56 protein-coding genes are annotated in these 55,565 nt (G+C 65.2%); 19 read left to right on the top strand and 37 right to left on the bottom strand.

What is annotated here, in order from left to right; translation table 11 throughout:
* Positions 1–153 precede the first annotated feature (153 nt).
* The 4 genes from rlmN (at position 154) to argG (ending at position 4,244) form a co-directional block, all read left to right on the top strand.
* Positions 154–1,356, top strand: coding sequence for a 23S rRNA (adenine(2503)-C(2))-methyltransferase RlmN (rlmN, locus tag IVB28_RS07390; RefSeq protein ID WP_247525419.1), 1,203 nt, complete (start codon positions 154–156; stop codon positions 1,354–1,356).
* A gap of 131 nt (positions 1,357–1,487) precedes the next feature.
* Complete coding sequence (locus tag IVB28_RS07385) at positions 1,488–1,982, top strand: hypothetical protein (protein WP_247525418.1); 495 nt, start codon at positions 1,488–1,490, stop codon at positions 1,980–1,982.
* A 54-nt stretch (positions 1,983–2,036) separates the two neighbouring features.
* Positions 2,037–2,813, top strand: coding sequence for a phosphatase PAP2 family protein (locus IVB28_RS07380; RefSeq protein WP_247525417.1), 777 nt, complete (start codon positions 2,037–2,039; stop codon positions 2,811–2,813).
* 93 nt (positions 2,814–2,906) lie between these two features.
* Positions 2,907–4,244, top strand: a complete 1,338-nt coding sequence (gene argG, locus IVB28_RS07375; RefSeq protein ID WP_247525416.1) for an argininosuccinate synthase — start codon at positions 2,907–2,909, stop codon at positions 4,242–4,244.
* A gap of 159 nt (positions 4,245–4,403) precedes the next feature.
* On the opposite strand, the gene IVB28_RS07370 is transcribed toward argG, so the two are convergent.
* The 11 genes from IVB28_RS07370 to sdhC all read right to left on the bottom strand — a co-directional run bounded on the left by IVB28_RS07370 (position 4,404) and on the right by sdhC (position 16,773).
* The gene (locus IVB28_RS07370; protein WP_247525415.1) at positions 4,404–6,581 is read right to left on the bottom strand and encodes an OmpA family protein; all 2,178 of its coding nucleotides are present in this window, start codon (positions 6,579–6,581) and stop codon (positions 4,404–4,406) included.
* A 186-nt stretch (positions 6,582–6,767) separates the two neighbouring features.
* Positions 6,768–7,010, bottom strand: a complete 243-nt coding sequence (locus IVB28_RS07365; RefSeq protein WP_247525414.1) for a hypothetical protein — start codon at positions 7,008–7,010, stop codon at positions 6,768–6,770.
* Positions 7,010–7,495, bottom strand: a complete 486-nt coding sequence (locus IVB28_RS07360) for a pyridoxamine 5'-phosphate oxidase family protein (RefSeq protein ID WP_247525413.1) — start codon at positions 7,493–7,495, stop codon at positions 7,010–7,012. The genes IVB28_RS07365 and IVB28_RS07360 overlap by 1 nt, the downstream gene beginning before the upstream one ends.
* A 63-nt stretch (positions 7,496–7,558) precedes the next feature.
* Entirely contained in the window at positions 7,559–7,945 is a 387-nt protein-coding gene (locus tag IVB28_RS07355) for a VOC family protein (RefSeq protein WP_247525412.1), read from the bottom strand.
* A 24-nt stretch (positions 7,946–7,969) separates the two neighbouring features.
* Positions 7,970–8,794, bottom strand: coding sequence for an FkbM family methyltransferase (locus IVB28_RS07350; protein ID WP_247525411.1), 825 nt, complete (start codon positions 8,792–8,794; stop codon positions 7,970–7,972).
* 107 nt (positions 8,795–8,901) lie between these two features.
* On the bottom strand, positions 8,902–10,854 hold the full coding sequence (locus IVB28_RS07345; RefSeq protein ID WP_247525410.1) for an ABC transporter ATP-binding protein/permease: 1,953 nt from the start codon (positions 10,852–10,854) through the stop codon (positions 8,902–8,904).
* A 51-nt stretch (positions 10,855–10,905) separates the two neighbouring features.
* Positions 10,906–13,059: an ATP-binding protein gene (locus tag IVB28_RS07340; RefSeq protein ID WP_247525409.1), complete on the bottom strand. Its 2,154-nt coding sequence runs from the start codon at positions 13,057–13,059 to the stop codon at positions 10,906–10,908.
* Between the two features lie 206 nt (positions 13,060–13,265).
* Entirely contained in the window at positions 13,266–14,048 is a 783-nt protein-coding gene (locus IVB28_RS07335; RefSeq protein ID WP_247525408.1) for a succinate dehydrogenase iron-sulfur subunit, read from the bottom strand.
* 86 nt (positions 14,049–14,134) lie between these two features.
* On the bottom strand, positions 14,135–15,970 hold the full coding sequence (gene sdhA / locus IVB28_RS07330; protein WP_247525407.1) for a succinate dehydrogenase flavoprotein subunit: 1,836 nt from the start codon (positions 15,968–15,970) through the stop codon (positions 14,135–14,137).
* A gap of 3 nt (positions 15,971–15,973) precedes the next feature.
* Positions 15,974–16,378, bottom strand: coding sequence for a succinate dehydrogenase, hydrophobic membrane anchor protein (sdhD, locus tag IVB28_RS07325; protein ID WP_247525406.1), 405 nt, complete (start codon positions 16,376–16,378; stop codon positions 15,974–15,976).
* Complete coding sequence (gene sdhC / locus IVB28_RS07320; RefSeq protein WP_247525405.1) at positions 16,375–16,773, bottom strand: succinate dehydrogenase, cytochrome b556 subunit; 399 nt, start codon at positions 16,771–16,773, stop codon at positions 16,375–16,377. The genes sdhD and sdhC overlap by 4 nt, the downstream gene beginning before the upstream one ends.
* Positions 16,774–17,276: 503 nt before the next feature.
* On the opposite strand from sdhC, the gene IVB28_RS07315 reads away from it, so the two are divergent.
* Positions 17,277–18,137 carry a sulfite exporter TauE/SafE family protein gene (locus IVB28_RS07315; protein ID WP_247525404.1) on the top strand — a complete coding sequence of 287 codons (861 nt, stop codon included), beginning with the start codon at positions 17,277–17,279 and terminating at the stop codon, positions 18,135–18,137.
* 116 nt (positions 18,138–18,253) lie between these two features.
* Here IVB28_RS07315 and IVB28_RS07310 read toward each other — a convergent pair whose 3' ends face one another.
* Entirely contained in the window at positions 18,254–19,783 is a 1,530-nt protein-coding gene (locus tag IVB28_RS07310) for a malonyl-CoA synthase (protein WP_247525403.1), read from the bottom strand.
* Between the two features lie 115 nt (positions 19,784–19,898).
* Here IVB28_RS07310 and IVB28_RS07305 point away from each other — a divergent pair, with 115 nt between their 5' ends.
* The 4 genes from IVB28_RS07305 to IVB28_RS07290 all read left to right on the top strand — a co-directional run bounded on the left by IVB28_RS07305 (position 19,899) and on the right by IVB28_RS07290 (position 23,139).
* Positions 19,899–20,660, top strand: coding sequence for an SDR family NAD(P)-dependent oxidoreductase (locus tag IVB28_RS07305; RefSeq protein ID WP_247525402.1), 762 nt, complete (start codon positions 19,899–19,901; stop codon positions 20,658–20,660).
* Positions 20,661–20,982: 322 nt separating this feature from the next.
* Positions 20,983–21,537: a fasciclin domain-containing protein gene (locus IVB28_RS07300; protein WP_247525401.1), complete on the top strand. Its 555-nt coding sequence runs from the start codon at positions 20,983–20,985 to the stop codon at positions 21,535–21,537.
* Positions 21,538–21,716: 179 nt separating this feature from the next.
* Positions 21,717–22,346 (top strand): cytochrome b/b6 domain-containing protein, encoded by a 630-nt coding sequence (locus IVB28_RS07295; protein WP_247525400.1) that lies wholly within the window; start codon positions 21,717–21,719, stop codon positions 22,344–22,346.
* 10 nt (positions 22,347–22,356) lie between these two features.
* Positions 22,357–23,139 (top strand): molybdopterin-binding protein, encoded by a 783-nt coding sequence (locus IVB28_RS07290; protein WP_247525399.1) that lies wholly within the window; start codon positions 22,357–22,359, stop codon positions 23,137–23,139.
* Positions 23,140–23,148: 9 nt separating this feature from the next.
* On the opposite strand, the gene IVB28_RS07285 is transcribed toward IVB28_RS07290, so the two are convergent.
* On the bottom strand, positions 23,149–24,348 hold the full coding sequence (locus IVB28_RS07285; protein WP_247525398.1) for a YbfB/YjiJ family MFS transporter: 1,200 nt from the start codon (positions 24,346–24,348) through the stop codon (positions 23,149–23,151).
* A 132-nt stretch (positions 24,349–24,480) separates the two neighbouring features.
* On the opposite strand from IVB28_RS07285, the gene leuB reads away from it, so the two are divergent.
* On the top strand, positions 24,481–25,593 hold the full coding sequence (gene leuB, locus IVB28_RS07280; protein WP_247525397.1) for a 3-isopropylmalate dehydrogenase: 1,113 nt from the start codon (positions 24,481–24,483) through the stop codon (positions 25,591–25,593).
* Between the two features lie 156 nt (positions 25,594–25,749).
* Here leuB and IVB28_RS07275 read toward each other — a convergent pair whose 3' ends face one another.
* A complete protein-coding gene (locus IVB28_RS07275; protein ID WP_247525396.1) occupies positions 25,750–26,136 on the bottom strand; it encodes a hypothetical protein in 387 nt (128 codons plus the stop codon).
* Between the two features lie 156 nt (positions 26,137–26,292).
* Positions 26,293–27,081 (bottom strand): hypothetical protein, encoded by a 789-nt coding sequence (locus tag IVB28_RS07270; protein ID WP_247525395.1) that lies wholly within the window; start codon positions 27,079–27,081, stop codon positions 26,293–26,295.
* Between the two features lie 116 nt (positions 27,082–27,197).
* Here IVB28_RS07270 and IVB28_RS07265 point away from each other — a divergent pair, with 116 nt between their 5' ends.
* Complete coding sequence (locus IVB28_RS07265) at positions 27,198–28,232, top strand: aspartate-semialdehyde dehydrogenase (protein WP_247525394.1); 1,035 nt, start codon at positions 27,198–27,200, stop codon at positions 28,230–28,232.
* Positions 28,233–28,366: 134 nt separating this feature from the next.
* On the opposite strand, the gene IVB28_RS07260 is transcribed toward IVB28_RS07265, so the two are convergent.
* On the bottom strand, positions 28,367–29,011 hold the full coding sequence (locus IVB28_RS07260; RefSeq protein ID WP_247525393.1) for a carbonic anhydrase: 645 nt from the start codon (positions 29,009–29,011) through the stop codon (positions 28,367–28,369).
* A 111-nt stretch (positions 29,012–29,122) separates the two neighbouring features.
* On the opposite strand from IVB28_RS07260, the gene IVB28_RS07255 reads away from it, so the two are divergent.
* Complete coding sequence (locus IVB28_RS07255; RefSeq protein WP_247525392.1) at positions 29,123–30,004, top strand: CoA ester lyase; 882 nt, start codon at positions 29,123–29,125, stop codon at positions 30,002–30,004.
* Between the two features lie 27 nt (positions 30,005–30,031).
* Here the strand turns inward: IVB28_RS07255 and IVB28_RS07250 are convergent, their stop codons facing one another.
* The 5 genes from IVB28_RS07250 to IVB28_RS07230 all read right to left on the bottom strand — a co-directional run bounded on the left by IVB28_RS07250 (position 30,032) and on the right by IVB28_RS07230 (position 35,997).
* The gene (locus IVB28_RS07250; protein ID WP_247525391.1) at positions 30,032–33,040 is read right to left on the bottom strand and encodes a TIR domain-containing protein; all 3,009 of its coding nucleotides are present in this window, start codon (positions 33,038–33,040) and stop codon (positions 30,032–30,034) included.
* Positions 33,041–33,243: 203 nt separating this feature from the next.
* Positions 33,244–33,693 carry a hypothetical protein gene (locus tag IVB28_RS07245; protein WP_247525390.1) on the bottom strand — a complete coding sequence of 150 codons (450 nt, stop codon included), beginning with the start codon at positions 33,691–33,693 and terminating at the stop codon, positions 33,244–33,246.
* 269 nt (positions 33,694–33,962) lie between these two features.
* A complete protein-coding gene (locus IVB28_RS07240; protein WP_247525389.1) occupies positions 33,963–34,748 on the bottom strand; it encodes a hypothetical protein in 786 nt (261 codons plus the stop codon).
* 81 nt (positions 34,749–34,829) lie between these two features.
* Complete coding sequence (leuD, locus tag IVB28_RS07235; protein ID WP_008539074.1) at positions 34,830–35,435, bottom strand: 3-isopropylmalate dehydratase small subunit; 606 nt, start codon at positions 35,433–35,435, stop codon at positions 34,830–34,832.
* Positions 35,436–35,598: 163 nt separating this feature from the next.
* The gene (locus IVB28_RS07230) at positions 35,599–35,997 is read right to left on the bottom strand and encodes a metallopeptidase family protein (protein ID WP_247525388.1); all 399 of its coding nucleotides are present in this window, start codon (positions 35,995–35,997) and stop codon (positions 35,599–35,601) included.
* A 155-nt stretch (positions 35,998–36,152) separates the two neighbouring features.
* Between IVB28_RS07230 and IVB28_RS07225 the strand changes: the two genes are divergently transcribed.
* Positions 36,153–36,434, top strand: coding sequence for a hypothetical protein (locus IVB28_RS07225; protein ID WP_247525591.1), 282 nt, complete (start codon positions 36,153–36,155; stop codon positions 36,432–36,434).
* 317 nt (positions 36,435–36,751) lie between these two features.
* On the opposite strand, the gene IVB28_RS07215 is transcribed toward IVB28_RS07225, so the two are convergent.
* Complete coding sequence (locus tag IVB28_RS07215) at positions 36,752–37,051, bottom strand: DUF1330 domain-containing protein (protein ID WP_247525387.1); 300 nt, start codon at positions 37,049–37,051, stop codon at positions 36,752–36,754.
* Between the two features lie 177 nt (positions 37,052–37,228).
* Here IVB28_RS07215 and IVB28_RS07210 point away from each other — a divergent pair, with 177 nt between their 5' ends.
* The gene (locus tag IVB28_RS07210) at positions 37,229–37,771 is read left to right on the top strand and encodes a hypothetical protein (RefSeq protein ID WP_247525386.1); all 543 of its coding nucleotides are present in this window, start codon (positions 37,229–37,231) and stop codon (positions 37,769–37,771) included.
* Positions 37,772–37,881: 110 nt separating this feature from the next.
* Here the strand turns inward: IVB28_RS07210 and IVB28_RS07205 are convergent, their stop codons facing one another.
* From IVB28_RS07205 to ffh, 7 genes are all read right to left on the bottom strand, one after another.
* Positions 37,882–38,091 carry a hypothetical protein gene (locus IVB28_RS07205; protein WP_247525385.1) on the bottom strand — a complete coding sequence of 70 codons (210 nt, stop codon included), beginning with the start codon at positions 38,089–38,091 and terminating at the stop codon, positions 37,882–37,884.
* Positions 38,092–38,185: 94 nt separating this feature from the next.
* The gene (gene leuC, locus IVB28_RS07200) at positions 38,186–39,592 is read right to left on the bottom strand and encodes a 3-isopropylmalate dehydratase large subunit (protein WP_247525384.1); all 1,407 of its coding nucleotides are present in this window, start codon (positions 39,590–39,592) and stop codon (positions 38,186–38,188) included.
* 323 nt (positions 39,593–39,915) lie between these two features.
* Entirely contained in the window at positions 39,916–40,296 is a 381-nt protein-coding gene (rplS, locus tag IVB28_RS07195) for a 50S ribosomal protein L19 (RefSeq protein WP_246931323.1), read from the bottom strand.
* Positions 40,297–40,406: 110 nt separating this feature from the next.
* Positions 40,407–41,162: a tRNA (guanosine(37)-N1)-methyltransferase TrmD gene (gene trmD, locus IVB28_RS07190; protein ID WP_247525383.1), complete on the bottom strand. Its 756-nt coding sequence runs from the start codon at positions 41,160–41,162 to the stop codon at positions 40,407–40,409.
* A gap of 117 nt (positions 41,163–41,279) precedes the next feature.
* The gene (gene rimM / locus IVB28_RS07185; RefSeq protein ID WP_247525382.1) at positions 41,280–41,843 is read right to left on the bottom strand and encodes a ribosome maturation factor RimM; all 564 of its coding nucleotides are present in this window, start codon (positions 41,841–41,843) and stop codon (positions 41,280–41,282) included.
* Positions 41,844–41,852: 9 nt separating this feature from the next.
* Entirely contained in the window at positions 41,853–42,185 is a 333-nt protein-coding gene (gene rpsP / locus IVB28_RS07180; protein WP_212082134.1) for a 30S ribosomal protein S16, read from the bottom strand.
* A 99-nt stretch (positions 42,186–42,284) separates the two neighbouring features.
* Positions 42,285–43,829, bottom strand: coding sequence for a signal recognition particle protein (gene ffh / locus IVB28_RS07175; protein ID WP_247525381.1), 1,545 nt, complete (start codon positions 43,827–43,829; stop codon positions 42,285–42,287).
* 332 nt (positions 43,830–44,161) lie between these two features.
* Here ffh and IVB28_RS07170 point away from each other — a divergent pair, with 332 nt between their 5' ends.
* Positions 44,162–45,226 (top strand): MBL fold metallo-hydrolase, encoded by a 1,065-nt coding sequence (locus tag IVB28_RS07170; RefSeq protein WP_247525380.1) that lies wholly within the window; start codon positions 44,162–44,164, stop codon positions 45,224–45,226.
* 182 nt (positions 45,227–45,408) lie between these two features.
* Here the strand turns inward: IVB28_RS07170 and IVB28_RS07165 are convergent, their stop codons facing one another.
* Both IVB28_RS07165 and IVB28_RS07160 read right to left on the bottom strand, forming a co-directional pair.
* Positions 45,409–46,125 carry an SIMPL domain-containing protein gene (locus IVB28_RS07165; protein WP_247525379.1) on the bottom strand — a complete coding sequence of 239 codons (717 nt, stop codon included), beginning with the start codon at positions 46,123–46,125 and terminating at the stop codon, positions 45,409–45,411.
* Between the two features lie 5 nt (positions 46,126–46,130).
* Complete coding sequence (locus IVB28_RS07160) at positions 46,131–46,910, bottom strand: GyrI-like domain-containing protein (RefSeq protein WP_247525378.1); 780 nt, start codon at positions 46,908–46,910, stop codon at positions 46,131–46,133.
* 211 nt (positions 46,911–47,121) lie between these two features.
* Between IVB28_RS07160 and dapF the strand changes: the two genes are divergently transcribed.
* Together dapF and mtaB are read left to right on the top strand one after the other, a co-directional pair.
* Positions 47,122–47,997 (top strand): diaminopimelate epimerase, encoded by an 876-nt coding sequence (dapF, locus tag IVB28_RS07155; protein WP_247525377.1) that lies wholly within the window; start codon positions 47,122–47,124, stop codon positions 47,995–47,997.
* The gene (gene mtaB / locus IVB28_RS07150) at positions 47,997–49,250 is read left to right on the top strand and encodes a tRNA (N(6)-L-threonylcarbamoyladenosine(37)-C(2))-methylthiotransferase MtaB (protein ID WP_247525376.1); all 1,254 of its coding nucleotides are present in this window, start codon (positions 47,997–47,999) and stop codon (positions 49,248–49,250) included. Before dapF ends, mtaB begins: the two co-directional genes overlap by 1 nt.
* A 118-nt stretch (positions 49,251–49,368) precedes the next feature.
* Here mtaB and IVB28_RS07145 read toward each other — a convergent pair whose 3' ends face one another.
* Positions 49,369–50,478 (bottom strand): DUF2336 domain-containing protein, encoded by a 1,110-nt coding sequence (locus IVB28_RS07145; RefSeq protein ID WP_247525375.1) that lies wholly within the window; start codon positions 50,476–50,478, stop codon positions 49,369–49,371.
* A 261-nt stretch (positions 50,479–50,739) separates the two neighbouring features.
* A complete protein-coding gene (locus IVB28_RS07140; RefSeq protein ID WP_247525374.1) occupies positions 50,740–51,441 on the bottom strand; it encodes an RNA pseudouridine synthase in 702 nt (233 codons plus the stop codon).
* Between the two features lie 60 nt (positions 51,442–51,501).
* On the opposite strand from IVB28_RS07140, the gene ftsY reads away from it, so the two are divergent.
* Positions 51,502–52,449 carry a signal recognition particle-docking protein FtsY gene (gene ftsY / locus IVB28_RS07135; RefSeq protein WP_247525373.1) on the top strand — a complete coding sequence of 316 codons (948 nt, stop codon included), beginning with the start codon at positions 51,502–51,504 and terminating at the stop codon, positions 52,447–52,449.
* Between the two features lie 3 nt (positions 52,450–52,452).
* The gene (locus tag IVB28_RS07130) at positions 52,453–53,055 is read left to right on the top strand and encodes a septation protein A (protein WP_247525372.1); all 603 of its coding nucleotides are present in this window, start codon (positions 52,453–52,455) and stop codon (positions 53,053–53,055) included.
* Between the two features lie 82 nt (positions 53,056–53,137).
* Here IVB28_RS07130 and IVB28_RS07125 read toward each other — a convergent pair whose 3' ends face one another.
* The 4 genes from IVB28_RS07125 to ccmB form a co-directional block, all read right to left on the bottom strand.
* Positions 53,138–53,722 carry a DsbE family thiol:disulfide interchange protein gene (locus tag IVB28_RS07125; protein WP_247525371.1) on the bottom strand — a complete coding sequence of 195 codons (585 nt, stop codon included), beginning with the start codon at positions 53,720–53,722 and terminating at the stop codon, positions 53,138–53,140.
* Entirely contained in the window at positions 53,719–53,904 is a 186-nt protein-coding gene (gene ccmD, locus IVB28_RS07120) for a heme exporter protein CcmD (RefSeq protein ID WP_247525370.1), read from the bottom strand. The genes IVB28_RS07125 and ccmD overlap by 4 nt, the downstream gene beginning before the upstream one ends.
* A complete protein-coding gene (locus tag IVB28_RS07115; RefSeq protein WP_247525369.1) occupies positions 53,901–54,692 on the bottom strand; it encodes a heme ABC transporter permease in 792 nt (263 codons plus the stop codon). The genes ccmD and IVB28_RS07115 overlap by 4 nt, the downstream gene beginning before the upstream one ends.
* Before the next feature lie 106 nt (positions 54,693–54,798).
* The gene (gene ccmB / locus IVB28_RS07110; protein ID WP_247525368.1) at positions 54,799–55,467 is read right to left on the bottom strand and encodes a heme exporter protein CcmB; all 669 of its coding nucleotides are present in this window, start codon (positions 55,465–55,467) and stop codon (positions 54,799–54,801) included.
* Between the last annotated feature and the right edge of the window lie 98 nt (positions 55,468–55,565).

The following is a 55,565-nucleotide window of genomic DNA, read 5'->3' as shown; positions in this document are numbered from 1 at the left end:
AGGTCGCAATCGGGTGTTCCGGTTGCTATATAGGGGCGGTTCGAAGTTTTCTTCCGTCATTCCGGGGCGCGCGAAGCGTGAACCCGGAATCGCGAGGTTCCGGGTTCGATGCTCTGCATCGTCCCGGAACGACCACACATTCAGGTCCATTCAATGCAACCGACGACCGAGCCGCACAACACAACATTGGTGGAGAAGACTCCGCTCGAAACCTACGTGCCGCCAGCAAAACCGTCGCTGATCGGTCTGTCGCGCACCGAGCTTGCCGATCGCCTCGGCGAGATCGGCGTCGCGCCGGCGCAGCGCAAGATGCGGGTGCAGCAGCTGTGGCACTGGATGTATTTCCGGGGTGCCCAGAGTTTTGACGACATGACCTCGATCTCCAAGGGCATTCGCGCCGAGCTCGCGCAGCACTTCACGGTGGACCGGCCCGAGGTCGTCGCCGAACAGATCTCCAACGACGGCACCCGCAAATGGCTGCTGCGCCTGCCGAGCGGCGACAACGTCGAGCGCGCCCATGAAGTCGAGTGCGTCTACATCCCCGAGACCGATCGCGGCACGCTCTGCGTCTCCTCGCAGGTCGGCTGCACGCTGAACTGCTCGTTCTGCCACACCGGGACGCAGCGCCTGGTGCGCAATCTCACCGCCGGCGAGATCGTGGGGCAGGTGATGGTCGCACGCGATCGCCTGAATGACTGGGCCGATCGCGAGGACGGCACCCGCCGCGTCACCAACATCGTGATGATGGGCATGGGCGAGCCGCTCTACAATTTCGACGCGGTGCGCGATGCGCTGCTGATCGTCGGCGACAATGAAGGCATCGGCATCTCCCGCCGCCGCATCACGCTGTCGACCTCGGGCGTGGTGCCGAACATCGTGCGCGCGGGCGAGGAGATCGGCGTCATGCTCGCGATCTCGCTACATGCCGTGCGCGACGAGCTGCGCAACGAGCTGGTGCCGCTCAACCGCAAATATCCGATCAAGGAGCTGCTGCAGGCCTGCCGCGACTATCCCGGCGCCTCGAATGCGCGACGCATCACGTTCGAATATGTGATGCTCAAGGGCGTCAACGATTCGCTCGATGATGCAAAGCTGCTGGTGAAGTTGCTCAAGGGCGTTCACGCCAAGATCAATCTGATCCCGTTCAATCCCTGGCCCGGCACGGCCTATGAATGTTCGGACTGGGACCAGATCGAAAAATTCTCCGAATACATCTTCAACGCCGGCTATTCCTCGCCGGTGCGCACCCCGCGCGGCCGCGACATCCTCGCCGCCTGCGGCCAGCTCAAGTCGGAAACCGAAAAGCTATCCGCCCGCGAACGCCAAACGCTGCGCGCCATGGCGATGACGGATTAGCTTGTCATGTGCATGCTGTCGCAACCTCGTCATTGCGAGGAGCGCAGCGACGAAGCAATCCAGACTGTCTCTGCGGACACATCTCTGGATTGCTTCGCTGCGCTCGCAATGACGAAAACGTTGGCTTCGGCATGTCCCTGATCGGCCGCCTCGTCGTCATCTTCATCGGCTTTCTCGCCGCCTGCTTTGTCGGCGGCATGATCGTGGTCGTGGCGCTGCTGTTTCCGGAATTCGCCGATCTCGGCGCCGGTCCCGTCGATCAGGGCACGATCGACATCCTGCTTGGTTTCGGCTTCATCTTCGTCTCCGGTTTTGCGCTGGTGCCGGCGGCGGTGATCGTTGCGATCACCGAAGCACTCTACATTCGCAGCGCGCTCGCTTACGCCGTCGGCGGCGGCCTCGTCGGGCTCGCCTGCTATCTCGGCCTCGTCCCCTTCCACTCCGACACGTTCCAGTTCGAAGGCATCGTGCGCCGTCACCTGGAGATCATGACGGGCGCAGGCATCGCCGCCGGCGTGGTCTACTGGCTGATCGCCGGCCGCAACGCCGGCGCCTGGCGTGAGCCGCTGCCGCTGCGCAAGCCGCCGCCGCCGCTACCGTCCAATTCGCGGCCTGACGTGCGATGAGCCGTGCCGCTTCCGGGGTTTCCATCCCCATCCCGCTCCGCTAAACCGCGCGCCATGAACCGTACCGGACTCTTCATCGCCCTGGCGCTGTGGCTCGTGATCGGCGTCGTTTTCGGCCTCTATCCCGAGCTCGATCTCAAGCTCGCCTCGCTGTTCTTCGATCCCCAGACGAAAACCTTCCCGCTCAAGCTGAACGACTGGGCCGGCTTTGCGCGTGACGCTGCGATGTGGGTCGCCTGGGCCTTCGTGCTGCCGTCGCTTGTGGCGCTCGTGGTCAAGATGATCCGGCCCGATCGTCCCTTGATGGTGTCGGGGCGCGCGATCGTGTTCCTGCTGGTCACGATCATTCTGTCAGCCGGCATTCTCACCAACCTCACCTTCAAGACCTATTGGGGGCGACCACGGCCGGTGGTGGTGACGCAGTTCGCCGGCGACCAGCAGTTCGTGCCGTGGTGGGATCCGCGCGGCGGCTGTGCGCGCAACTGCTCGTTCTTCTCGGGCGAGGGCGCGACCGCGTTCTGGACACTGGCCCCGGCCGCGCTGGCCCCGCCGGCATGGCGGCCGCTCGCCTATGCCGGAGCAGTCATCTTTGGCGCGGTCACCAGCGGGCTGCGCATGGCCTTCGGCGGGCACTTTTTCACCGATGTCTCGATTGCCGGCCTCGTCACCTTCGTCGTGATCTGGTTCGCCTATGCGTTGATTTACCGCTGGCCGCGGACCCGGTTCTCCGACGAGGCGGTTGACGCTGCTCTGACCCGGCTGAACATGCCGGCCTACCGGCTTCGTCAGCGCCTGTTCGGCCGCAAGACCGGTCCCGAGGCGTCGGTTTAAACCATTAAATGCGTGCTGATCCCCGCGAAATTTGATATTCGCGCGGTCAAGTTCGCCCCGACATCAGCCCCTTGAGACCCGATTGGAAGCGCCATGACCACGATTCTGAAAAGCCTGCCCAAGGGTGAGAAAGTCGGCATCGCTTTTTCGGGTGGCCTCGACACCTCTGCGGCGCTGCTCTGGATGAAGCAGAAGGGCGCGCGTTGCTACGCCTACACCGCCAATCTCGGCCAGCCCGATGAGGCCGACTACAACGAGATCCCGCGCAAGGCGATGGAGTTCGGCGCCGAGAAGGCCCGGCTGGTCGATTGCCGCACGCAGCTCGTCCATGAGGGCATCGCCGCGATCCAGTCGGGCGCCTTCCACATCTCGACCGGCGGCATCACTTATTTCAACACCACGCCGCTCGGCCGCGCCGTCACCGGCACCATGCTGGTCGCGGCGATGAAGGAAGACGGCGTCAACATCTGGGGCGACGGCTCGACCTTCAAGGGGAACGACATCGAGCGCTTCTACCGCTACGGCCTGCTCACCAATCCCGGTCTGAAGATCTACAAGCCCTGGCTCGACCAGCAGTTCATCGATGAACTCGGCGGCCGCGCCGAGATGTCGGCGTTCATGACCGCGCAGGGCTTCGCCTACAAGATGAGCGCCGAGAAGGCGTATTCGACCGACAGCAATCTGCTCGGCGCCACGCACGAGGCCAAGGATCTCGAGAGTCTCGACAGCGGCATCAAGATCGTCAACCCGATCATGGGCGTGCCGTTCTGGCGCGACGACTGCGCCGTCAAGGCCGAGAAGGTCGTGGTGCGTTTCGAGGAGGGACAGCCGGTTGCGCTCAACGGCAAGACCTTCCCTGATCCTGTCGCGCTGTTCCTGGAAGCCAATGCGATTGGCGGCCGCCACGGCCTCGGCATGAGCGACCAGATCGAGAACCGCATCATCGAGGCCAAGAGCCGGGGCATCTATGAAGCGCCCGGCATGGCGCTGCTGCACATCGCCTATGAGCGCCTCGTTACCGGCATCCACAACGAGGACACCATCGAGCAGTACCGCATCAGCGGCATGCGCCTGGGACGCCTGCTCTATCAGGGCCGCTGGTTCGACTCGCAGGCTTTGATGCTGCGCGAGACCGCACAGCGCTGGGTCGCACGCGCCGTCACCGGCGAGGTCACGCTCGAGCTGCGCCGTGGCAACGACTATTCGATCCTCAACACCGAGAGCCCGAACCTTACCTATGCGCCTGAAAGGCTCAGCATGGAGAAGGTCGAGGACGCCGCGTTCTCGCCGGCCGACCGCATCGGCCAGCTCACCATGCGCAATCTCGACATCGCCGATACCCGCACCAAGCTGAAGCTCTACAGCGACACGGGACTGTTGTCGGGCAGCGAAGGCTCGCAGATCTTCCGGCTGGAGAGCGACAAGAAATAGCGCGACCCGGGATTGCGGTTTCGCTCGTCATTGCGAGCGAAGCGAAGCAATCCAGAATCTTTCCGCGGCGGCAGTCTGGATTGTTTCGTCGCTTCGCTCCTCGCAATGACAAGAAAATGGCCGGGATTGCTCCCGGCCATTTTGCATTTGTCTGTCGCCTCAGCGCGGCGGCGCGGTGCCGGGCGGGGGCGGCGGCAGCGAGGCCTGGCCGCCGTTGAGCAACGGCGTGATGTTGCGGATCGTGACGCGACGGTTGATCGCGCTCGGCCCCTGCGTCTGCTCCTTCAGGTACTGCTCGCCATAGCCCTGCGAGGTCAGGTTCTCGGCCGGCACACCGAATTGCTGGGTCAGCAATTCGGCCGCGGACTGCGCACGACGGTCCGACAATGACAAATTGTCGACGTCGTTGCCGACCGCGTCGGTGTGACCTTCAATCAGGAACACCACGCGCGGGTTGGCCTGAATCGCACGGTTGAGACCGTCGGCGATCGACTGCAGCTTCGCCGCCTGATCCGGTGGGATGGTCCACGATCCCGTCTCGAAGTTGATCGTGTTGAGGTCGATGCTCGGCATCTGCATGCGAACATTGGGGCTGTAGCGGATCTCGTCGAGCGTGTAGCGACGATTGATCCGTTGCACCGGCGGCGCCACCATCGTCTGGTAGATTACGTCCGGCGACGCCTCCTCGGCGTCGACGATATAGCGATCATAGGGAATGTTCACGACCGGCGGCGGCGCGTCGACATAGAAACCGCCGACCGACTGCGGATCGCGGTAGCTGTTGTCGATGATGATGATCTCGCGCCCGGCCGGATCCCTGCGGATTCGGCGCAGCAGCCGACCGTCCGAACCGACAACAGTAATGATCTGGCTGCCGTCGGGACGGATGACCACGGTGCGGGTATCGCCGCCGACAGTGTCGGTGCGGATGTCTCGGGCGCCATAGCGGAAGCGATAGAGATCGTTGCCGCGGACGTAGGTCTGGCCACCCGGGTCGCGGATGATGATGCGGTCCGGCTCGGTGTAGACGGTGCGGCCGCCTTCGATGCTCTCGCGTCGCTGGTTGCGGTAGTCGGCGATGGTGGCGCCGACCACGGCACCGGCCACCACGCCTGCACCGATTGCAAGCGGTGTCAGGTCACGCTGCGGCGGACGTGGCGGCGGTGGCAGCGGTGCTGCGACGGTAGGCGCAGACCGGAACGCCGGAGCGACGGTTGGGTGAGCGTATTGCGCCCTGTCGGGAGGTGGCGCTGCCGCTGGCGTGGCTGGCACGACACTTGGCGCTGCGGCGCCGGGCGGCGGCGTGGGTCGAGCCGGGACCCCCGCCTGCGGTGAGGCGGGCGGTGTTCCGGCAGCAGGCGCGCCCGCAGGCGGCGTACCACCCTGAGGACCAGGTGTCGGCGCCACGGCGCCGGGGGCCGGCGTCGCCGCCGGGCCCGCGCCGGGACGTCCGGGCGGCGGAGTCGGGGTGGCGCCACCCGGGGCGGGCGTCGCTGTGGGAGCGGGTGCTGCGCCGGGAGCCGGCGTCGGCGATCCCGCAGCCGGAGGCGTGCCGGGACGTCCGCCGGGCGGAGGTGTACCGGGACGGCCAGCTGGCGGCGCACCAGGCGTGCTGCCCGGAGCTGGGGTCGCGGTCGGCGCAGGCGTTGTCGTGGGTGCGGGCGTTGCCGGTGTGGCCGCCGGGGCAGGCGCACCCGGACGCGCCGGAGGCGCTGCGGTCGGAGCAGGCGGCGTCGCCGTCGGCGCCGGCGCGGGCCGTCCCGAAGGACCCGCTGCAGGAGGCGGCGGCGGTGGTGGAGGTGTCGGAGCCGGGCGCGCCGCAGGCGGCGGCGGGGTCGGTGCGTGCTGCTGGGGAGCAGCGGCCGGCGGGGGCGCTGGCGGCGTCGGAGCCGGGCGTGCCGCAGGCGGCGGTGTCGGCGCATGCTGTTGCGGGGCCGCGGCCGGAGGCGGCGACGGCTGCTTCGGTGCGGCAGGCGGCGGCGGTGGCGGTGCCTGATGAGTTGGCGCCGGCGGAGGCGGCGGGGCCGGACGGGCCGCTGGTGGCGGAGGCGGAGGCGGCGCCGCTGGGCGCGGCGGTGCGGCCGCGGGCGGCGGCGCGGCAGGCGGATGGGGCGGTGCAGCCGCGGGCGGCGGTGCGGCCGGACGTGCGGGCGCAGCAGGCGGCGCGGCCGCTGGTCCCTTCGGCGGCTGCTTCGGTCTACCGTCAGGGCCCGCGTCCTGTGGCTGGGCCTGCGCGACCACGAGCGGCGGCGCACTTTGCGCTTGCGATGCAGAGCTTGCGAATTGCATCGCGGTCAGAGCCGTCGTTGCAAGCAGCACGAAACGAAGATTGGTCATGGTGGTGAACTTCCCCGGAAGGTTCTTGGACGACGTGCTGGGATGAACCGCTATGCGTTAGGCCGGATTGTGGCGGACGAAGCAGACGCGGCCCGATTTATTTCTGCACGCAAATCACCTCACTATGGTGACGTTCATTGCGCATTCAGACGCAGGTTGCAATTGCAACGGCTGTGATGCTTCGCCTCATGTGCGATCCCGCGGCGAACTTGCGTCCGTCGCGGGATTCGGCGTGAGCGGCCCGTTCGGTCCGCGGGACGGAATCTCTTCAGGCATGCGGCCCGGCAATTCGTCGGGCGGCGATGGCGCGCCAGGCTCGCGCACCGGCGGCGCGATTTCGGGCTGCGGATTGCCCGGCGGAATCCCGGGGGGCGGCTCGGTGGGCGTACCCGGTGTCGACGGCGGGATCTCGGGCGGTTCGATGGGCATTACATCGAGACCTTGCGGTTGTCGCCGATGTCGGGGCGTGTGTTCGTCACTGCGGCAGCTGCCATCTTCACATAGGAGATCACCGTGCCCGGCGAATCCCAGAACTCGGCATCGTCGGGCGTGATCTTGAGCACGCGGATGTTGGGGTCCTCGGCGCTGTCCCACCACGCCTTGGCCGGCGTCGAGAACAGCTCCTTGATCTTCGCACGGTCGTTGGAGACCGCGGCGGTGCCCGTCAAGGACACGTACTTCTGGCTGCCTGCATCAGCGAATGACAAATTGATGGAGGGATGGCGTGCGATCTCCTCATCCTTGTGGTTTCGGGCGTCGGTCAAGAAGAAAATCGCGTTCGCGTCACGCTCGAGATGAGCGCTCATTGGCCGCGCGCGCAGCTTGTCGCCGTCGCGCGTCACAAGCATCGCGAAGCCGATTTTCTTCATCAGCTCCCAGGCGCGATCGACGTCGCGGGCATTGTCGTTGGCCATATCGTGCTCCTTCTTGCAAGAGACGATAACGGCCGGCCGGGAACGAGGTTCCCCGCCGGAATCCTATTCCGGAGCGTGGCAGACGGCTTCGATGTTGTGGCCGTCGGGATCGAGCACGAAGGCGCCGTAGTAGTTCGGATGGTAGTGCGGGCGGATGCCGGGGGGGCCGTTGTCGCGTCCGCCGGCTGCGAGAGCCGCCTTGTAGAAGGCATCCACCGTGGCGCGATCCTTCGCCGCGATCGCGATGTGCACCGGCTTGTTCATCGCGCCCTCGCCGCCGAACCAGAAATCCGGCTTGCCGTCGGAGCCGAAACCTGCGGTCGCGGCGTGACCGGTCTGCTCCGCCGTGACTTCCATGATCAGGCCGTAGCCGAGCGGCGCCAGTGCCTTGGCGTAGAACGCTTTGGCGCGCTCGTAGTCGGAGACGGAAAAACCCAAATGGTCGATCATCGCTGGCCCCTTTGTTCGTTCTCGTCAGCGCGACAGGAACGTATTGCTCCGCGTCTTGCGCGCGATCGTAAAGCCGCGCGCGACCATGTCAGCGATACAATCCTGCTGCCATTCGTTTTGTGACAGATGCTCGATCACCACCGCGCGCGGCCAGAGCGATGGCGGCGCGTCGCGGAAAAAGCCGATCAGCACGCGGTCCTCGAAACCTTCGACGTCGATCTTGAGCGAATCGACCTGGGTGACGCCGGCCTCGTCGAGGATGCGCGTCAGGCGGAGCGACGGCACCTTGATCGCGTCAGCGCTGGCTGCGCCGGTGACGACGTGGGTGGCGCCAAGATTGCCGCCGCCGCTCTCGATCATCAGCTCGCCGTCGCTGGCCCCGGCTGCCGCCTGCACCAGGCGCACCTGCATCGCTTTCGAAGCGGCTTGATTGAAGGAGAGCCGGGCAAATGTCATCGGATGCGGCTCGATCGCGACCACCTTGCCTGTGGTGCCGACCTGTTGCGCCATCACCAGCGCAAACGTGCCCACATTGGCGCCGACGTCGACGAACACGCCACCCGCCGGGGTGTGCTGGCGCAGGAAGTCGAGCTCGTCGAGATTGTAGTCGGGATTGAACAGTGCGCCGCGCTCGGTTGCACTGCCCTGATGGTAGAAGCGGAACGAGGCGCCCTGATATTGCACGTCGAGCGGGCCGCCGCGCAGCAGATTGACCAGCCGTGACATCCAGGGACGGAACGCGCCGCGCTTAAGCCCCGACCGTGTCGCAAGGCGGATTACCGCAGCCTGCGCCGCATTGGGCGCAAACGCGCCGAATGGCGCGGACGAAGGGGTATTGTCGGTCGTCAAGCAGCAGGTCCTCGTTGCAAGCGGCGCATGCATAGCCGGTTTTGATGAGGACTCCAACGTTGCGAGAAAAGAATGTAGCCCGGATTGCGCTGCGCGGGCTACGCGGCTCACGCCGCCTTCTTCGGCGCCTTGCGCTGCCTCAGGAATCGCCCGAGCAGCTTGCGCCTGCCCTTGCGTGGGATCAGCTCGATGTCGCTGACGAGCTTGGCGCCGCCCTTGCGCCGCTCCAGCACGATCTTGCGGCTGTGGAAGGCCTCCAGTTCGACGCGGTGCGCCACGCTGACGATGGTGGCCTTCGGCAGCTCGTCAGTGACCATCTTCATCATCTTGTCCTGGCTCTTTTCGTCCAGCGCGGATGTGGCCTCGTCGAGGACGACGATGTCGGGGCTGTGCAGCAGCAGCCGTGCGAAGGCGAGGCGCTGCTTCTCGCCGCCTGACAGCGTCTGGTCCCAAGGAGCCTCCTCCTCGATCTTTTCCTTGAGATGATCGAGCCCGACCTTGTGCAGGGCTTCGCCGATCTCCTCGACGGTCCAGTGGTCGACCGCGCCGGGATAGGCGACCGCACGGCGCAGCGAGCCCGAGGGTATGTAAGGCCGCTGCGGCAGCATGAACAGCCGCCGGTCGGGATGGAAATTGACGCTGCCGCCGCCCCAGGGCCACAACCCTGCGATGGCGCGCACCAGCGTGCTCTTGCCGGTGCCGGATTCACCGGCAACCAGCAGCCGTTCGCCCGCCTCGATCACGACTTCGGTCTCGCCGACCACGGCTGTGCCGTCGTCGAGCGTGACCGACAGATCCTTCATCTCCAGCATGGCGTCGTTGCTGGTTTCGCCGCGCTTGATGCGGCCGAGACCGTCGCCCTGTTCGGCGCGCTCGAGCCCGTCCAGCGACATCATCAGCGAGGCGATGCGGCGCGCGCAGGCGTTCCAGTCGGCAAGCCGCGGATAATTGTCGACCAGCCAGCCGAACGCGCTCTGCACGATGGTGAAGGCGGAGGCCGCCTGCATCACCTGCCCGAGGGTCATGCTGCCGTCGAGGAATTTTGGCGCGCAGAGCAGAAGAGGGACCACGGGCGCAACGAGGCTCGACCCTTGCGAGACCAGCGTGGTGCGCATGTGCTGCCCGGCGAGCTGCGCCCATTGCCGCAGCACGTTGGTGAAGTTGCGGTCGATGCCGCCGCGCTCTTCTTCCTCGCCGCCGAGCAGCGCGATGCTCTCGCCGTTCTCGCGCACGCGCGTCAGCGTGTAGCGGAAATCGGCCTCGGCCTGGTTCTTGTCTTCGGACACCTGCACGAAGCGCCGGCCGATCACCAGGATCGAGCCCGAGGCGATTCCCGCATAGAGCATCGCGGCGATCACGAGGAAGCCCGGAATGGTCACCGAAGAGCCACCAAGCGTGACGGTGAGGGCGCCGCCGATGGTCCATAGCACGACGATGAAGGTTACAGCCGACAGCAGCGCGGCCGTCACGCCGGCGACGAAATCGACCGGGGAATCGGTCGCGACGCGCAAATCCTCCGCGATGCGGTATTCGGGATTCTCGTGATCGCCGCCGACGAGGTTGAGCTGATAGTAGCGCCCATTCTTGAGCCAGCGCGTCAGCACGCTCGAAGTCAGCCAGGCCCGCCAGCGCCGTTGGATGCCCATGCGCGCGAAGACCTGCGCGACGGCGAGCACGATGCTGCCGATCGCGAGCGGAAAGAACAGCGCGGTGAGATGGAAGACGCTCGCCGCATCGCGCTTTTCGATCGCATCGAAGATAGCCCTGTTCCATACATTGATGCCGTACTGGAAGCCGACGGTGAGAATGATCAAGAGGCCAAGGCCGATCGAGAACGGCCAGGCGAGGCGATCGCCGCTGCGCCCCCAGAAGCCGCGTGCGCTGATCCGGAAGCGTGTCAGCAGATAGTCCTTGCGGACCTGCTCGGCCTCCTCGGGTGACAGTTCGGGGTCGGGCTCGAGCAGCTCCGGGGGCGGCGGCTCGACCTCGTCGCCACTCTCGCCCTTGATGCCGACGATCGGCGGCTTGTCGTGTTCGCGCTTCGCGGCGGGCTTGTGCATGAGCCGACAACGCCAGGGGAACTCGCCGGTTCCCGCTGGGTTCCGCAGCCCTTATTCGGCGGCGCCGTCCCGGACGCGCCGGATCCGGGCCGCCCGGTGCAGAACGCGCGACAATTCCTCGATCGAATAGGGTTTTTGCACGAGATCGAAGCCGGCCACGCCATCCTGTGCCAGCGCCTGGCTGTAGCCCGTGGTCAGCACGATCGGCACGTCGATGCCGCGGTCGCGGATGGACCGCGCCAGATCAAGTCCGGTCATCCCCGGCATGACGACGTCCGAGAACACGACGTCGAAGCGATCGGCGTCCACGACGAGCTCGGCGAGCGCGTCGGTGGCATTGTCGACCAGCGTGATGCTGTAGCCGAGCTCGGTGAGACCATCGGCCGCGAAATTGGCAAGCTCGATATTGTCCTCGACCACCAGCACCGACATGCCGCTGCCGGCCACCGCCGGCGCCGTGTTCGGCGCCTGCCGCTGCGGCAGCAGGTCCGGCGCCACCCGCGGCAAGTAGAGCGAGAAGGTGCTGCCGTGCCCGACCTCGCTCGTGACCGTCACCTCGCCGCCGGATTGCCGCGCGAAGCCGAACACCTGGGACAGGCCGAGGCCGGTGCCGTGGCCGACTTGCTTGGTCGTGAAGAACGGCTCGAAAATGCGATCGAGTCGGGCGGCGGGAATGCCGATGCCGGTGTCGCTGACGGTGACCCTGATGAAGCCGTGGTGTCCCGGGCTCTGGCTGCCTGAGGGGCCGGCCAGCGTATCCGGAACGGTCGTCGCGGGCTCCACCTGGAAGGTGATCCGGCCCTTGCCCTGCATGGCGTCGCGCGCGTTGGTCGCCATGTTGATCAGCGCCGTCTCGAACTGGCCTGCATCGGCACGAACGAGGCAGGGCTCTGCGGGCAGGCGCATGGCGATTTCGATGGCCGGGCCCAGCAGTGGCGTGAGCATATCGTGCAGCGCCTGCATCCGTTCGCCGACGTCGAACACCTCCGGCTTCAGGGTCTGGCGCCGCGCAAAGGCGAGCAGCTGGGAGGTCAGCTTGGCCGCGCGGGCCACGGCGTCCGCAATGGCTGTGATATAGCGCTGGCGCCGCTCCTCCGGCAGTTGCGGCCGGTTCAACAGGTCGACGGAGGCGCGGATCACCGTCAGCAAATTGTTGAAATCGTGCGCGACGCCGCCGGTGAGCTGCCCGAGCGCCTCAAGGCGCTGGCTATGCTTGAGGGCCTCCTCGGCCTCGCGCCGCTTTGCGGCTTCGGCCTGAAGGTGCTGGGTGCGCCGTAACGCCAGCGCCAGCAACAGAAACAGGAGTGCGGTGGCGGGAATGCCGAACACCAGATGCTGGCCTATGGTGGCGAACCAGCGCGCGCGGATCGCCGAGGTCTCGAGCCCCGCGCTGACATAGATCGGGTATTCCGAGACGCGTCGGTAGCCGATGCGGCGCTCGATCCCGTCCGACGGCCAGGCGATGGTGATGAGGCCGTGCTCGGGGCGCGCCGCGATTTCGCGGCCGACCGGTCCGGTCGGATCGAGCCGAAGGTCGCGGTCGAGCCGCGGGAAATGCCCAAGCAGCACGCCGTCGGCGCGTCCCATCGCGAAGAAGCTGCCGGCATCCGGGCCGATGCGCGCATAGAAACTCTCGAAATATTCGGGGAGGACCGATGCCTGGATCACCCCGATGAAGCGGCCGTCTTCCGAGTCGCGGCGGCGGCTCACCCCGAAGAAGCGCGCGCCCTGATAAGGAGGACGGGGTGTCAGGGCGGTGCCGATGAACGTGCCGATGGTCTGGTCGACGTGGGCATAGAAGTAGTCGCGGTCCGCAAAGCCCAACGCTGGCGGCGGCGAGGCGAGGCTGTTGACAAGCGCTTTTCCGTCCGCGTCGAAGATCCAGGCCGATTTGAGCTGCGGCAGCGAGTCGGCCAGCCGCTTCAGGCGGCGGTGCAGCCCCGGCTCGCGCGCGCGGATGGTGTCGTCGGAGAGGCCGCGGACCACCTCGTTGAGCTCGGCAAGGCTGCGATCGATGGTCTCGAACACCTTGAGCGCGTGCTCATGCACCACGTCGAGCGTGCGCTCGATCTCCCGGTCGGCGATGTCGCGGGTCGATGTGTAGGAGATGGTCGCGGCGATGGCGAACAGAGCAATCGGCAGCGCCAGGGATGCCGCCATCATCCACTGCAACAGTCTCAGCGAATTGCGTTGCGCCCTCTGCACAGTCGCTCCGTCCCTGACGGGGAGCTTAACTGAATCTAGCGCGGGGAAGGAAGCAGCTTCTGCTGGAACCTATGGATGCGAACTGAAAACTTGCGCGTGCAGCGGGTCGGAGAAGACCTTACTCGAATTGGAAAATTCTACTGGAATCGACAGAGATCTCAGAATGTCCCGGCCGCTTTGGCCGGGACGCGAAGCATGACTTCGTCTCAGATCTGCCGTTCGACCATCTTGAGCTTGAGCTCGGCGATGGCTTCCGCGGGGTTCAGTCCCTTCGGGCAGGCCTTGGCGCAGTTCATGATGGTGTGGCAGCGGTAGAGCCGGAACGGGTCTTCGAGATTGTCGAGCCGCTCGCCGGTCGCTTCATCCCGCGAATCGGACACCCAGCGGTTGGCCTGGAGCAGGGCGGCGGGGCCGAGATAGCGTTCGCTGTTCCACCAATAGCTCGGGCACGAGGTCGAGCAGCAGGCGCAGAGGATGCACTCGTAGAGCCCGTCGAGCTTCTCGCGGTCCTCGTGGCTCTGCTTCCATTCCTTCTGCGGCGTCGGCGAGCTCGTCTTCAGCCACGGCTCGACCGAGGCGTATTGCGCGTAGAAATTGGTCAGGTCGGGCACGAGGTCCTTCACGACCGGCTGGTGCGGCAGCGGGTTGATCTTCACCGCGCCGTCCTTGACGTCGTGCATCGAGCGGGTGCAGGCCAGCGTGTTCTGGCCGTCGATGTTCATGGCGCAGGAGCCGCAGACGCCTTCGCGGCAGGAGCGGCGGAAGGTCAGCGAGGGGTCGATGTGATTCTTGATCCAGATCAGGCCGTCCAGCACCATCGGACCGCAATCATTGGTGTCGACGTAATACGTGTCGACGCTCGGATTCTTGCCGTCGTCCGGATTCCAGCGATAGACGCGAAACTCGCGAACCTCGGTCGCGCCCGCGGGCTTCGGCCAGGTCTTGCCGCCGGAAATCTTGGAGTTCTTCGGAAGTGCGAATTCAACCATTGCTCTAACCTTTCGTCATTCCGGGTTCGATGCTGCGCATCGCCCCGGAACGACGGCTAATGTTCGATCAGTACACGCGCGCCGTTTTAGTAAACGCGAGCCTTGGGCGGGATGTACTGCACGTCGTTGGTCATGGTGTAGTCGTGAACCGGGCGATACTCGATCTTGACCTTGCCGGCATGGTCCAGCCAGGCCAGCGTGTGCTTCATCCAGTTCTTGTCGTCGCGCTCGGAGAAGTCCTCGCGCGCATGCGCGCCGCGGCTCTCGGTGCGGTTGGCGGCCGAGTTCATCGTCACCACCGCCTGCGAGATCAGATTGTCGAACTCCAGCGTCTCGACGAGGTCCGAATTCCACACCAGCGAGCGGTCGGACACGGCGATGTCGGTGATGCCGCTGTGGACCTTCTCGATCAGGTTCTGGCCTTCGCTCAGGATGTCGCCGGTGCGGAACACCGCGCAATTGTTCTGCATCACGTGCTGCATGCCTTCGCGCAGTTTTGCGGTCGGCGTGCCGCCGGAGGCATAGCGATAATGGTCGAGCCGCCCAAGCGCGAGATCGGATGAGTTTGCCGGCAACTCCGGCTGGCTGGCATTGGGCGTGAGCTTCTCGGCGAGGCGGAGCGCCGCGGCGCGGCCGAACACGACGAGGTCGATCAGCGAGTTGGAGCCGAGGCGGTTGGCGCCGTGCACGGAGACGCAGGCGGCTTCGCCGATCGCCATCAGGCCGGGGATGATGGCGTTGTCGTCGCCGTCCCTCTTGGTCAGGACCTCGCCGTGGTAGTTCGTGGGGATGCCGCCCATGTTGTAGTGCACGGTCGGCACGATCGGGATCGGCTCGCGCGTCACGTCGACATTGGCGAAGATCTTTGCGGATTCGGAGATGCCCGGCAGGCGCTCGGCCAGCACGGCCGGGTCGAGATGGTCGAGATGCAGGAAGATGTGATCCTTCTTCTTGCCGACGCCGCGTCCTTCGCGAATCTCGATGGTCATCGCGCGCGAGACGACGTCGCGCGACGCGAGGTCCTTGGCCGACGGCGCATAGCGCTCCATGAAGCGCTCGCCTTCGGAATTGACGAGGTAGCCGCCTTCGCCGCGCGCGCCTTCGGTGACGAGGCAGCCCGAGCCGTAGATGCCGGTCGGATGGAATTGCACGAACTCCATGTCCTGCATCGGCAGGCCGGCGCGCAGCACCATGCCGCCGCCGTCCCCCGTGCAGGTGTGCGCCGAGGTGCAGGAGGCGTAGGCGCGGCCGTAGCCGCCGGTCGCCAGGATCACGGTCTGGGCGCGGAAGCGGTGCAGCGTGCCGTCATCGAGCTTGAGCGCGATGACGCCGCGGCAGGTGCCCTGGTCGTCCATGATCAGGTCGATGGCGAAGAACTCGATGAAGAACTCGGCCGCGTGGCGCAGCGACTGGCCGTACATCGTGTGCAGCATGGCATGACCCGTGCGGTCGGCGGCGGCGCAGGTGCGCTGCGCCTGGCCCTTGCCGTAGTCCATGGTCATGCCGCCGAACGGGCGCTGATAGATCTTGCCGTCCTCGGTGCGCGAGAACGGCACGCCCCAATGCTCGAGCTCGTAGACCGCCTCGGGCGCGTTGCGCACCATGTATTCGATCGCGTCCTGGTCGCCGAGCCAGTCCGACCCCTTGACGGTGTCGTACATGTGCCAGCGCCAGTCGTCCTTGTGCATGTTGCCGAGCGAAGCCGAGATGCCGCCCTGCGCCGCGACAGTGTGCGAGCGGGTCGGGAACACTTTGGTGATGCAGGCAGTGCGAAGACCAGCCTCGCTGCAGCCGACCACGGCCCTCAGGCCGGCGCCGCCGGCGCCGACCACGACGACGTCATAGGTGTGGTCTTCGATCGGGTAGGCTTTGCCGTTGGTGGCGGGAGCGCCGTTGCCCGAGCCATTCGTTGCGGTGGCCATGGGTTACACTCCGGATGCCAGTTTCAAGATCGCGTAGGTCGAGGCGAGTGCCACGGCGAACGAGAAGAAGTTGTTGAGCATGACCGCGGTGAGCTTCAGCTTCTCGTTATGGACGTAGTCCTCGATCACCACCTGCATGCCGATCTTCATGTGCCAGGCGCTGGCGAGGATGAAGAGCAGCAGGATCACTGCAACGGGAATGGAGCTCAGTGTCTGCGCAGCGTAGACCTGGTTGCGGCCGAGCAGCATCATGATGATCACCAGTCCCGGAATCATCAGCAGCGTCAAGGCGACGCCGGTGATGCGCTGGCGCCAGAAATCGGACGTGCCGGAATGCGCGGCGCCGAGATTGCGGACGCGGCCGAGCGGGGTGCGCATGCTGCGCTTGGGCGTATCGGCCGCGCTCATCGTCCGCCTCCCATCGCATAGGCGACGATCCAGACCAGCACCGTCAACGCGATGCCGCCGATCAGGGCGGCCCAGGTCAGTGCCTCCCGCTCATTGGGCTTGAACCCGTAGCCGAGATCCCAGACGAAATGCCGGATGCCGCTCAGCATATGGTGCATCAGCGCCCAGGTGTAGCCGAACACGATCAGCCGGCCGATGATGCTGCCGGCGAAGGCCTGGACGTGGGCATAGGCAGCCGGTCCGGAGGCGGCGGCAACCAGCCACCAGACCAGCAGCAGGGTTCCGACATAGAGGGCGATACCGGTGGCGCGATGGACGATGGACAGGACCATCGTCAGCGTCCAGCGGTACACCTGGATGTGTGGCGAGAGCGGTCGTTCGATCCGTGCGGTCATGGGCTTTGATGTTGTCTGGCGGCCCAGCAGGGGGCGCGCGGGGATCGGAAAGGTCGGCTCTATTTACGGAGTCGATTTCGCTCGCGCAATCACCAATTCGCCATAAATCGAACGCTGGTTCAGCTCTAGGTCCTTGACGAAGCAAGGCCAATCAGAGGCTTGGTATACCAGACCGTAGGTCCGCCAACGAACAGGTGAATTTTGTTTCATTCTTTTGGGGCTCAAAGCCACATTGAAATTACTATTGGAACGCCTCTAGGCGAACTCGCTCGCGCGGCGCCCGCGCCCGAGCTCATGACGCCGCAAGCGGCCGAACCAATCCCAGAACCGTCGCCAATTCCGCCATGCGCACTGATTTTCCGCGCGACGGCGGATATGCGCCACCTGCATCCCACCCAAGACGCGTCGCGCGCTCTGTCGACCCGCCAAGACAGATCTCCTACAGCTGGATCTGCAGCCGAATCCGAGCCGACTTTTCGGAGGTGCTGCGCGGAGCGGGCCGGGTGATTGCGGGTCTTGAAATCAAGGAGATCATCGAGCTCGCGCTGTTGCTGATCGCAACGGGCGCGCTCTCGGGATTTCTGGCCGGCGTGTTCGGCATCGGCGGCGGCGCGATTCTGGTGCCGGTGCTCTACGAATGTTTCCGTATCGTGGGCGTGCCCCTGGAGGTGCGGATGCCGCTCTGCATCGGCACCTCTCTTGCCATCATCATCCCGACCTCGCTTCGCTCGTTCCAGGCGCACTACCGGCGCGGCGCGGTCGACATGGCGATCCTCCGCCTGTGGTGGCTGCCGATCGTGCTCGGCGTCATCGCCGGCAGCGTGGTGGCACGCTACGCGCCGGAGCGGCTGTTCAAGATCGTCTTCGTCGGTGTCGCCTACGCCGCTGCGGCGCGGCTGATCTTCGCGCGCGAGACCTGGAAGCTAGGCGGTGACATGCCGAAGGGACTGTTGATGCGCGTCTACGGCTTCTGCGTCGGCATCCTCTCGACCTTGATGGGCATCGGCGGCGGCCTGTTCTCGAACCTGCTGATGACGTTCTACGGCCGTCCTATCCACCAGGCGGTGGCGACCTCGTCGGCGCTGGCAGTGCTGATCTCGATCCCCGGCGCGCTCGGCTACATCTATGCCGGCTGGCCGGCGGCGGCGACCTATCCCGCCGTCGCCGCGCTGCAGATCCCGTTCGCGCTCGGCTACGTCTCGCTGATCGGCGCGGTGCTGGTGATGCCGATGAGCCTCGTCACCGCGCCGCTGGGCGTGAGAGCCGCGCATGCGATGTCGAAGCGCACGCTTGAGGTGGCGTTCGGGTGCTACCTGTTCATTGTTGGCAGCCGGTTCGCGATGAGCCTGTTGGGCGGGCAATAGCCGCCACACACTCCGCCATTGCGCGCGCAGCGAAGCAATCCAGTCCGTCTCCGCGGAAAATTCTGGATCGCTTCGTCGCAAGAACTCCTCGCATGACGCGGCGAGAGCGAGCCCCCTCATTTCTTCGCGTAAATATCCTTGTACGTATCCCGCAGCACGTTCTTCTGCACCTTGCCCATGGTGTTGCGCGGCAGCTCGTCGACGACGAAGACGCGTTTGGGCATCTTGAATTTTGCCAGACGGCCGTCGAGTGCCTTCAGCACTCCGGCTTCGGTGACATCCGCCCCCTTGTTGCAGACCAGGACGGCCGTGACCCCTTCGCCGAAATCGGCATGCGGTACGCCGATCACGGCGGATTCGATCACACCGGGCATGGCGTCGATCTCGCTCTCGATTTCCTTCGGGTAGACGTTGAAGCCACCGGAGATGACGAGGTCCTTGCCGCGGCCGAGGATGTGGATGTAGCCCTTGGCGTCGATCTTGCCGAGGTCGCCGGTGATGAAGAAGCCGTCGTCGCGGAATTCCGCCTTGGTCTTCTCCGGCATGCGCCAGTAGCCCTTGAAGACGTTCGGGCCTTTCACCTCGATCATGCCGATCTCTTCGCGCGGCAGCTCTTTCCCCGTCTCAGGTTCGGTCACGCGCACGGAGACGCCGGGCAGCGGAAAGCCGACCGCGCCGGGGACGCGCTCGCCGTCGTAAGGGTTCGAGGTGTTCATGTTGGTTTCCGTCATGCCGTAGCGCTCGAGCACGGCATGCCCCGTGCGCGCCGACCATTCGCGATGGGTCTCGGCCAGCAGCGGCGCCGAGCCCGAGATGAACAGCCGCATGTGCTTCGTGCTGTCGCGCGACAGTGCGGAATTTTGCAGAAGTCGCGTGTAGAAGGTCGGCACGCCCATCAGCACGGTGGCGCGCGCCATCAGCTTGATGATCAGATCGGGATCGAGCTTCGGCAGGAAGATCATCGACGCGCGTGCGAACAGCGTCACGTTGGTCGCCACGAACAGGCCGTGGGTGTGATAGATCGGCAGTGCGTGAATCAGCACGTCCTTGTCGGTGAAGCGCCAGTAGCCGACCAGCGAGAGCGAGTTCGACGCGAGATTGTCGTGGCTGAGCATCGCGCCCTTGGAACGGCCTGTGGTGCCCGAGGTGTAGAGGATCGCGGCGAGATCGTCGTTTGCCCGCGAGATGGTCGCAAACTCGCTGCTCGCCTTGTCGGCGGCGTCCGTCAGCGAGCCTTTGCCGTCAGGCCCGAGCGTCTCGACCTTGGCCTTCACCTTGGCGGCGATCGGGGCGAGCCCTTCCGCCTTGGAAGGATCGCAGACCACCAGCGACGGCTCGGCATCCCCGATGAAATAGTCGAGCTCGTTCAGCGTATAGGCGGTGTTCAGCGGTAAATAGACCGCGCCGGCCCGCACCGTGCCGAGATACAGCACGATGTTGGCGACGGATTTTTCGACCTGCACCGCGACGCGGTCGCCCGGCTTCACGCCGCGCGCGACCAGCACATTCGCCATTTGTCCCGCGCGCGCGATCAAATCGCCATAGCTGATATGGGCGCCGTCATGCGTCTCGATCGCGAGGCGTTTGGGATCGTCCAGGCCGTCGAACAGGCGGGAAAACAAATTGGCGTTGGCAGCTGGGTTCATGCAAGATTTCCTCGACCGTAGGGACTTGTACGACAAGTCTTGTTAGACAAGGCCGGTCAAAACCGAGGGCTGGATTAGCAAAAACCGCCCCGCTGAAGCAACGGAGACAGTTTGCATGACCAAGAACGGGAAACGCGTGGCCTGGGTCACGGGTGGTGGCAGCGGCATCGGGGAGGCTGGCGCCGAGGCGCTAGCTGCCGACGGCTGGACGGTGGTGGTGTCCGGCCGGCGCCAGCCAGCTCTTGACGCTGTGGTGGCGAAGATCACCAAAACGGGCGGGGCGGCCGAGGCGATTGCGCTGGATGTGTCCAACGCCGCCGCGGCCCAGAAAGCGGCCGATCAGATCGTCACCAAGCACGGCCGCATCGACCTCCTGGTCAACAATGCCGGCATCAATGTCCCCAAGCGCAGCTGGAAGGACATGGAACTGGAGGGCTGGGACAGACTGGTCCAGGTCAATCTCAACGGCGTGCTCTATTGCATGCGCGCGGTTCTGCCGACGATGCGCAAGCAGCAGGATGGCGCGATCATCAACGTCTCGTCATGGGCCGGCCGCCACGTCTCGAAGATGCCGGGCCCGGCCTACACTACCACCAAGCATGCGGTGCTGGCATTGACCCACTCCTTCAACATGGACGAATGCGTCAACGGCCTGCGCGCCTGCTGCCTGATGCCGGGCGAGGTGGCGACGCCGATCCTGAAGCTGCGCCCGGTGGTGCCGAGCGAGGACGAGCAAGCCAGGATGCTGCAATCCGAAGATCTCGGTCGTACCATCGCGTTCATAGCGAGCATGCCGGCGCGTGTTTGCATCAACGAAGTGCTGATCAGCCCGACGCATAATCGCGGGTTCATTCAAACACCGAACAATAGGGACTAGTAGTTCGTCATTGCGAGCGAAGCGAAGCAATCCAGAAAAGTATCCGTGCAAACAGCCTGGATTGCTTCGTCGCTTCCGCCTTCGCTCTGCGAGCTTCGGCGGGCAAGTCGCTCCTCGCGATGACGCGGTGGATGCACCCCACGAACACCCCCGCGGATAGTTTCACGCATCACGATAAATTATTTCCCGAAACCACTTCGCAAACCCTCCCGTAGTTCGGTGCAACGACGGCGCTGCTGCTTCACGCTCACAGGTCGCAGCCACTGTTGTTGCCAACTCAACGCCGGCAATCGCCGGTCACAATCCAATCGGGAGATTCTCCATGTCGAAGCGCATTACCTATCTCGCTGCCGCCGCCTTCAGCGCCCTGGCCATCACCGCGACCGTCGTCGCGCCAGTGAGCGCCGAGGAGAAGACCGTCATGGTCGGCGGCGCTGCGATGTTCCCGTCCAAGAACATCGTCCAGAACGCGGTCAACTCGAAGGACCACACCACGCTGGTCGCGGCCGTGAAGGCAGCGGGCCTGGTCCCGACCCTGGAAGGCAGGGGCCCGTTCACGGTGTTCGCGCCGACCAACGCCGCCTTCGGCAAGCTGCCGGCCGGCACCGTCGACACCCTGGTCAAGCCCGAGAACAAGGCCACGCTGACCAAGATCCTCACCTATCATGTCGTGCCCGGCAAGCTCGAGGCTTCCGACCTCACCGAGGGCAAGAAGCTGAAGACCGCCGAAGGCGAGGAGCTGACGGTCAAGAAGATGGACGGCAAGGTCTGGATCGTCGACGCCAAGGGCGGCACCTCGATGGTGACGATCTCCAACGTCAACCAGTCGAACGGTGTCATCCACGTGATCGATACCGTGCTGATGCCGGCGACGTAACCCCACGCGATCCTGTTTCATCCCCGACAGGGTGTTTCGACAAGGCGAGCCGGGGGTGCCCGGCTCGCTTTTTTGTGACCACAATAGCCTGACGGCATCGATTTGATCGCGAGTACGGCGTAACGAAGACGGACGGCCGGCGTATAATCCTGACACACGATCCCCAGGACGGAACCATCATGGCGAGCCTCACTGTCACCGACGAGCAGGTCAGGGCCAATCCGGCCAAAGTAATCCAGCCAGCCTGGGTCCGGGTCATGCATTGGGTCAATGCTCTTGCCATGATCCTGATGATCCTGTCGGGCTGGCAGATCTACAACGCCTCGCCGCTGTTCGGCTTCAGCTTTCCGCGCGAGTACACGCTCGGCGGCTGGCTCGGCGGCGGCCTGCTCTGGCATTTCGCGGCGATGTGGCTCTTGATGATCAACGGGCTCGCCTATCTCGTCACCGGCTTTGCCACCGGCCGCTTCGCCAAGAAACTGTTCCCGATCACCCCGTCAGGCGTGCTCCACGACGTCAGGGCTGCGCTGACCTTCAAGCTCGGCCATGCCGATCTCACCGTCTACAATTACGTCCAGCGCGTGCTCTATGCCGGCATCATCGTGGTCGGCGTCCTGATCGTGCTGTCAGGCCTTGGGATGTGGAAGCCGGTGCAGCTGCATTGGCTCGTCACACTGTTCGGCGACTATCCGACCGCGCGCTACATCCATTTCTTCTGCATGGCCGCGATCTGCGCGTTCCTGGTCGTTCACGTTCTGCTCGCGCTGCTGGTGCCGAAGAGCCTGCGCGCCATGATCATCGGTCGCTGAGGAGGACAACATGGCCAAGCGTACATTCCTGGTCCCCGGCGTCGACAAGCGGCTCCTGATCAAGGACTCCATCAAGACGATGCCTGATGTGACCCGCCGCCGCTTCATCGCGGGCGGCGCCAGTCTCGGGGCGCTGACGCTGCTCACCGGCTGCGACGTCGTCGATTCCTCTTCGGCCGAGGAGATGCTGAAGCAGGTCTCGAAATTCAACGACGCGGTGCAGGCCTTCATCTTCAATCCAGACGCGCTGGCGCCGACCTTTGCCGAAAGCGCGATCACGAAACCGTTCCCGTTCAACGCCTATTACGATCTCGACGATGCGCCCGACGTGAACGGCGCCGACTGGAAACTCGAGGTCCGCGGCCTTGTCGACAACAAGAAGTCCTGGACGCTGGATGAGCTCTACAAGCTGCCGCAGGTTACGCAGATCACGCGTCATATCTGCGTGGAAGGCTGGAGCGCGATCGGCAGCTGGACCGGCACGCCCCTGCGCGATTTCCTCAAGCTGGTCGGCGCCGATACGCGCGCGAAATATGTCTGGTTCCAGTGCGCCGACAAGGACGGCTACAATTCTCCCCTCGACATGCGCAGCGCGCTGCATCCACAGACGCAGATGACGTTCAAATACGCGGACGAAATCCTGCCGCGCGCCTACGGCTTCCCGATGAAGATCCGCGTGCCGACCAAGCTCGGCTTCAAGAACCCGAAATACGTGGTCTCGATGGAAGTCACCAACGACTACAAGGGCGGCTATTGGGAAGACCAGGGTTATAATTCGTTCAGTGGGAGCTAATCCGCTGCGCTACGGACGCGAGCCCTTCGGCCCCACCTTGCGCTGACACAGCGCCGCAACCGCCCCAAGCGCCAGCAGCGCCGCCGAGACATTCAGCGCGTAACTCAGGCTCCCGAGCGCGTCCGTGATCGCGCCGACCGCGATCGGCCCGAGCGTCTGGCCGACGCCGAACGAGATCGTCATCGCCGCGATCGCGGTCGGCCACACCTCGGGCGGATAGTTGAAGCGCACGAAGGCGGTGGTCGAGCCGACCACGGCGAAGAAGGCGACGCCGAACACCACCGCGGAGACCGCAAGCCACGCCGGCGAATGTCCAAGGATCGGCAGAGCCGCACCCAGCGCGTTGGTGCCGAGGATGATGGCGGTGGCAAGTCCGCCGCGATCGAGCGCCAGCACGCCGCGCCAGACCCAGGGCGTGACGAAGGCGCTCAGCCCGATCAGGCTCCAGAATGCCGCCTGCGCCGCGGCCCCGCCGCCGCCGTCGCGGACATAGGCGATCATGAAGGTCATGTAGGCGATGTAGCCGGCGCCGAACAGGAAGTAGCCGGCGAGATAGATCAGCACGGGCATAATCGCGAAGGCGGCGTGGCTGGCTTGCGAGAAACGGGCTCCGCTCTCGATGCGGACCAGGAACAGCGGCACGGTCATCACGACGGACAGCAGCGTCATCGCCCACCACACCACCCACCACGAGCCCGGGCCGAAATATTGCAGCGTGAACGGGGCGATCAGCCCTGATGAGAGAATGCCAACACCGGGGCCGGCATAGAACAGGCTGAGCAGGAAATTGCCCCGCTCCGGATGGGCCTGCGCGATGGAAGCGGCCAGCGCGCCGCCGGCGACGAAGCCGGCCGCCGCGCCGATGCCGAGCACCAGCCGGGCCAGGCTGAGCGCGACGAAATTGCCGGTCAGCGCGCACACCGCAAGCGCGGCGACACAGGCCAGCGTTCCGCCGCGGATCGCGGCCGACCAGCCGACGCGCTGGATCAGCCGGGACGCCACAAGGGCGCCCGCGAGATAGCCGACGGCATTGATGGTATTCATGAAACCGGCCGCCGAGTAGGACCAACCGAGGTCCTCCCGCATGTCCGGCAGCACCAGCGAATAGGCGAAGCGGCCGATACCGAGCCCGACCGTCGCGGCCAGCGACAGGGTCAGGATCAGCCGCGCGGGATGGGCATCGGGTGGAGGGCGGTCAGGTGCGTGCAAGGGGTACTCCGGCAGGTGCAGTGTGGCAGGCCCTGCCTGCCTTGCACAGCGGCGAGGCGGCAATGGTGTCTTGCCAAGCGCGCAACGTCGCTCTAGCACTCCGGCCGAAATTCGATCTCAGAGGAAACGACCATGGCGACGCACAAACTGCTGCTGCTTCCCGGCGACGGTATCGGCCCCGAGGTGATGGGCGAGGTGAAGCGGCTGATCGACTGGCTCAATTCGGCCGGGATCGCCAGGTTCGAGACGGATACCGGCCTCGTCGGCGGCTCCGCCTATGACGCGCACAAGGTGTCGATCTCCGAGGGCGACATGGCCAAGGCGCTCGCCGCCGACGCTATCATCTTCGGCGCGGTCGGCGGCCCGAAGTGGGATGCCGTTCCTTACGAGGTGCGTCCCGAAGCCGGCCTGCTGCGCCTGCGCAAGGATCTCGCTTTGTTCGCGAACCTGCGTCCCGCCGTGTGCTACCCGGCGCTGGCCGAGGCTTCGAGCCTGAAGCGCGAGGCGGTCGAGGGCCTCGACATCATGATCGTGCGCGAGCTCACCGGCGGTGTCTATTTCGGCGAGCCCAAGACCATCACCGATCTCGGCAACGGCCAGAAGCGCGCCGTCGACACCCAGGTCTACGACACCTACGAGATCGAGCGCATCGGCCGCGTCGCCTTCGAGCTTGCCAGGAAGCGCAAGAACAAGGTGACGTCGATGGAGAAGCGCAACGTCATGAAGTCGGGCGTGCTCTGGAACGAGGTGATGACCCAGGTCCATAAGCGCGAATATCCCGACGTCACGCTCGAGCACCAGCTCGCCGATTCCGGCGGCATGATGCTGGTGAAATGGCCCAAGCAGTTCGACGTCATCGTCACCGACAATCTGTTCGGCGACATGCTGTCCGACATCGCGGCGATGCTGACGGGATCGCTCGGCATGCTGCCCTCGGCCTCGCTCGGCGAGATCGACGTCAAGAGCAGGAAGCGCAAGGCGCTGTACGAGCCCGTGCACGGCTCGGCGCCCGATATCGCAGGCCAGGGCCTCGCAAATCCCATTGCGATGATCTCGTCGTTCGGCATGGCGCTGCGCTATTCCTTCGACATGGGCGCGCTGGCCGACAAGGTAGACGCCGCGATCGCCGCGGTGCTCGCCAGCGGCCTGCGCACCGCCGACATCAAGTCGGAAGGCACCACGGCGGTCTCGACCACGCAAATGGGCGAGGCGATCCTGAAGGAATTGCAGAAGCTGCACGCGTAACATGCGTGCCGTCATTCCGGGATGGTGCGTAGCACCAGACCCGGAATCTCGAGATTCCGGGTTCGGCTCTTCGAGCCGCCCCGGAATGACCGTGTGGCGCAAAACAAAAAGGCCGGGCGTGAGCCCGGCCCTTTTTCAACTCGAATTGTGGTCCGCTCAGTACAGCGGGAAAGTTTGCGGATAGCCGCCGACATCGTGCGGCGGCGAGAGCGGCTGGCGGTCGATCGGGCGGTTGAGATTCTCGCGGGCGAAGGACGGATAGCCCACGGCCGGCGGGAAGGCGTAGTCGGAGAACTTGCGGTCGCCCGGATTGACCTCGGTGCCGCCGTCGAGCCATGAGCGCTTGCTCACATAGATGCGGGTGCGACCCTGCTGATAGCTCGAATTGGGGCCGCTCGGGCCGTAATAGGGACGGCCGTTATCATAGCGCTGCTTCTTGGTTTCGGCCGAGGCGGGTGCCGCGAAGGCCGAGGACATGGCAATCACGGCGCCGGCCGCAAGCCACATCGCCAGTTTGTTCGCGGCAGAGAAATTCGAGCTCATCACGTCCCCTTCAGGCGGCAAGCCGCCAATCGATTTCATCCCCATACTAGCCCGGCCAAGGCGACCGCAACTAGGTCAATTGGGTCACACCAGCGCTGAATAATCGTGCGCGCGGGTCAAAGTTGCATGGATACAGCCACTTGGGCTTGATGCCGGTCAGAGCGTTCCGCGCAATTGTGCGTTCGCGGCGCCCAGCAGCCAGTCCGGCGAGCCCGCAAGGTCACAGCCGCGGCGCTTCAGCTCGGCACGGGCGAACAGGTCCGCCAGCTTCGGCTCGTTGCCCGAGGTCAGCAGTGTCAGCCGGTTCAGCGTGCAGGCGATCGCCGCGCGCCGGGCGGGCAGGGTGTCGCCCTGGCAGGAGAAGCCGGAGATCTGCAACGCTGGCTCCTCGCTGCGCTTGAGGTAGCCGAGGCATGCCCGCGCGCCCTCCATTGCAGCGACCGGCCGGAACAGGGCGACGGCGCCGAATTTGGTCTCGATCAGGCCGGCTTGCTCGAGCGGGGTGGCCGCGCCTAGTCCCATCTGGACGGCGAGGTCCTCCGTTGCCGGACGTGTGACGTCGAATTCGCCGCCCTCCCGGTAAATCTCGAGTTCGGCCAGCACCTGCTCTGCGGGGCCGGTCCAGCGCATGACGTCCCTGCGGCCGCCTTCAGGATGCCTGAGGATGGAGTAAGAGGCTGTTTTCTCTGATGAATCGAGTTTGCTAAGGGCGAAAGCCGGGCGCGAGCGGTCGGCCACGCTCCAGCCCGGTCTCGGCGCCGGCTCATCATCGCGCTGATCGGGCAGCTGGCCGAGCGCGGCAAGGCCGAGGATGCAAAGGAGGGCGAGCGTCCCCACATAAGCGAACAGGCGCGCCAGCGTGCCGACGACCTCGTCGGCGAAAGCTGCAAGCGCCAGATGGATCTGGGTGGGGCTAACGGCCGTGCTGGCCTCAGGCGACTGCATCCACGTCCCTAAAGCATGGTCCAACGTTGTCTTGAGGCCGGTTCTCGCATAGAAGCGCTGCTCTTCCTGTTTAAGCGTCAGCTTCAGGAACGGGCTTTTTCACCGGAGAGTGAACGATGGGTTACAAAGTCGCAGTCGTCGGCGCGACCGGCAATGTCGGACGGGAAATGCTCAGCATTCTGGATGAGCGCAAATTCCCCGCGGACGAGGTCGTGGCCCTGGCGTCACGCCGCAGCGTCGGCGTCGAGGTCTCCTATGGCGACCGCACCCTGAAGTGCAAGGCGCTCGAGCACTACGACTTCTCCGACGTCGACATCTGCCTGATGTCGGCGGGCGGCGAGGTGTCGAAGGAATGGTCGCCGAAGATCGGCGCCGCCGGCACGGTCGTGATCGACAATTCCTCGGCCTGGCGCATGGACCCGGACGTGCCGCTGATCGTGCCGGAAGTGAACGCCGCTGCGACCGAAGGCTTCAGGAAGAAGAACATCATCGCCAACCCGAACTGCTCGACCGCGCAGCTCGTGGTCGCGCTCAAGCCGCTGCACGACAAGGCGACCATCAAGCGCGTCGTGGTCTCGACCTATCAATCGGTGTCGGGCGCCGGCAAGGATGCGATGGACGAGTTGTTTTCGCAGACCAAGGCCGTCTACACCAACAGCGAGATCGTGAATAAGAAATTTCCCGCGCGCATCGCCTTCAACGTCATCCCCCAGATCGACGTCTTCATGGAGGACGGCTACACCAAGGAAGAGTGGAAGATGATGGCGGAGACCAAGAAGATCCTGGATCCCAAGATCAAGCTCTCCGCCACCTGCGTGCGCGTGCCGGTCTTCGTCGGCCACTCCGAGGCCGTCAACATCGAGTTCGAGACTCCGATCAGCGCGGACGAAGCCCGCAACATCCTGCGCACGGCGCCCGGCTGTCTCGTCATCGACAAGCAGGAGCCCGGCGGCTACGCCACGCCGTATGAAGCCGCCGGCGAGGACGCGACCTACATCAGCCGCATCCGCGAGGACGCGACGGTGGAGAACGGCCTCGTGCTGTGGTGCGTGTCCGACAACTTACGCAAGGGCGCCGCGCTCAACGCGATCCAGATCGCGGAAGTGCTGATCAACCGCAAGCTGATCAGCGCGAAGAAGCAGGCGGCGTAACACGAGCTGCCGTCGACCCGTAGGGCGGGCAAAGCGAAGCGTGCCCACCACCTGCGATTAATCGGGGAAGTATGGTGGGCACGGCGCGTCGCGCCTTGGCCCACCCTACGAATTCAAGCCGAGCCGAGACAGGCCTACGCTGCCTCGCGCGCGTTCCGAAATTCCTTCGCAACCTTGTCCAGCACGAACAGCGATCCCTCCGCGACGCCGAAATAGGCGCCGTGGGTCTGCATCTGGCCGCTCTCCACGGCCTTGCGCACGAACGGGAAGGTCATCAGGTTTTCGAGGCTGCGGAACACGGCGGCCTTCTCGATGCGCTCGACGAACTGCGCCATTGTTTCATGGTCGCGCTGCTCGACCACCTCACCCGGCTTGATGAACATCTGCATCCATTTGCCGATGAAGTCGCCCGGCGTGAGCGGCTCGATCTTGTCGACGAAGGCGCGGATGCCGCCGCATTGCGCGTGGCCGAGCACCACGATGTGCTTCACCTTCAGCACCGTGACGGCATATTCGAGTGCGGCCGAGACGCCATGCGCGTTCTCGTCGGGCTGATAGGTCGGCACCAGATTGGCGATGTTGCGGACCACGAACAGCTCGCCCGGGCCGACGTCGAAGATCACCTCGGGCGAGACACGGCTGTCGCAGCAGCCGATCACCATCACCGGGGGCGACTGCCCCTTCACCGAGAGTTCGCGGTAGCGGTTCTGCTCGGTCGGCAGCCGCTGGGTGGCGAAGGCCTTGTAGCCTTCCAGCAAATGCTCTGGGAATACGATCATGGCCTATGCCTAAACATATACCGTCGCGGCGAACAAGCCTTTCGAATAGGCAGGCCAGATGCTATCGCCTCCGGTCAAGAGCCGCCCAGGAAAACCGGAAGGAATGCTTGCATGACCCGCCCGCGCCGCAGCCATCTGTTCATGCCCGGCTCCAACCCGCGCGCACTGGACAAGGCGCGCAATCTTGCCGCCGACGGCCTGATCCTCGATCTCGAGGACTCCGTCGCCCCCGACGCCAAGGCGGTGGCACGCGACGGCATCGCCGCCGCGATTGCGGCCAAGGGTTTTGGCAAGCGCGAGATTTTGATCCGCACCAACGGCCTCGACACGCCCTGGTGGGCCGATGACGTCGCGATGGCCGCCAAGGCCTCACCGGACGGTATCCTGGTTCCAAAAGTTTCAAGCATTGAAGATCTCGACGCGATCGGCCGTCGCCTCGCCGAGCTTGGCGCGGCGCCGACCGTGAAGGTCTGGGCCATGATCGAGACCGCGCGCGCCGTGCTGCATGCCGAAGAGCTGGCCGCCGCCGGGCGTGATCCAGCAAGGCGCCTGTCGGGTTTCGTGTTCGGCCCGAACGACATCTCGCGTGAGACGCGGATCCGAATGCTGCCCGGCCGCGCCGCGATGATCCCGATGATCACGCATTGCATCCTGGCGACGCGCGCTCATAGCCTCGAAATTCTCGATGGCCCCTACAGCGACATCGCCAATCCTGATGGATTCGCCACCGAATGCGCGCAAGGCCGCGATCTCGGCTTCGACGGCAAGACGCTGATCCACCCCTCGCAGATCGACGCCTGCAACGCGATCTTCACGCCTCCCGAAGACGAAGTTGCGCGCGCGCGAAAGATCATCGCGGCGTTCGAACTGCCGGAAAACGCCTCGCGCGGGGCGATCCGCCTGGATGGCGCGATGGTCGAGCGGCTCCACGCCGACATGGCGCGGCGCACGATCGCCATCGCGGACGCGATTGCGGCGATGAGCAAGGGCTGAAGATCTTCAAGCGGCCGTTGGTCCGCTTCAGCTCCGGGAATTCAGCCCGATCAGTTTCTTGAACCGTTCGACGGCGGCATGGCCGAGATCGGTCCAGTACTCCGATGACAAGGGACCATGTCGGCGGCAAGGGTTCACGCCGGCGAGGCCGACGAGGATCGGGTCTATTGCATCCTGAGCCGTGAAGGCTTGCGCGCCAATGAGCTTTTGCGCGCAAACGGTGCCGACAAGGGCATCGCCGCGGAGCGTGGTCCCGAAGCTCACGTCCCACATGCGAGCGGTCCCGTCCGCGGATGCGGTGAGCACGCGCTTGCCGTCGGGACTAAAGACGGCCGTGTTCAGGCCACGACCATGGCCCTCGATCCCACGAAGAGTCTGGCCGCTTCCGGCATCCCAGATCTGGGCGGTGTGGTCATTCGCGGCGGTGACGATGCGCAATCCGTCCGGGCTGAACGCAGCACTCGAAACCAAAGCGGTGTGGCCGTTGAGTTCGTTCAGCATCTCGCCGGTTTCAACGTTCCATACCCGGGCAAGGCCGCTGGACTCGGCAGTGACCAGGCGTTTGCCGTCCGGACTTAAGGCCGTGCTCCACACGGACGTGCCGCCGGGGCTAGTGATGTCTCGCACCAAAGCTCCGGTCGCGGTGTCCCAGACGCGGGCGTGGTCTTTGCTCCGGTCCGCGATGCGCCGACCATCGGCGCTGACGGCGGGAGAGCCGTAGCTTCCGTCGTTATTTTTCAGCTCGCGCACCAGCGTGCCGCTGAGTGCGTCCCAGATCGCCGCGTGCTTGCTGAAGATGAGGACGACATGCGTATTGGTGCCATCGGCGACGAACCTCGCACCAAAGATGCCGCTGTCGTTGCGCAGCTCGCCGCGAGGCTCACCTGTCGCGGCATCCCAGACGCGGACTATATTCTCGGACAGCGTCAGGATGAGCGCATCGTCGGGACTGAAGGCTGCCTGGTTGACCGGGCTGTTGTGGGGCAGTTCGCGGATCATCGTCCCACTGGCGGCATCCCACATGCGGGCTGTCTTGTCGGCCGATGCCGTGATCACGCGCGAGCCGCTCGAATCAAAGGCGGCAGCCATGACAGCGCCGTCATGACGGAGCGGCCGCGATCCCTCCGACACATCCCATATGCGCAGTGTGCGGTCGAGCGATCCGCTGACGATATGGCCGCCGGTACCGACTGCGACGCTCGTGACGTCATCAGCATGCCCCCTGAGTTCGCGCAATAACTCACCGCTGCCAATATCCCACAATCGTACGGTCTTATCCGCTGACGTTGTGATGAGGGTGGATCCGTCCGCGCTGAACGCAACGGCTTTGACCTCGGCATCATGTCGCGGGAATTCTCCAATGAGCTCGCCCGTGGCTGTTTCCCACACGCGCGCGACCCGGTCGCCCGCGCCGGTGGCGACTTGCGTCCCGTCCGGGCTGAACGCGACGGCATGAATGAAGTCCTTGTGTCCAGGCAGCTCGCGCAGCATCGTGCCGTTGTCGGTGTCCCAGATCTGGGCTGTCTCCATTCCAGTGATGATGGCTTGCGTGCCGTCGCGGCTGATCGCCGCATTCACGACATAGCGTGCTTTATCCTTGAACTCTCCGACGATCTTGCCGCTGGTGAGGTCCCATAGCTGGGCTTGTCCGAATCCCTTTACGACCAGGAGCCGTGTCCCGTCGGCACTAAACGCCACGCCGGCGAGGGGGCGCGCGATCAAGTTGATGTGGGTGGCAATCTTGATTTCGCGCAATGGCGCGCCGCTGACGGCGTCCCACGAACGCGCAACGCCAACAGCAGCACTCGATGATGTCGTCAGGACCCGCTTGCCGTCAGGACTGAATGCGACGTGACTGACCCCACCTTCATGCTTGAGCTCGTGCAACAGCTCGCCGCTTCGCGCGTCCCACACCCGGGCCGTTCGATCCGACGAGCCGCTGACAATGCGCGTGCCGTCGGCAGTGATGGCAACGCTGTTGACTGCATCCGTGTGTCCTGACAGCACGCGTTGCAGCCGGCTGAGCTGTGCCGCGCCGGCGAGCTTCGCCTCGAGTCCCCCGACCTCGCGGGTCGACCAGCCCAGCGCGACCGGTGAACGTCCCGGTGGCGGCAGGCCCTCAACGGCGATCCGCATGGCCGTGTCGTACCTCTTCTCGGCGATGGCGCGGTCCGCCGCGCTCGTCATCACCAGGGTCTCGCGGCGATCCGTCTCGCGCTGCTGCCACAGGACATAGCCCGCCCCGGCGACGACGAGCAGTGCGATGCCTGCGAGCGCCCAGGCGCTTCGTCGCTGGAAACGCCGCGTGCGCGCGATCGCGGCGCGTTCCTTCTCGATCTCGCCGGTCTCGAACAGGCGGCTGGCATGGACATAGGCGCGCTGCAACTCGGTCGGGTCCGGCGCACCCTTGGGCGAGGTGAGCAGCCAGGCCTCGGCGTCGGTCAATTCCTCGCCGCGCAGCAGGCGGCCTCCGGATGCCGGGCGGCCTGCGCCGTCCCACCTTTGTGCCAGCTCGCCAATGCGCGTGTGCTGGCGAATCCAGGCAATGTCGGTCTCCAGCGCGAGCGCCAGCGCCGACAATCCGGCGTCGAAATTGTCCTGGTCGCGCAGCAAGATGTAATTGAGCCGCGCCAGGCGTGGCGGCAGGTCGGCGTCGGCGACAGGCCGGTACACCAGTGGCAGCAGTTTTTTCTGCAAACTCTCGGTTCGTTCAGCCTCCCACGCGCAGACGTGAGAGGCGATCAGGTCGGGGCTGATGACGATGCCGATCGCGTCGGCGGAAAGGATCAGCGAATCGAGCCGCTCCTGCCACGGCTCGCCCGGCAAGATGTCCTTCTTGTCCAGATAGGCTTCAAAGCCGCGCGCGTTGAGGGCGTCGACGAGCCGGTTGGAAAAGACGGAATCCTTGCGGGAATAGGAGATGAAGACGCGCGTCTTCCGCTCGCGGCTGCTCGTCGCGGCGACGGCGGCTTTCGCAGCAATGGCGGCGTCCATGGTGTGTCCCTTGCGGAACGAAGCAGGCGCGATGATCGACAAGGAGAATCAGGGCAGGCGCGAGGCGAACAAGGTCCAGGCTAGACCGTCCGCGCCCGCCGAGCATATGAGATGCTTCACACCTGTCCGCGCCCGCGATTGCCGCCATGGCGCGCACTGAACCGGCTAAGGCATTGAAAAATGGCCGGATCAGGCCTGTATCCGGACCTGTGCAAGAAGGGTGTACGGGGTCGTCCCGGTGCGTTCTACAAGATCGAGAGCTCCGGCTTCTGGTTGTCCTGCGGCGCAAGGGCGCTGCGGTCGAGCGACTCCAGTGTCGAGGCATTGGCGCAGAAGCCGCGGTAGTTCTCCGCGGCGGTGCCGTCGGCGAGCTCGCGGTCGCATTGGCCCTTGTGATTGCAGAGCGAGCAGACCCGCTCCAGGTCACGCAGCAGCAGCGGCTGCGCGCGGCCGAGCCCTTCGGCGTTGATGCCGAGCTGCTCCAGCATCTTCGGCAATTCATCGGCTGAGTGTTTGCCGCGGCGAACCAGTTCCTCCAGATCATCGGGCGCGATCCTGAGGTCACTGGCGATCCGGTCGAAATCGGCGCGATCGAGCTGCCTCATCTCGTTGATCTCGCGGCGATGCTTCAGCCAGCTCGCAAAGGAGCCGATGAGGTCCTGGAGGATGGGATAAGGCCTGCTTGCGGTGCTCATGGAAAGCTCCCTTCGGACAGCGGAATTGGAGCGAATTAAGCACAATGATGCAGGAGCGCGTTGCGCTGGATCAAACAGCGATGATGCGGCCGCGGCCTCCGCTGCACCTCTCCCGCTTGCGGGAGAGGTCGGCGCGCCCGGGCGATGCGAAGCATCGTCCCGCGCGCCGGGTGAGGGTTCTCTCCTCAAGGGGATTGTCCCTTTGTGGAGACACCCTCTCCCCGACCCTCTCCCGCAAGCGGGAGAGGGAGCGCACCTTTGCACGTCAGCTACGCGAACCGCTCCGCCGCCCATGCATACAGGCTGCCCGGAATCGGCTTTTCGCCGCCGCGGCCCTTCGGCGAGATGTGCAGGCCGATGATCTCGGGGTTGGTGACGAGGCCGAGATAGCTCGAGGGATCGAAGAACAATTTTGGCTCGGCGTGCACGGCATAGAACGACTGCTTCGGCAGCGCGCAAGCGAGCTCGCCGGTGCGGCGCGCCAGCGCGGTGAGCGCTGCGGGGCCATAGATCGCAACGCGGATGTCGGAAAGGCGGCTCGAGCCGCCGCGCAGGCGGCGCATCATGAAGGTGACGCGATGGCGGATCGACAGCCAGTTCGGCGTCAGCTCCTCCTGCTCGATCAGCTCCTCGAAGGCAGTGACGATGCCGTGCTCGGGCGGCAGATAGACCACGGAATTGCCGAGCTGCCGCGGCCGCTCCCAGGCGAAATAGGGCTTTGCCGGATCGATCTCGACCGGTTTGAGCAGCAGCACGTCGGCGTCGAGCCAGAGCCCGAGGCGCTTCGCCATCAGCTTCATGCGGAAGAAGTCGCTGAACTGCAGCGTGGTCCAGTCGCGCCAACTGCCGTCCGGCTGCGGCGGGCGCAAGCGTTCGGAGAATGCGTGCGGCAGGATCGCTTCGGCATCCGCATTCGCGACGCCGGCGGGAAGGCCGGGAATGGTGTCGAAGCTGTAAACCGTGACCTTGTGGCCGGCCGCCAGCTGCGAGCGCAGACAGGTCTGGCGCAGCGCGTCCATCGGGCCATGCCAGAAGGTGACGATCTCGGGCAGCATGCGCGGAAGCTATAAGGGATAACCAGAGCAAAGAAAAAGCCCCGGCGCCGACAGCACCGGGGCTCGAACAAAGGCGCGAGCTCAGGCCCAGGCGCGTTCGCGCTTGAGCTTGTCCTCGTAGGTGTCGATCGAGGCCTTTTTTTCCATCGTGAGGCCGATGTCGTCGAGGCCGTTGATCAGGCAGTGCTTGCGGAACGGGTCGATCTCGAACTTGACCTTGCCGCCGTCGGGGCCGCGGATCTCCTGGTTCGGCAGGTCGATCGTCAGCGTGGCGTTGGCGCCGCGCTCGGCGTCGTCGAACAGCTTGTCGAGGTCTTCCTGGGAGACGCGGATCGGCAGGATGCCGTTCTTGAAGCAGTTGTTGTAGAAGATGTCGCCGAACGAGGTCGAGATCACGCAGCGGATGCCGAAGTCGAGCAGCGCCCAGGGGGCATGCTCGCGGCTCGAGCCGCAGCCGAAATTGTCGCCGGCGACCAGCACCTTCGCATTGCGATAGGCGGGCTGGTTGAGCACGAAATCCGGATTCTCGCTGCCGTCGTCCTTGTAGCGCTGCTCGGAGAAGAGCCCCTTGCCAAGGCCGGTGCGCTTGATGGTCTTGAGGTACTGCTTCGGAATGATCATGTCGGTGTCGACATTGATGATCTTCAGCGGCGCCGCGACGCCCTCCAGCGTGGTGAACTTGTCCATGATTGCGCTTTCCCGAATGGGTCTAGGGAGCAGGTATTTATCGTGATCGGGGCCCAAATCATAGGCCGAATTCGGCAGTTCTCGTCTGCGGAGCGGGTTTGAGACGAGCTGCTGCGGCGTTCCGATTTCACCTCTCCCTTGGGAGAGGTGAACCGAGACCGCCCTACTCTGCCTGGGCCTCAATCGCCGCCATATCGTCGTCCGACAGGCCGAAATGGTGGCCGATTTCGTGGATCAGGACGTGGCGGACGATATGGCCGAGGCTCTCGTCGTGCTCGGCCCAGTAGTCCAGGATCGGCCGGCGGTAGAGCCAGACCATGTTGGGCAGCCGCGCCACGTCGCCAAAACTCTGCTGCGGCAGGCCGACGCCCTGGAACAGCCCGAGCAGGTCGAACTCGCTTTCGCATTCCATCTCGTCCAGCACGTCCTCGCTCGGGAAGTCGTCGACGCGAATGATCACGCCCTCGCACAGGGTGCGAAACTCCGCCGGCAGGCGCTCGAAGATGTCGTGCGCCGTCGCTTCCATCTCGGCCAGCGAGGGCGCTTTCAATTCCGTCCACATGAGCCTGTCTTAGCGCGGGTTCCTCGGCGACGCATCCGGCTTTATAAAAGCGGCGAGGTTGACGGGCGCTTCCAAAACGGGGAGCTTGGGATCTTGATGGGACGTTTCAGGTGGGCGGAAAAATGCGAGCGAAAACAGCGCTGACGCTACTGTGCATGGGGTTGTTTTCGCCGTTTTGCGTTGGCGCAGAGGCCCAGACGGCGGGCGCCGGGATCCACCTCGCCCAGGCGGCCTCCCCGGACGACGTTCCCCGGCCGCGCAAGCGGCCTCCGGCGCGCTTGCGCGTCACGCCCTATGACAGCCCCGACGGCGTCTATCCGCGCTACAATCCCGGTCCCGATGCGCTCCGGGTGTGCAACGCCACCTACGTGCAGGAATTCCGGCCCAGCGGCACGGTGATCGTGCCGCGTGTGAGCTGTTATTGGCGCCGCGGCTGATGCCGGTTCGACGCCAGCGCGCGCTGCGGAAGCCTGGTGGGGGCGTCACGGCGGCATGGGTTGGACTGGCTGTTGCCCTCACGCTTGCCGCTGGCCTGCCGCGCGCGTCCGCGGCGCCGAGGGTGACCGTGCCAGAGGCCTCGGCGGGGATCGCGGTTTTCGATGTGCGGCGGCCCGCGCGAACCCATGACATTGCGCGGCCTGTCGTGCGCCGTGATCCCCACTATTACGCGCGGCCCGTACGCTACCGCCCCTATCCCTACGGCGTGCCCGCACCCTTCGTGTTGGGCTACGGCCCCTTTTAGTGACGTGCCGCGCTAGCCGGCGGGCGTAAATCCCTCGACCAGCAGCACAGTCGCCTGCGCGCCTGCCCTGCGATCGCGCGAAATCTCCTCGTATTCGGGCGAGTTGGAGAAGGCGAGGAAGGCGGCCTCATCGGGAAACGACATCATGACGAGCTTGTCGTGCGGCCATGCGCCTTCCAGCACGCGCGGGCGCTCATCGGCGGCGAGCAGCCGCCCATTGTACTTCCTGAAGACATCGAAGAACCGCGCCTGGTAGCGGTCATAGGTGGCGCGGTCCGTCATCTTCAATTGTGCAATCGCGTAAACAGTCATTTTCAAAGTTCCTTCCGAGCGGCACGGCGCCGCAGCGCGGAGCCCAGCTTCGTTCATTCATGGCGCGTTCACATCGCTGCCCGCAATTTAATCCTGGGAGCGACTGCAATTGAACAGGGATGACGCGGGCCGCGAACGAGCATCGCAATTCCGCTGTCCAGATTCAGGGAGGATTCCATGCTGAGGAGTTTAGGTCTCAAGGCAGGCCCGATGCGCCTGCTCGGGATTGCGGCCGCCACGACGCTGATGCTGTCGGCCGGCACCGCGCGTCGTGCTGAAGCGCTGACTTTGATCAATCCGGCGACGTCACCCGCGACGAAGGCTGCGACCGACAACCTCGTCACCCAGGTTCGCCACGGCGGCGGCGGCCATGGCGGGGGCGGACATTTTCACGGCGGCGGAGGCTTCCGCGGTGGCGGAGGACATATCGGCGGTTTCCGCGGCGGAGGATTCCAGGGCGGCCATGTCGGCGGCTTCCGCGCCGCGCCTGCGTTCCATGGCGGCGGCTTTCGCTATGGTGGCGTTCACCGCTATGGCGGGTTTCATCGCTACGGGATCTATCGGCCTCACTACGGCCATCGCCACTTCCACCGGCGCTATTATGTCGGCGGTTATCCCTACTATCATCATCCGCGCCGCTGCCGGATCATCTGGACCTATTACGGCCCGCGCCGCATCTGCCGCTGGCATCGCTGGCACCATCCGTACCGCTATTGGTGATGTGAGTGAGGGCCGTCATTCCGGGATGGCGCGTTAGCGCCAGACCCGGAATCTCGAGATTCCGGGTTCGCCCTTCGGGCGCCCCGGAATGACGTGGTGTGTTGGACGGCCTAAAGCCAATCCTTCAGCTTCCAAGACGAAGCTTTCCACCGCATCAAATTGTCCAACTTCCACTGCTTGAACATCGCAGGCGGCCAGCGGCTGAGCTTCGAGGTCTCTTCGGTCTCGGGCTTGGCGACGATACATAAGCGCGGCGCGCGCCGGCGGTGCTGGCGCGTGGCCTCGCTGATCAGGTCGACATATTCAGGCTTGTTGGCCATGAGGCGCGTCCTCGCGAATTTATCGCGAGGACGAGCGTGTCAGGCAATCGATTAACGGCGGTTTGCCGCGATCGCTACAATTGCAGGGAGCAGCTTACCGCCAGTCCCTGACGTCGACGAAGTGACCTGCGATCGCCGCTGCTGCCGCCATTGCCGGCGACACCAGATGGGTGCGGCCCTTGAAACCCTGGCGACCCTCGAAGTTGCGGTTCGAGGTCGAGGCGCAGCGCTCTTCCGGGGCCAGCTTGTCCGGGTTCATCGCGAGGCACATCGAGCAGCCCGGCTCGCGCCATTCGAAGCCGGCCTTGAGGAAGATCTTGTCCAGACCTTCGGCCTCGGCCTGCTCCTTCACGAGGCCGGAGCCCGGCACGACCATGGCGTTGACATGCGCTGAAACGGTCTTGCCCTCAGCAATCTTCGCCGCCGCGCGCAAATCCTCGATGCGGCCATTGGTGCAGGAGCCGATGAAGATGCGGTCGACCTTGATGTCGGTGATCTTCGTTCCCGCCGTCAGGCCCATGTACTTCAGGGCGCGGTGCTTGGAGAGACGCTTGGCCTCGTCCGCGATCTTATCAGGGTCGGGCACGATGCCGGTCACCGAGATAACGTCCTCCGGGCTCGTGCCCCAGGTCACGATCGGCGGCAGCTTGGCCGCGTCGAGGCGCAATTCGTTGTCGAAATGCGCGCCGTCGTCGGAGCGCAGTTTCTCCCAGTAGCGCATCGCCGCATCCCAGTCCGCGCCCTTCGGCGCCTTCGGCCGGCCGCGCAGGAAGTCGAACGCCTTCTGGTCGGGCGCAACGAGGCCGGCGCGGGCACCGCCTTCGATCGACATGTTGCAGACCGTCATGCGGCCTTCCATGCTGAGCGCGCGGATCGCATCGCCGGCGTATTCCAGCACGTAGCCGGTGCCGCCCGCGGTGCCGATCTCGCCGATGATGGCCAGGATAATATCCTTACCCGTCACGCCATCAGGCAATTTGCCGTCGACGGTGACGCGCATGTTCTTCGCCTTCTTCTGGATCAGCGTCTGCGTCGCCAGCACATGCTCGACCTCGGAGGTGCCGATGCCGTGCGCGAGCGCGCCGAAGGCGCCATGCGTCGAGGTGTGGCTGTCACCGCAGACGATGGTGGTGCCGGGCAGCGTAAAGCCCTGCTCGGGGCCGATGACGTGGACGACGCCCTGGCGCTTGTCGAACTCGTTGTAATATTCGATGCCGAATTCCTTGGCGTTCTCGGCTAGCGCCTTGATCTGCTCGATGCTTTCAGGATCGGGATTCGGCTTGGTGCGATCGGTGGTCGGCACGTTGTGGTCGACGACGGCGAGCGTCTTCTCCGGCGCGTGGACCTTGCGGCCGGTGGCGCGCAGCCCTTCGAAGGCCTGCGGCGAGGTCACCTCGTGCACCAAATGACGGTCGATGTAGAGCAGGCAGGTGCCGTCCTCGGCTTCGTGCACCAGATGGTCCTTCCAGATCTTGTCGTACAATGTGGTCGGCTTGGACATGAGCTTAAGCTCCGAAGAATGTGTGTCAGCGAAGAGCGCCGGTGGCGCGCCGGGCAACAAAATCGTCAGCGCAGCTTTTAGGCTGCGCGCGTAAGCTCTGACGTTGCCGAGGTCGCGAAGCGTCCGAAGAACCGTCCAGGCAGCCGCGAGCGATCGTCGATGACGATGCGCTTGACGGGGTCCATGCTGGTCCGATCTGGAAACATTCTACGAATATATAGCAGGCCGAACCGGAATCGCGAGGGCTTTGACGCGCACGGCTGACGCAACAAAAAAGCGCGGGTTTTGCCCCGCGCTTTTGGAAACCCGACTGTAAGCGGAGCTTACTCGTTGACGGCCTTGGCGTGCTCGGTCTTCTCGACGATGCGAGCCGACTTGCCGCGCAGCTGACGCAGGTAATAAAGCTTGGCGCGACGCACCTTGCCGCGGCGCACCACCTTGATCGAGTCGATCATCGGCGACATCACGGGGAATACGCGCTCCACGCCCTCGCCGTAGGAGATCTTGCGGACGGTGAAGCTCTCGTTGAGGCCACCGCCGGAACGGCCGATGCAGACGCCTTCATAGGCCTGCACGCGGGTACGGTCGCCTTCGACGACCTTCACGTTGACGATCACGGTGTCGCCGGGACCGAATTCCGGAATGTCCTTGCCGGCGGACAGCTTGTCGAATTGCTCTTGCTCGAGCTGCTTGATCAGGTTCATGGGTAAATCTCCATCGGCGCGCCCAGCCCTGGAAACGGGGGGCTGCGCAAAATTCGTCTATCCAGCCATTGCGGATTTGGCCGCTCCTATAAGGCAAGCCGGAGCGTTTGTCACCCGTCTGTCTTGTTTTTTGGCGTTTTTTGGCGACTGGCTCGATTCGGCGGCTTGCTCGGGATCTGGGCCCACAGATCCGGCCGACGGGCCGCCGTCAGGGCCTCGGATTGCGCCCGCCGCCAGCTGGCGACCTTGGCGTGGTCGCCGGAGGTCAGGATGTCAGGGATCGGGGCCCCCTCGAACAGCTGCGGACGGGTGTATTGGGGGTACTCCAGGAGACCGTCTGAGAAGCTTTCCTCGGTTCCCGAGGCCTCTTTGCCCATCACGCCGGGCAGCAGCCGCACACAGGCGTCGATCAGCGCCAAAGCGGCGATTTCGCCCCCCGACAGCACGTAATCGCCGATCGAGACCTCCTCCAGGCCCCGCCCGTCAATGACCCGCTGATCGATCCCCTCGAAGCGCCCGCAGACGATCAGGGGGCCGGGGCCTTGGGCGAGCTCTGCAACCCCAGCCTGGGTCAATGGCCGACCGCGCGGGCTCATCAGGAGGCGAGGCCGGTTCGGGCCAATTTCGGCCGCGTCGATGGCAGCCGCCAGAACGTCCGCCCGCAGCACCATGCCCGGCCCGCCGCCGGCCGGGGTGTCGTCGACGCTGCGGTGGCGGTCGGTGGCGGAAGCCCGGATGTCCCGCGCCTCGATCTCCCAGAGTCCTGAGGCCAGCGCCCGCCCGGCGAGGCTCACGCCGAGCGGCCCCGGAAACATCTCCGGAAACAGCGTCAGCACCGTCGCGCGCCAGGGTGAGGGATTGGTCATTCGATCTCAGTTCTCGTCGTCCCGGGGGCGCGCCAAGCGCGAGCCCGGGACCGATAGCCACCAGAGCCAGTTTTGCGATGGCCGAGCAAACAGCTTAGCGAAAAATTCGGCGTGTGGTTATGGCTCCCCGCCTTCGCGGGGACGACTCGGGAACGGATCGTCGCCGCGGTCCTCGCCTTCGCCCTCGACCTCCTGCGGCAGCGCGATCACGACGCGGCCGCCGGCAATGTCGACCTCCGGCACCACCGCGTTCGTGAACGGCAGCAGCAGTGTCGTGCCCTTGGGCGGAGCGATCTCGATGATGTCGCCGGCACCGAAATTGTGAATCGCGAGCACGCGGCCGAGCGCATCGCCGCCGGTGGTGACGGCGGCGAGCCCGATCAAATCGGTGTGGTAATATTCGTCCGCGTCGGTGGCGGGGAGCTTGTCGCGCGCGACATAGAGCTCGATGCCGTTGAGGCGCTCGGCCTCATCGCGGCTCGTGACGCCCTTGAACGTCGCGACCAGATGATCCTTGGCCGCGCGCGCCGTTGCGACCTCGAACTGGCGCTTGCCGTCCTTGGCGAGAAGCGGACCGTAGCGCCTGACGGCAAAGGGATCTTCGGTGAAGGTCCACAGTTTGACCGCACCGCGCACCCCATGCGCGGCGCCGATCCGCGCGACGCAGACCAGCGCCGACATGATCTAGCCTTAGCCCTTTGCGGCGGCTTCGGCCTGCGCCTTGCGCTCCTTGCGCGGCACGGCCTTCTCGGGGTTGTTGCGGGCTTCGCGCTTCTTGACGCCGGCGGCATCGAGGAAGCGGGCGACGCGGTCCGACGGCTGCGCGCCCTTGGCGAGCCAGGCCTTCACCTTGTCCATGTCGAGCTTGAGGCGGGTCTCGTTGTCCTTCGGCAGCAGCGGGTTGAAGTGGCCGAGACGCTCGATGAAACGGCCATCGCGCGGAAAGCGCGAGTCGGCGACGACGACGTGATAGACGGGACGCTTCTTGGTGCCTGCACGGGCGAGGCGGATAACGACGGACATTTAGTTCTCCTTGAAAGTGCGGTTTGCAAAGTACGTTTTGTTCGTTGATCGGTATTTCCGCGCCGCGCGAGATGCCTACGATCCAACGCGACGAATTCCTCATTTCTTCTTGCCGGGGAAACCGCCAAGGCCCGGCAGCATCGGCTTGCCGCTCAGCCCGGTCAGCCCTGGAACGTTCGGCAGACCGGTGCGAAGTCCGGCCGGCAGATCCTTCGGTAGATTCGGAAGGCCGCCGCCGCCGCTCTGCATCTTTTCCTGCAGCGCCTTCATCTCTTCCGGCGAAGGAGGCTTCATGCCGCCGCCAAAGCCCATCGCCTGGGCAATGCCGGCCATGGGGCCGCGCTTGCCCGAGCCCATGGCCTTCATCATGTCGGCCATGTTCCGGTGCATCTTGAGCAGCTTGTTGACCTGCTCGACGCTCTGGCCGGAACCGGCGGCGATGCGCTTCTTGCGGCTGGCCTTGAGCAGGTCGGGATGACGGCGCTCGTCGCGCGTCATGGAATCGATCACCGCGACCTGGCGCTTCAAGATCTTGTCGTCGATGCCGGCGGCGGCGATCTGGTTCTTCATCTTGGAGATGCCGGGCATCATGCCCATCAGGCCGCTGATGCCGCCCATGTTCGCCATCTGCGTGAGCTGCTCGCGCATGTCGTTGAGGTCGAACTGACCCTTGCGCATGCGCTCGGCAGTGCGCGCGGCCTTCTCGGCGTCGATGTTGGCGGCGGCGCGTTCGACCAGCGACACCACGTCGCCCATGCCGAGGATGCGGCCGGCGATACGGTCGGGATGGAAATCTTCCAGTGCGTCGGTCTTTTCGCCGGTGCCGATCAGCTTGATCGGCTTGCCGGTAACGGCGCGCATCGACAGCGCGGCGCCGCCGCGGCCATCGCCGTCCACGCGTGTGAGAACGATGCCGGTGAGGCCGACGCGCTGATCGAACGAGCGCGCGAGGTTGACGGCGTCCTGGCCGGTGAGTGAGTCCGCGACCAGCAGCACTTCATGCGGATTGGCGGCAGCTTTGATCGCGGCGGCTTCCGCCATCATGTCTTCATCGAGCGTGGTGCGGCCGGCGGTGTCGAGCAGCACGACGTCGTAGCCACCGAGCTTGCCGGCTTCCAGCGCGCGTTTCGCAATCTGCGGCGGCTGCTGTCCCGCCACGATCGGCAGGGTCGGAATATCGAGATCGCGGCCGAGTACGGCCAGCTGCTCCATCGCCGCCGGGCGATAGACGTCGAGCGAGGCCATCAGCACCTTGCGCTTGTCGCGCTGGACCAGGCGGCGGGCGAGCTTTGCCGTGGTGGTGGTCTTGCCGGAGCCTTGCAGGCCGACCATCATGATCGGCACCGGCGGCACGGAATTGACGTCGATGGTCTGGCTTTCGGCACCGAGCGTGTTGATCAGCTCGTCATGGACGATCTTGACGACCATCTGGCCGGGCGTGACCGACTTGACGACGGTGGCGCCGATCGCCTGCTCGCGGACGCGGTCTGTGAAGCTGCGCACCACTTCGAGCGCGACGTCGGCCTCCAGCAGCGCGCGGCGCACCTCGCGCATCGCGGCATCGACGTCCTTTTCGGAGAGCGCACCGCGCCCCGTCAGACGATCGAGAATGCCACCAAGCCGTTCCGACAGATTGTCGAACAATGCAATTGTCCTGTTTTACCTCTCCCCGCAAGAGCGGGGCGAGGGAGAAGAAAGTCCAAACACCTTTACGCCCGAGGGCGCACAGCGCTGTCGGGCGTTGGCCTCCGGCCTCCAGGGCCAGTCGGCGGGTCGAAAAGAAAGCCTTTCCGAGAAAGTGGCGGGGTTAAACGCCGCTCACGCCCAAAAGTCAAGGAAAGTTAGGGCGCCGGAATGCCTCGGCCATAATAAGGTCCTGAAAACAAGACCTTTTTGGTGGTCGGTTCCTTTTCCTTCGGCTCAGCCCATATAGAAGGCGATGACTTACCTCCGCCACCAATCCTGAAGCCCGCCCTGTGCCGATCACCCGCCGCCGCGTTGTTGGACTGCTCGCCGGAGCCGGCGCGCTGGTTGGCGTGCCCTCCCTCTGGATGTCCCGCATGAAAACCTATGACGGCCCGGTCTCCGACCACTTTGACGGCCTGACCTTCTTTGATCCCGACGGGGCGCCGCCGAGATCGCTCGGCGAGGTGCTACGTTGGCAATTGGGCGGCCGGGGACAGCGCGCCACATGGCCCGACTGGGCCCCAAGCCCCCATGCCGATAGCCCGCCGGCGCGGGTCGGCGGCGACAACGTGCGGCTCTCCTTCGTCGGCCACGCCAGCTGGCTGATCCAGACCGGTGGCCTCAACATCCTCGTTGATCCTGTCTGGTCGGAGCGGGTGTCGCCGGTCGCGTGGGCGGGGCCGAAGCGGCACAACGATCCCGGCATCGCGTTCGAGAAGCTGCCGAGGATCGATGTCGTGCTGGTCTCGCACGGCCATTACGATCATCTTGATATCGCGACCTTGTCGCGACTCGCGAAGAACTTTGGCCCGCGCGTGGTCACCCCGCTCGGCAACGACGTGACGATGCGCAGCTGGGATTCCACGATCAAGGTGGAGGCCTTCGACTGGCACGACCGCGTCGAGCTCGGCGGCGGCATCGCCGTGCATCTGGTGCCGACAAGGCACTGGACGGCGCGCGGCATGTTCGATCGCAACAAGGCGCTTTGGGCGAGCTTTGTGCTGGAGACGCCGGCCGGCAAGATCTACGTCGTCTGCGATTCCGGCTATGGCGATGGCACGCACTTTCGCCGCGTCGCCGAGAAGCACGGGAAGCTGCGTCTGGCGATTCTCCCGATCGGCGCCTACGAGCCGCGCTGGTTCATGCGCGACCAGCACATGAATCCGGAGGATGCGGTGAAGGCACTGGCGGATTGCGGCGCGCAAGCCGCGCTCGGGCATCACCACGGCACGTTCCAGCTGACGGACGAAGCGATCGACGCGCCGGCGAAGGCCCTGGTCGAGGCGCTCGATGCGGCGAAGATTCCGCAGGAGCGATTCGTGGCGATGAAGCCGGGGCAGGTGGTGGAGATTTAGGTCTCTCTACGTACACCGCTCGTGCCCCGGACGCAGCGCAGCGCCCCCGGCGATGCGAAGCATCGTCCAGAGCGGTGCGCTGCAGAGCCGGGGCCGATGTGGCAGCAATGTACCGTGCAGCTCTCTGGGTCCCGGCTCTGCGCAGCGTCACTGCGTGCCGCAGCGCGTCCGGGACACGAGATCTATTGCTCTTTTGCCTTGATCGCCCAGCTCACATTCACCGTCACCGACAGCGTCTCCTCGCCGGGCGCGACGGCAGCCTGCGGGGCTGCCGCCATCGGCGCCGCCATGCGGCCCTTGAACAGCGGCACCGGGCCGCCGCCTTCGGTGACACTGAGCGGCGCACCCAACAGGACACCGGTGGCTCTGGCGTAAACTTCGGCCTTGCGGCGCGCATCCGCCACCGCCTGCTCACGCGCGTCGTCGAGCAGTTTCGATGCCTGCGTCACCTCGAATGAGATGTTGCCGATATCGTTGGCGCCGGCGCCGACCAGCGTGTCGATGATGCCCGCGACCTTGGTCACGTCGCGAATCTTTACGGTGACGCGGTTGGAGGCGCGGAAGCCGACCACCGGGGATGCGCCGGTGGATTTGTTCTGGCCGTATTGCGGCTGCAGCGACAGCCGCGAGGTCTGATAGTCCTTCTCGGCAAGGCCGGCGCCCTTCAGCGCCAATAGCACCTTGCCCATCGCCGCGTTGTTGGCGTCGGAAGCTTCCTTCGCCGTCTTGGCGTCGCTGGCGACGCCGGCATCGATCTGCGCGAGATCGGGCGCTACGGAAACATTGGCTTCGCCGCTCACCGAAATGGCGGAGGGGAAATCATCGGCGAGCGCCGGCGCTGCCAGCAGCACGGCGAAAACGGTGGCGAGGGAAGTCACGAGGACGGCAGGCTTTTTCATCATTCTCACTTCAGCGGCACGAAAACGTTGATCACGAGCTTGTCCTCAGCGGTCTTCAGGGGATCGGTGAGGTATTCCTCGATGAAGGTGTCCTTGGCTTCAAGTCTCTTGTCGTCGAGGTGATTGGTGATCGCCTCATAGGTGTTGTCCATGTTGTCGTAGGAACCGCGATGGACGAACTTCAGCGCCTTGCCTTCCGGCGATTTGCCGATGCTCATGTCCTTCGGCAAGCTCTTGGGGTCCTGATCGACCGGGATCTCGGCGAGGAAGGTGAAGCCGGTGTCGTCGGTCGAGGTGTAGACGATCATGGAATTGCCGGCGTGCTTGATGCCCTGCTTGTCCAGGAGCGTGTTCAGCGCCTTGAAGGCGTCGACCAGCGTGTCGAACGCCGAGTCCCAATTGGCAGTGCCCTTGACCATCACGACCTTCCTGGACTCGAGCGTGGTCTCCTGGCCAAAGGGATCGGCGGTCTGCACCGGAGCAGGCGTTGCGGCCGCAGCAGGTGGCGGTGTCGCCGCGCCGGGTGTGGCGGTGGCTGCGGGCGAGGGCGACGTCGCCGGGGCAGGCGAAGCGCTGGCCGCAGGCGATGGCGCCGGTGATGGCGTTGCCGCAGGCGCAGGCGAGGCGCTCGCGGCCGGAGAGGGGGAAGCCGAAGGATCCGGCGAGGGACTTGCCGAGGCGGCCGGTGCCGGGCTCGGGGTTTGCGCCAGAACCTCAGGCAGGCCAAACGACAAGGCCGCTGCCGGAATCAGCGCGGCCAGAGCGACACGACGAAACCTGAACATTTTCTTCTCCCCAACGCCTTAATCACACGGCCTAAATCCGTCTTTGCGCCCGGCCGCGCCCCGGCTCGCGCGAACGCGCCGTTCTAACACGCGAGCGCCGAATTCGTCCCATGACAGATGCGTCATGGCCGGCCTCCTCGGGCTCCGCAGCAAACCGCTGGCCAAGCCGGCAAGGATCGCCATATAAGGCAGGCGAAATTCAGGAATTTTCATGAGCGCGCTGGCCAACCACGCATTTGCCAAGATGAACGGCATCGGCAACGAGATCGTCGTTGTCGACATGCGCGATTCCACCGCAAAGGTGACGCCGGACGACGCGCGCGCGGTGGCGTCCGCGAATGGCGGCGTGGCCTACGACCAGCTCATGGTGCTGCAGAAGCCGCGGCTCGACGGCACCGAGGCCTTCATCCGCATCTACAACAATGACGGCTCGGAGGCTGGCGCCTGCGGCAACGGCATGCGCTGCGTGGTCCGCCGGATCTTCGAGAAGAGCGGCCAGACCAGCGCGACGTTCGAGACCGCTGCGGGCCTGCTCAATGCCTGGCAGGGCCCGTCGCCGGATCTCTACACCGTCGACATGGGGGCGCCGAAGTTCGGCTGGCAGGACATTCCGCTGGCTGAGGAGTTCCGCGACACCCGCTACATCGAATTGCAGATCGGGCCGATCGACAATCCGATCCTGCATTCGCCCTCCGTGGTGAGCATGGGCAATCCGCATGCGATCTTCTGGGTCGACGACGTCAACGCCTACGATCTCCAGCGTTTCGGTCCGCTGCTCGAAAACCACCCGATCTTCCCGGAGCGCGCCAACATCACGCTTGCCCATATCGTCGATCCCCAGCACATCACGATCCGGACCTGGGAACGCGGTGCCGGCCTGACCAAGGCCTGCGGTTCGGCGGCCTGCGCCACGGCCGTCGCCGCGGCGCGCCTGAAGCGCGCCGAGCGCAATGTCGAGATCACGCTGCCCGGCGGCAAGCTCGGCATCGAATGGCGCGAACGTGACGACCACGTGCTGATGACGGGCACAGCGACCTTCGAATATGAGGACAGCTTCGATCCGGCGCTGTTCGCGCCGGTCGGCTGATGGCCGTCGACGTCTTTACCTTCGGCTGCCGCCTCAATGCCTTCGAGGCGGAGGTGATCCGCCGTGAGGCCGAGGGTGCGGGCCTTTCGGACACCATCGTCATCAACAGCTGTGCCGTCACCAATGAAGCGGTGGCGCAGGCGCGGCAATCGATCCGCAAACTGAAGCGCGAGCGCCCAGAGGCGCGCATCGTCGTCACCGGCTGCGCCGCGCAGACGCAAAGCTCGATGTTCGCCGATATGGCCGAAGTCGATCGCGTCGTCGGCAACGACGACAAGATGCGCAGGCAGGCCTGGCGGGAGGCCCGCGATGCGTTCGATCTCGGCGCCAGCAAGAAGATCGCCGTCAGCGACATCATGGCTATCAGGGAGATGGCGCCGCATCTCATCGACGGCTATGCGAGCGGCCTGCCGCGCGTGTTCGTGCAGGTGCAGAACGGCTGCGACCATCGCTGCACCTTCTGCATCATTCCCTACGGCCGCGGCAATTCGCGTTCGGTGCCGATGGGCGCGGTGGTCGAGCAGGTGCGGACGCTGGTCGAACGCGGTCATGCCGAGATCGTGCTGACCGGCGTGGATCTCACCAGCTACGGCACTGATCTGCCCGGCGCACCGAAACTCGGCATGTTGACGAAGCAGATTTTGCGGCATGTGCCGCAGCTGAAGCGCCTGCGCATCTCGTCGATCGATTCGATCGAGGCGGATGCCGACCTGCTCGATGCCATCGCTGATGACGCGCGGCTGATGCCGCATCTGCATCTGTCGCTGCAGTCCGGCGACGACATGATTCTGAAGCGCATGAAGCGGCGGCATTCGCGGCAGGATGCGATCGTGTTCTGCGACCGTGTGCGCCGGCTGCGCCCGGATATCGCGCTGGGTGCCGACATCATTGCGGGCTTTCCGACCGAAAGCGAGGAGATGTTCTCGCGCTCGCTCGATCTCGTCGAACAATGCGGCCTGACATTCCTGCACGTCTTCCCCTACTCCCCGCGTCCCGGCACGCCGGCTGCAAAAATGCCGCAAGTTGCGGGGGCACTGATCAAGGAGCGCGCGAAGCGGCTGCGTACGGCAGGTGCAGCGGCATTGCAGCGACGGCTGCAAGCGGAGATCGGTGCGACGCGCGATGTGCTGATCGAGAGCGAGGGGCAGGGCCGGACGGAGCACTACCTGCCGGTGGCGGTTGCGGGCGAGCGCGTGGGCACTGTGGTGCCGCTCAGAATCGCCGGCAGTGATGGCGAGCGGCTCACCACATGATAAGGTTGCGAATAGTGCGCGCCGCTCTATCCTCGACGTCGTCCCTGCCTAGTGCGAATTGCGCACGGGGCCGGGACGACACTGAGAGTGTTGATGCGCCGTGACTTAGAATGCTCGGTTACGACGCCCGCACCTGCCAGAATCGCAGCGTTCGCCGCGCATTCTCCGGCGTCATGTGCGCATAGTGGCCCTGCGCGCGCGCCAGATCCGCCGGCTTCATCGCGCCGGTCGCAAAGCGGCTGTCGAGCACGGCGGTGGTGGTTTCCCAGCTGAGCTGCGCCGCCTTGCACGGCACCAGCAGGCCGTCGTCGCGCAGGCTTTGCATCAGCGGGCGAATGACTTCGACAGTCGATCCGGACAGCGCCGCCAGGGCAGCGGCGGTCTCCTCATAACGCCGCTGCCTGGCGAAGCCGAGCAACGTCGCCTCGTTGAGCTGGCCGGTTACCTTGAGCATTGCAATCGCGCGTTTGGCGCCTTCGAAATCGCGGATGCTCGACATCTCGCGTTCGACGCCGACGGCGGTGGCCGCGATCGCGCTCTGGATTTCCTCGAACAGATGCGGCGGCGCGCGCGACAACAGGCGGGCGCGCACGGTATCGGTCGCCGAGTGCAGCAATCGGCGGCGCAGCTCCGACGGCAGGTCCACGCGGACGCCGACGCTGACGGCAAGTTCGGGGTCCGACTCGGCCTGGGCGACCATGACGGCGAATCCGTTTCCGGAGACGCGCGCGCCGGGATTGGCGGCGAGCCGCCGGCTGACGCTGGGATAGCGGCGCGCCAGCAAAGCGTCGGTGACGACCTCCTTCAGCCACCAGCGGCCGGCGATCGCGAGCAGATGCGGCTCGCCTTTGGATGATGCGATCTTCACCAATTCGCCGTCGTCGAGGCGGGCGGATTCCTGCAGCACCGGACCGGCGATGCGGATCTCGTCATTGCCGGCGAGGCGGCGGATCACCGACGGCGGCGCCTGCGCGATCGGCGCCAGTTGTGCGCTGATCTCGGCGAGCGCGATGCGTGCGCCCATGTCGGCCAGCGCCCGCAGTTCGATGGTGCCGATCAGGCGCTCGAGCACGTCGTCGAACAGCGTGATCTGCTCGTCGTCGAAACTGCCGGCGGAGGAGAGGAACAGATCGGTGACGCGCCGGGCGGTTTCCAGGCCCTTTTCCGCCGAGCCTGCTCGAATCGCGGATTCGACCTCGTCGATGATCGATAGCTCGGCCTTGGACATCACGCCTTGCTCGTCCTGAGCGGTTACAGAAGCTTGTTCTAAGCAACCGCTATCATTAGAGGCGAGCACTGAAGGTTTGGTAAACCCTGGGCGCTATGAGGTGCCACCTCGGCGGAGGTGCGCTCCCTCCCCCGCTTGCGGGAGAGGGTCGGGGAGAGGGTGTTTCTGCACGGGGACTGTCCCCAAGAGGAGAGAGCCCTCACCCGGATCGCTTCGCGATCCGACCTCTCTCGCAAGCGGGAGAGGTAAACGACAGCGCCACTATTCCCCGTTCCACCCGCAGGCGCGGAGCTTTTCGTGCATGTGGGGTGGCGCCGGCGCCACGACGCGGACCGGCTCCTTGTTGCGGGAGATCGGCACCACGATCTCGCGGGAATGCAGGTGCAGCTTCGGCTCGCCGAAGCGCGGGCCGTTGCCGTAAATGTTATCGCCGAAGATCGGCCAGCCGGTCGCGGCCGAATGCACCCGCAATTGATGGGTCCGCCCGGTCACCGGTTCCATGGCGAGCCAGGTCAGGCCGTCGCCGCGGCCCATCACTTTCCAGTTGGTGATCGCCTTCTGTCCCTCGGGATCGGGCTTCTGCCACCAGCCGCGCTCGGCATTGAGCCTGCCGAGCGGCATGTCGATGGTGCCTTCGTCCTCGGCGGGGCCGCCCTCGACCACCGTCCAGTAGGTCTTGCCGATCTTGCCGTGCTTGAAGAGCAGGCCGAGCGAAGCGGTCGCCTTGCGATGGCGGCCGAGCACCAGGCAGCCGGAGGTGTCCTTGTCCAGGCGGTGGGCCAGCACCGGCGGTCGCGGCAGGCCAAAACAGAGCGCGTTGAAGGAGTCCTCCAGATTCGCGCCGCCCTTGGGACCGCGATGCACCGGCAGGCCCGACGGCTTGTCGATGATCAGCATCAGGCCGTCGCGATGGAGCACGCGGGCCATGATCTCGTCGGCGGTCAATGCGGGAACATCGAGCAATTGAAGGACTTTCGGTCAAGACTTTCGTTTGGGAGCCGGAACGGCTAACACACCGCCACCATGAACGATACCACCCCCGAGACCCCGAAGCTGAGCTGGTGGCGCCGCCTGTCCGACGGGCTGAAGCGCACCTCGTCCTCGCTCGGGACCGCGGTCGCCGACCTCGTCACCAAGCGCAAGCTCGATCGCGCCATGCTCGATGACATCGAGGACGTGCTGCTGCGCGCTGATCTCGGCACCTCCGTCGCGGTGCGGATTGCAGATGCGGTCGGCACGGGGCGCTACGACAAGGCGATCTCGGCGGACGAGGTCAAGGATGTCGTTGCGACCGAGGTCGAGAAGGTGCTGGCGCCGGTGGCGAGGCCATTGGAAATCGACACCGCCAGGAAGCCGTTCGTGATTCTGGTGGTCGGGGTCAACGGCTCCGGCAAGACCACCACCATCGGAAAACTCTCGCAAAAATTCGCATCCGAAGGCCGCAACGTGATGCTGGCCGCCGGCGACACGTTTCGCGCGGCCGCAATCGAGCAGCTCAAGGTCTGGGGCGAGCGCACCAAGACGCCGGTGATATCAGGCGCCCAGGGTTCGGATTCGGCGAGCCTTGCCTTCAACGCGCTGACCGCGGCAAAGGAGCAGGCCACCGACGTGCTCCTGATCGACACCGCCGGCCGTCTGCAAAACAAGGCCGAGCTGATGAAGGAACTCGAAAAGGTCGTGCGCGTGATCCGCAAGCTGGATGACACTGCGCCGCATGCCGTGCTGCTGGTGCTGGACGCCACCGTCGGCCAGAATGCGCTGTCGCAGGTGGAGGCCTTCCATCGTACGGCCGGGGTCACCGGCCTCGTGATGACCAAGCTCGACGGCACCGCGCGGGGCGGCATCCTGGTGGCGCTCGCGGAAAAATTCAAACTGCCGGTGCATTTCATCGGCGTCGGCGAAGGCGTCGACGATCTCGCGCCATTCACCGCGCGCGATTTCGCCCGCGCCATTGCCGGAATCGAAAGCTGAAGAATGGACAAGACCCAGCCGCATCCGCTGTTCAAGCTGGCGACCGAACTCGGTCCGCTGCTCGTGTTCTTCTTCGTCAACGCGAAGTTCAACCTGTTCGCGGCAACCGGCGCCTTCATGGTCGCGATCGTCGCGGCGATGATCGCCTCTTATGTAGTGACGCGGCACATTCCGATCATGGCGATCGTGACAGGCGTGATCGTGCTGGTGTTCGGCACGCTGACGCTGGTGCTGCACGATGAGACCTTCATCAAGCTCAAGCCGACCATCATCTACGCCCTGTTCGCCGCGATCCTCGGCGGTGGCCTGTTGTTCGGCCGCTCCTTCATCGCCGTGATGTTCGACCAGATGTTCAATTTGACGCCGCAGGGCTGGCGCATTCTCACGCTGCGTTGGGCGCTGTTCTTCGCCGGCATGGCGGCGCTGAACGAGATCGTCTGGCGCACGCAAAGCACGGACTTCTGGGTCAACTTCAAGGTGTTTGGCGTGACGCCGATCACGATGATCTTCGCCCTCGCCCAGATGCCGCTGACCAAGCGCTACCACCTCGAGCCAGCATCGCTGGAGGCGAGCGAAGCCGAAGCGGGGGATGTCAGGAAGGGGTGAGCTCTCTCAACGCGTCATTGCGAGCCCTCCGCCGAGACAGTCTGGATTGCTTCGTCGCAAGGGCCCCTCGCAATGACGGCGACTATTTCAACGCCTTCTCCATCTGCGGCAACAACACCTTCCGCAGATTGTCCGGCGTGACCGGGCCGACCAGCTTGTAGACGATGGTGCCTTCGCGCCCGACGACGAAGGTCTCGGGCACGCCATAGACGCCCCATTCGATCGAGGCGCGGCCGTTGGCGTCCACGCCGACGCGGCCGAACGGATTGCCGTAGCGCCCCAGGAAGCGCCGCGCATTGTCGGCGGCATCCTTGTAGTTGATGCCGACCAGCTGGAAGCGCTTGTCTTTCGCCAATTCGGTCAGCAGCGGTGCCTCGTCGTGGCACGGCACGCACCAGGAGGCCCAGACATTGACGAGGCTGACCTTGCCCTTGAAGGCGGCGGGATCGAGCCCCGGCACCGGCGCATTGTCAGCCTGCAATCCTTCCAGCGGCGGCAGCACCGTCTGCGGCGCAGGGCGGCCGATCAGCGCCGACGGAATCCGCGAGGGATCGCCGCTGCCGAGCCGGAACCAGAACAGCAGCGCAAGGGCAATGAAGGCGATCAGCGGCAGCACCATCAGGAAGGTGCGGCGCTGCGGCGGTGCGGAGGTCGATTGATCGCTCATGACGCGTCCATCGCACTGCGGCCGGAGCGGCGGGTGATGCCGCTGCGCTCGAGCTCGCGCAGGCGCTGCGTCTGGTTGCGATGGTCGAGCACGATCCAGCCGATCAGGATCGCGACCACGACGGCCGCTGCGGCATAGGACGTCACGATGAAGGATGCATAAGGACCGAGCGACATGGTCATGCGGCCCCAACTTCGTTGGACGCGTTCTCTCCACGCGCACCGGTGCCCGCTTCGCTCGAGAACGCCACACGACTCGCCTGCATCATTTGCAGCGAGCGGACCCGGCGGCGCAGGATTTCGTTGCGCATCGCCGCCAAATGCAGCGTGACGAACAGCAGCGTGAATGCGATCGCCATCACCAGCAGCGGAATCAGGAACGACTTGTCGAGGGCCGATCCGCTGATGCGCATCACCGAGGCCGGCTGGTGCAGCGTGTTCCACCAGTCGACCGAGAACTTGATGATCGGCAGGTTGATCGCGCCGACCAGCGTCAGCACGGCGGCGGCGCGTGCCGCGCGCGAGGGATCGTCGACCGCGCGCCACAGCGCCATCAGGCCGAGATACATCAGGAACAGGATCAGCACCGAGGTGAGCCGTGCATCCCACTCCCAATAGGTGCCCCACATTGGCCGGCCCCACAGCGAGCCCGTGAGCAGCGCGAGGAAGGTGAAGGCGGCGCCGATCGGCGCTGCGGCCTTGGCGGCGACATCGGCGAGGGGATGACGCCACACCAGCGTGCCCAGCGAGGCGATGCTCATCACGCCCCAGACGAACATCGACAGCCAGGCATTGGGCACGTGGATGAACATGATTTTGACGGTCGCGCCCTGCTGATAGTCGTCCGGCGCGGTGGCGGACTGGTAGAGGCCGACCGCGAGCAGGATGATTGTCGCGGCCGCGAGCCACGGCAAGACCCGCGCCGTCAGCGCGAGGAACCGGGTCGGGTTGGCGAGGTCGAGCAGTGACATGGTACCCTGATAATCATCGGTGGCCGCTCAGGCAATCAGCATGAAAGCGAGGGACGAAAGTTGATCGGGCTCAAGGCCAGTCGAGCCCGTTTCAATCAAGCTCATCTCAATCAAGTCCATGCCGCAGGCTCGCTGCGGCCGCGAAGGGGCCGACCACGAGGCTGACCAACGACAGCGCGCACAGGATCGAGAACGGCGCGCCGAAGCTCATCGGACCCACGATCACGGCCTGCGAGGCCGCCACGCCGAAAATCAGGACGGGAATCGACAGCGGCAGCACCAGCACCGCCATCAGCAGCCCGCCGCGATGCAAGGTCACCGCCAGCGCCGCGCCGATCATGCCGGTAAAGGTCAGCGCCGGGGTACCGGCGAGCAGCGTCAGCGCCACCGCGCCGGTCGCGACCATGTCGAGGTTGAGCAAGAGGCCGAGCACGGGGGTTGCGACAATCAGCGGCAGGCCGGCGGCCAGCCAATGCGCCAGCGCCTTGGCCGCGCAGGCGAGTTCAAGCGGCGTCCGGCTCATCGTGATCAGGTCGAGCGAGCCGTCCTCGTGGTCGGCCATGAACAGCCGGTCGAGGGTGAGCAGGCTCGCCAGCAGCGCGCCGAGCCAGAGAATGGCCGGCCCCAGCCGCGACAGCAGCGCCAGGTCCGGTCCGACCGCGAACGGCATCAGCACCACCACGGTCAGGAAGAACAGCACGCCGATCAGTGCCCCGCCACCGACACGAAGCGCGATCCGGATGTCCCGGCGAATGAGGGCGGACAGGGCGCTCATGAGGTGCTTCCGTCGCAGGCGGAGACCATGTTCGCCAGCTCCAGCCGCGCTGCGCTCCCTCCCCCCTTGTGGGGGAGGGTGGGGGAGAGGGGTAGCCC

This window comes from Bradyrhizobium sp. 199, assembly GCF_023073355.1.
Lineage (GTDB): Bacteria > Pseudomonadota > Alphaproteobacteria > Rhizobiales > Xanthobacteraceae > Bradyrhizobium.
The sequence above is the reverse complement of the archived record's forward strand: the minus strand, read 5'-3'. Positions and strand labels throughout refer to the sequence as shown.

Coding starts and splice junctions, on each gene's coding strand:
- IVB28_RS07345 (WP_247525410.1), bottom strand. CDS start 10,854: ATGCACAAGCCCGCCGCGAAGCGCGAACACGACAAGCCGCCGATCGTC.
- IVB28_RS07225 (WP_247525591.1), top strand. CDS start 36,153: ATGGGGTTGTTTTCGCCGTTTTGCGTTGGCGCAGAGGCCCAGACGGCG.
- IVB28_RS07270 (WP_247525395.1), bottom strand. CDS start 27,081: ATGCAGTCGCCTGAGGCCAGCACGGCCGTTAGCCCCACCCAGATCCAT.
- IVB28_RS07125 (WP_247525371.1), bottom strand. CDS start 53,722: ATGAGCGATCAATCGACCTCCGCACCGCCGCAGCGCCGCACCTTCCTG.
- IVB28_RS07215 (WP_247525387.1), bottom strand. CDS start 37,051: ATGACTGTTTACGCGATTGCACAATTGAAGATGACGGACCGCGCCACC.
- IVB28_RS07365 (WP_247525414.1), bottom strand. CDS start 7,010: ATGCCCATCGAACCGCCCGAGATCCCGCCGTCGACACCGGGTACGCCC.
- sdhD (WP_247525406.1), bottom strand. CDS start 16,378: ATGAGCGCGGCCGATACGCCCAAGCGCAGCATGCGCACCCCGCTCGGC.
- IVB28_RS07245 (WP_247525390.1), bottom strand. CDS start 33,693: ATGAGCACCGCAAGCAGGCCTTATCCCATCCTCCAGGACCTCATCGGC.
- ftsY (WP_247525373.1), top strand. CDS start 51,502: ATGAACGATACCACCCCCGAGACCCCGAAGCTGAGCTGGTGGCGCCGC.
- IVB28_RS07370 (WP_247525415.1), bottom strand. CDS start 6,581: ATGACCAATCTTCGTTTCGTGCTGCTTGCAACGACGGCTCTGACCGCG.
- rlmN (WP_247525419.1), top strand. CDS start 154: ATGCAACCGACGACCGAGCCGCACAACACAACATTGGTGGAGAAGACT.
- IVB28_RS07165 (WP_247525379.1), bottom strand. CDS start 46,125: ATGAAAAAGCCTGCCGTCCTCGTGACTTCCCTCGCCACCGTTTTCGCC.
- IVB28_RS07255 (WP_247525392.1), top strand. CDS start 29,123: ATGACCCGCCCGCGCCGCAGCCATCTGTTCATGCCCGGCTCCAACCCG.
- IVB28_RS07265 (WP_247525394.1), top strand. CDS start 27,198: ATGGGTTACAAAGTCGCAGTCGTCGGCGCGACCGGCAATGTCGGACGG.
- sdhA (WP_247525407.1), bottom strand. CDS start 15,970: ATGGCCACCGCAACGAATGGCTCGGGCAACGGCGCTCCCGCCACCAAC.
- IVB28_RS07360 (WP_247525413.1), bottom strand. CDS start 7,495: ATGGCCAACGACAATGCCCGCGACGTCGATCGCGCCTGGGAGCTGATG.
- rpsP (WP_212082134.1), bottom strand. CDS start 42,185: ATGTCCGTCGTTATCCGCCTCGCCCGTGCAGGCACCAAGAAGCGTCCC.
- IVB28_RS07295 (WP_247525400.1), top strand. CDS start 21,717: ATGGCGAGCCTCACTGTCACCGACGAGCAGGTCAGGGCCAATCCGGCC.
- IVB28_RS07130 (WP_247525372.1), top strand. CDS start 52,453: ATGGACAAGACCCAGCCGCATCCGCTGTTCAAGCTGGCGACCGAACTC.
- IVB28_RS07205 (WP_247525385.1), bottom strand. CDS start 38,091: ATGGCCAACAAGCCTGAATATGTCGACCTGATCAGCGAGGCCACGCGC.
- IVB28_RS07305 (WP_247525402.1), top strand. CDS start 19,899: ATGACCAAGAACGGGAAACGCGTGGCCTGGGTCACGGGTGGTGGCAGC.
- IVB28_RS07380 (WP_247525417.1), top strand. CDS start 2,037: ATGAACCGTACCGGACTCTTCATCGCCCTGGCGCTGTGGCTCGTGATC.
- ccmD (WP_247525370.1), bottom strand. CDS start 53,904: ATGACCATGTCGCTCGGTCCTTATGCATCCTTCATCGTGACGTCCTAT.
- IVB28_RS07115 (WP_247525369.1), bottom strand. CDS start 54,692: ATGTCACTGCTCGACCTCGCCAACCCGACCCGGTTCCTCGCGCTGACG.
- IVB28_RS07275 (WP_247525396.1), bottom strand. CDS start 26,136: ATGAGCTCGAATTTCTCTGCCGCGAACAAACTGGCGATGTGGCTTGCG.
- IVB28_RS07240 (WP_247525389.1), bottom strand. CDS start 34,748: ATGCTGCCCGAGATCGTCACCTTCTGGCATGGCCCGATGGACGCGCTG.
- IVB28_RS07210 (WP_247525386.1), top strand. CDS start 37,229: ATGCTGAGGAGTTTAGGTCTCAAGGCAGGCCCGATGCGCCTGCTCGGG.
- IVB28_RS07230 (WP_247525388.1), bottom strand. CDS start 35,997: ATGTGGACGGAATTGAAAGCGCCCTCGCTGGCCGAGATGGAAGCGACG.
- rplS (WP_246931323.1), bottom strand. CDS start 40,296: ATGAACCTGATCAAGCAGCTCGAGCAAGAGCAATTCGACAAGCTGTCC.
- IVB28_RS07300 (WP_247525401.1), top strand. CDS start 20,983: ATGTCGAAGCGCATTACCTATCTCGCTGCCGCCGCCTTCAGCGCCCTG.
- IVB28_RS07355 (WP_247525412.1), bottom strand. CDS start 7,945: ATGATCGACCATTTGGGTTTTTCCGTCTCCGACTACGAGCGCGCCAAA.
- IVB28_RS07145 (WP_247525375.1), bottom strand. CDS start 50,478: ATGTCCAAGGCCGAGCTATCGATCATCGACGAGGTCGAATCCGCGATT.
- trmD (WP_247525383.1), bottom strand. CDS start 41,162: ATGACCAATCCCTCACCCTGGCGCGCGACGGTGCTGACGCTGTTTCCG.
- ccmB (WP_247525368.1), bottom strand. CDS start 55,467: ATGAGCGCCCTGTCCGCCCTCATTCGCCGGGACATCCGGATCGCGCTT.
- argG (WP_247525416.1), top strand. CDS start 2,907: ATGACCACGATTCTGAAAAGCCTGCCCAAGGGTGAGAAAGTCGGCATC.
- IVB28_RS07160 (WP_247525378.1), bottom strand. CDS start 46,910: ATGTTCAGGTTTCGTCGTGTCGCTCTGGCCGCGCTGATTCCGGCAGCG.
- sdhC (WP_247525405.1), bottom strand. CDS start 16,773: ATGACCGCACGGATCGAACGACCGCTCTCGCCACACATCCAGGTGTAC.
- leuC (WP_247525384.1), bottom strand. CDS start 39,592: ATGTCCAAGCCGACCACATTGTACGACAAGATCTGGAAGGACCATCTG.
- IVB28_RS07385 (WP_247525418.1), top strand. CDS start 1,488: ATGTCCCTGATCGGCCGCCTCGTCGTCATCTTCATCGGCTTTCTCGCC.
- IVB28_RS07335 (WP_247525408.1), bottom strand. CDS start 14,048: ATGGTTGAATTCGCACTTCCGAAGAACTCCAAGATTTCCGGCGGCAAG.
- IVB28_RS07260 (WP_247525393.1), bottom strand. CDS start 29,011: ATGATCGTATTCCCAGAGCATTTGCTGGAAGGCTACAAGGCCTTCGCC.
- rimM (WP_247525382.1), bottom strand. CDS start 41,843: ATGTCGGCGCTGGTCTGCGTCGCGCGGATCGGCGCCGCGCATGGGGTG.
- IVB28_RS07290 (WP_247525399.1), top strand. CDS start 22,357: ATGGCCAAGCGTACATTCCTGGTCCCCGGCGTCGACAAGCGGCTCCTG.
- dapF (WP_247525377.1), top strand. CDS start 47,122: ATGAGCGCGCTGGCCAACCACGCATTTGCCAAGATGAACGGCATCGGC.
- leuD (WP_008539074.1), bottom strand. CDS start 35,435: ATGGACAAGTTCACCACGCTGGAGGGCGTCGCGGCGCCGCTGAAGATC.
- mtaB (WP_247525376.1), top strand. CDS start 47,997: ATGGCCGTCGACGTCTTTACCTTCGGCTGCCGCCTCAATGCCTTCGAG.
- IVB28_RS07310 (WP_247525403.1), bottom strand. CDS start 19,783: ATGAACCCAGCTGCCAACGCCAATTTGTTTTCCCGCCTGTTCGACGGC.
- leuB (WP_247525397.1), top strand. CDS start 24,481: ATGGCGACGCACAAACTGCTGCTGCTTCCCGGCGACGGTATCGGCCCC.